The 52188-nt window shown below is 35.6% G+C and carries 54 protein-coding genes and 1 pseudogene; 6 read left to right on the top strand and 49 right to left on the bottom strand.

Translation table 11 applies throughout. The features are described 5' to 3' along the window. Positions 1 to 322 precede the first annotated feature (322 nt). From KQI21_RS16390 to KQI21_RS05935, 37 genes are all read right to left on the bottom strand, one after another. Positions 323 to 397 carry a penicillin acylase family protein gene (locus KQI21_RS16390; protein WP_309245511.1) on the bottom strand — a complete coding sequence of 25 codons (75 nt, stop codon included), beginning with the start codon at positions 395 to 397 and terminating at the stop codon, positions 323 to 325. 3 nt (positions 398 to 400) lie between these two features. Beyond that, positions 401 to 565 (bottom strand): hypothetical protein, encoded by a 165-nt coding sequence (locus KQI21_RS16050; RefSeq protein ID WP_253291325.1) that lies wholly within the window; start codon positions 563 to 565, stop codon positions 401 to 403. Further along, positions 562 to 633: a penicillin acylase family protein gene (locus KQI21_RS16045; protein WP_253291330.1), complete on the bottom strand. Its 72-nt coding sequence runs from the start codon at positions 631 to 633 to the stop codon at positions 562 to 564. The genes KQI21_RS16050 and KQI21_RS16045 overlap by 4 nt, the downstream gene beginning before the upstream one ends. Positions 634 to 919: 286 nt before the next feature. Next, positions 920 to 1585, bottom strand: a complete 666-nt coding sequence (locus tag KQI21_RS06095) for a hypothetical protein (RefSeq protein WP_216483246.1) — start codon at positions 1583 to 1585, stop codon at positions 920 to 922. Between the two features lie 12 nt (positions 1586 to 1597). After that, the gene (locus KQI21_RS06090) at positions 1598 to 2008 is read right to left on the bottom strand and encodes a permease prefix domain 1-containing protein (protein WP_216483245.1); all 411 of its coding nucleotides are present in this window, start codon (positions 2006 to 2008) and stop codon (positions 1598 to 1600) included. Then, complete coding sequence (locus tag KQI21_RS06085) at positions 2005 to 2334, bottom strand: PadR family transcriptional regulator (protein ID WP_216483244.1); 330 nt, start codon at positions 2332 to 2334, stop codon at positions 2005 to 2007. Before KQI21_RS06085 ends, KQI21_RS06090 begins: the two co-directional genes overlap by 4 nt. Before the next feature lie 528 nt (positions 2335 to 2862). Continuing rightward, on the bottom strand, positions 2863 to 3255 hold the full coding sequence (locus KQI21_RS06080; protein ID WP_216483243.1) for a RidA family protein: 393 nt from the start codon (positions 3253 to 3255) through the stop codon (positions 2863 to 2865). A 195-nt stretch (positions 3256 to 3450) separates the two neighbouring features. Continuing rightward, the gene (locus KQI21_RS16385) at positions 3451 to 3573 is read right to left on the bottom strand and encodes a hypothetical protein (RefSeq protein ID WP_301281734.1); all 123 of its coding nucleotides are present in this window, start codon (positions 3571 to 3573) and stop codon (positions 3451 to 3453) included. Positions 3574 to 3786: 213 nt separating this feature from the next. Then, positions 3787 to 4464: an MFS transporter gene (locus KQI21_RS06075; RefSeq protein ID WP_301281733.1), complete on the bottom strand. Its 678-nt coding sequence runs from the start codon at positions 4462 to 4464 to the stop codon at positions 3787 to 3789. After that, positions 4454 to 4696 (bottom strand): MFS transporter, encoded by a 243-nt coding sequence (locus KQI21_RS16700; protein ID WP_373687632.1) that lies wholly within the window; start codon positions 4694 to 4696, stop codon positions 4454 to 4456. The genes KQI21_RS06075 and KQI21_RS16700 overlap by 11 nt, the downstream gene beginning before the upstream one ends. Positions 4697 to 4731: 35 nt before the next feature. After that, positions 4732 to 4989 (bottom strand): hypothetical protein, encoded by a 258-nt coding sequence (locus KQI21_RS06065; protein ID WP_216483240.1) that lies wholly within the window; start codon positions 4987 to 4989, stop codon positions 4732 to 4734. After that, positions 4986 to 5873, bottom strand: a complete 888-nt coding sequence (locus KQI21_RS06060; RefSeq protein ID WP_216483239.1) for an alpha/beta hydrolase — start codon at positions 5871 to 5873, stop codon at positions 4986 to 4988. Before KQI21_RS06060 ends, KQI21_RS06065 begins: the two co-directional genes overlap by 4 nt. Before the next feature lie 66 nt (positions 5874 to 5939). Next, positions 5940 to 6443, bottom strand: a complete 504-nt coding sequence (locus KQI21_RS06055) for a condensation domain-containing protein (protein WP_309245510.1) — start codon at positions 6441 to 6443, stop codon at positions 5940 to 5942. A gap of 39 nt (positions 6444 to 6482) precedes the next feature. Beyond that, positions 6483 to 6881 (bottom strand): VOC family protein, encoded by a 399-nt coding sequence (locus tag KQI21_RS06050; protein ID WP_216483249.1) that lies wholly within the window; start codon positions 6879 to 6881, stop codon positions 6483 to 6485. 139 nt (positions 6882 to 7020) lie between these two features. After that, on the bottom strand, positions 7021 to 7794 hold the full coding sequence (locus tag KQI21_RS06045; RefSeq protein ID WP_216483238.1) for an ABC transporter permease: 774 nt from the start codon (positions 7792 to 7794) through the stop codon (positions 7021 to 7023). Continuing rightward, entirely contained in the window at positions 7791 to 8717 is a 927-nt protein-coding gene (locus KQI21_RS06040; RefSeq protein ID WP_216483237.1) for an ABC transporter ATP-binding protein, read from the bottom strand. Before KQI21_RS06040 ends, KQI21_RS06045 begins: the two co-directional genes overlap by 4 nt. Beyond that, positions 8701 to 9450, bottom strand: a complete 750-nt coding sequence (locus KQI21_RS06035; RefSeq protein WP_216483236.1) for a MerR family transcriptional regulator — start codon at positions 9448 to 9450, stop codon at positions 8701 to 8703. Before KQI21_RS06035 ends, KQI21_RS06040 begins: the two co-directional genes overlap by 17 nt. 573 nt (positions 9451 to 10023) lie before the next feature. Then, entirely contained in the window at positions 10024 to 10560 is a 537-nt protein-coding gene (gene speG / locus KQI21_RS06030; protein ID WP_216483235.1) for a spermidine N1-acetyltransferase, read from the bottom strand. A gap of 751 nt (positions 10561 to 11311) precedes the next feature. After that, the gene (locus tag KQI21_RS06025; protein WP_216483234.1) at positions 11312 to 11977 is read right to left on the bottom strand and encodes a CPBP family intramembrane glutamic endopeptidase; all 666 of its coding nucleotides are present in this window, start codon (positions 11975 to 11977) and stop codon (positions 11312 to 11314) included. A gap of 63 nt (positions 11978 to 12040) precedes the next feature. Next, complete coding sequence (gene cysK / locus KQI21_RS06020; protein WP_216483233.1) at positions 12041 to 12964, bottom strand: cysteine synthase A; 924 nt, start codon at positions 12962 to 12964, stop codon at positions 12041 to 12043. Between the two features lie 175 nt (positions 12965 to 13139). After that, positions 13140 to 13556 carry a PH domain-containing protein gene (locus KQI21_RS06015; protein ID WP_216483232.1) on the bottom strand — a complete coding sequence of 139 codons (417 nt, stop codon included), beginning with the start codon at positions 13554 to 13556 and terminating at the stop codon, positions 13140 to 13142. A 233-nt stretch (positions 13557 to 13789) separates the two neighbouring features. Next, positions 13790 to 14578 (bottom strand): ABC transporter permease, encoded by a 789-nt coding sequence (locus KQI21_RS06010; protein ID WP_216483231.1) that lies wholly within the window; start codon positions 14576 to 14578, stop codon positions 13790 to 13792. 325 nt (positions 14579 to 14903) lie between these two features. Continuing rightward, positions 14904 to 15545: an ABC transporter ATP-binding protein gene (locus tag KQI21_RS06005; RefSeq protein ID WP_216483230.1), complete on the bottom strand. Its 642-nt coding sequence runs from the start codon at positions 15543 to 15545 to the stop codon at positions 14904 to 14906. 620 nt (positions 15546 to 16165) lie between these two features. Beyond that, positions 16166 to 17029, bottom strand: a complete 864-nt coding sequence (locus KQI21_RS06000; protein WP_216483229.1) for a 5'-3' exonuclease — start codon at positions 17027 to 17029, stop codon at positions 16166 to 16168. Positions 17030 to 17031: 2 nt separating this feature from the next. Next, positions 17032 to 20688, bottom strand: coding sequence for a dynamin family protein (locus KQI21_RS05995; protein ID WP_216483228.1), 3657 nt, complete (start codon positions 20686 to 20688; stop codon positions 17032 to 17034). A gap of 678 nt (positions 20689 to 21366) precedes the next feature. Then, on the bottom strand, positions 21367 to 22896 hold the full coding sequence (locus tag KQI21_RS05990; protein WP_216483227.1) for an acyl-CoA carboxylase subunit beta: 1530 nt from the start codon (positions 22894 to 22896) through the stop codon (positions 21367 to 21369). A gap of 18 nt (positions 22897 to 22914) precedes the next feature. Next, the gene (locus KQI21_RS05985; RefSeq protein ID WP_216483226.1) at positions 22915 to 23694 is read right to left on the bottom strand and encodes an enoyl-CoA hydratase; all 780 of its coding nucleotides are present in this window, start codon (positions 23692 to 23694) and stop codon (positions 22915 to 22917) included. Between the two features lie 89 nt (positions 23695 to 23783). Then, positions 23784 to 23993: an acetyl-CoA carboxylase biotin carboxyl carrier protein subunit gene (locus KQI21_RS05980; RefSeq protein WP_373687631.1), complete on the bottom strand. Its 210-nt coding sequence runs from the start codon at positions 23991 to 23993 to the stop codon at positions 23784 to 23786. A 19-nt stretch (positions 23994 to 24012) separates the two neighbouring features. Then, positions 24013 to 25365 carry an acetyl-CoA carboxylase biotin carboxylase subunit gene (locus tag KQI21_RS05975; protein WP_216483224.1) on the bottom strand — a complete coding sequence of 451 codons (1353 nt, stop codon included), beginning with the start codon at positions 25363 to 25365 and terminating at the stop codon, positions 24013 to 24015. Next, a complete protein-coding gene (locus KQI21_RS05970) occupies positions 25362 to 27011 on the bottom strand; it encodes an AMP-binding protein (RefSeq protein ID WP_216483223.1) in 1650 nt (549 codons plus the stop codon). The genes KQI21_RS05975 and KQI21_RS05970 overlap by 4 nt, the downstream gene beginning before the upstream one ends. Positions 27012 to 27040: 29 nt before the next feature. Next, positions 27041 to 28183, bottom strand: a complete 1143-nt coding sequence (locus KQI21_RS05965) for an acyl-CoA dehydrogenase family protein (protein ID WP_216483222.1) — start codon at positions 28181 to 28183, stop codon at positions 27041 to 27043. Between the two features lie 57 nt (positions 28184 to 28240). Then, positions 28241 to 28876: a TetR/AcrR family transcriptional regulator gene (locus KQI21_RS05960; protein ID WP_216483248.1), complete on the bottom strand. Its 636-nt coding sequence runs from the start codon at positions 28874 to 28876 to the stop codon at positions 28241 to 28243. 540 nt (positions 28877 to 29416) lie between these two features. Next, the gene (parC, locus tag KQI21_RS05955; RefSeq protein WP_216483221.1) at positions 29417 to 31873 is read right to left on the bottom strand and encodes a DNA topoisomerase IV subunit A; all 2457 of its coding nucleotides are present in this window, start codon (positions 31871 to 31873) and stop codon (positions 29417 to 29419) included. 26 nt (positions 31874 to 31899) lie between these two features. Continuing rightward, positions 31900 to 33858 carry a DNA topoisomerase IV subunit B gene (gene parE, locus KQI21_RS05950; RefSeq protein ID WP_216483219.1) on the bottom strand — a complete coding sequence of 653 codons (1959 nt, stop codon included), beginning with the start codon at positions 33856 to 33858 and terminating at the stop codon, positions 31900 to 31902. 638 nt (positions 33859 to 34496) lie between these two features. Then, a complete protein-coding gene (locus KQI21_RS05945) occupies positions 34497 to 34913 on the bottom strand; it encodes a CoA-binding protein (protein WP_216483217.1) in 417 nt (138 codons plus the stop codon). A gap of 16 nt (positions 34914 to 34929) precedes the next feature. Continuing rightward, positions 34930 to 36456 (bottom strand): ABC transporter permease/substrate-binding protein, encoded by a 1527-nt coding sequence (locus tag KQI21_RS05940; protein WP_216483215.1) that lies wholly within the window; start codon positions 36454 to 36456, stop codon positions 34930 to 34932. Next, a complete protein-coding gene (locus tag KQI21_RS05935) occupies positions 36453 to 37517 on the bottom strand; it encodes an ABC transporter ATP-binding protein (RefSeq protein ID WP_216483214.1) in 1065 nt (354 codons plus the stop codon). The genes KQI21_RS05940 and KQI21_RS05935 overlap by 4 nt, the downstream gene beginning before the upstream one ends. Before the next feature lie 298 nt (positions 37518 to 37815). On the opposite strand from KQI21_RS05935, the gene plsY reads away from it, so the two are divergent. The 4 genes from plsY (at position 37816) to KQI21_RS05915 (ending at position 40120) form a co-directional block, all read left to right on the top strand. After that, on the top strand, positions 37816 to 38397 hold the full coding sequence (gene plsY, locus KQI21_RS05930; RefSeq protein ID WP_216483212.1) for a glycerol-3-phosphate 1-O-acyltransferase PlsY: 582 nt from the start codon (positions 37816 to 37818) through the stop codon (positions 38395 to 38397). 235 nt (positions 38398 to 38632) lie between these two features. Then, positions 38633 to 39559, top strand: a complete 927-nt coding sequence (gene folE2 / locus KQI21_RS05925; RefSeq protein WP_216483210.1) for a GTP cyclohydrolase FolE2 — start codon at positions 38633 to 38635, stop codon at positions 39557 to 39559. Positions 39560 to 39576: 17 nt separating this feature from the next. Further along, positions 39577 to 39801, top strand: a complete 225-nt coding sequence (gene yidD / locus KQI21_RS05920; RefSeq protein WP_216483208.1) for a membrane protein insertion efficiency factor YidD — start codon at positions 39577 to 39579, stop codon at positions 39799 to 39801. 19 nt (positions 39802 to 39820) lie between these two features. After that, a complete protein-coding gene (locus KQI21_RS05915) occupies positions 39821 to 40120 on the top strand; it encodes a HesB/YadR/YfhF family protein (RefSeq protein ID WP_216483206.1) in 300 nt (99 codons plus the stop codon). Positions 40121 to 40122: 2 nt separating this feature from the next. On the opposite strand, the gene KQI21_RS05910 is transcribed toward KQI21_RS05915, so the two are convergent. Continuing rightward, positions 40123 to 40386, bottom strand: coding sequence for a hypothetical protein (locus KQI21_RS05910; RefSeq protein WP_216483204.1), 264 nt, complete (start codon positions 40384 to 40386; stop codon positions 40123 to 40125). A gap of 1 nt (position 40387) precedes the next feature. Next, positions 40388 to 40813, bottom strand: coding sequence for an acyl-CoA thioesterase (locus KQI21_RS05905; protein WP_216483202.1), 426 nt, complete (start codon positions 40811 to 40813; stop codon positions 40388 to 40390). Positions 40814 to 40945: 132 nt separating this feature from the next. On the opposite strand from KQI21_RS05905, the gene KQI21_RS16695 reads away from it, so the two are divergent. Next, the gene (locus KQI21_RS16695; protein ID WP_373687633.1) at positions 40946 to 41047 is read left to right on the top strand and encodes an IS3 family transposase; all 102 of its coding nucleotides are present in this window, start codon (positions 40946 to 40948) and stop codon (positions 41045 to 41047) included. A 77-nt stretch (positions 41048 to 41124) separates the two neighbouring features. On the opposite strand, the gene tlp is transcribed toward KQI21_RS16695, so the two are convergent. The 6 genes and pseudogenes from tlp to KQI21_RS05875 all read right to left on the bottom strand — a co-directional run bounded on the left by tlp (position 41125) and on the right by KQI21_RS05875 (position 48434). After that, positions 41125 to 41355, bottom strand: a complete 231-nt coding sequence (gene tlp, locus KQI21_RS05900; RefSeq protein ID WP_216483201.1) for a small acid-soluble spore protein Tlp — start codon at positions 41353 to 41355, stop codon at positions 41125 to 41127. Positions 41356 to 41819: 464 nt separating this feature from the next. Beyond that, positions 41820 to 41963, bottom strand: coding sequence for an FbpB family small basic protein (locus tag KQI21_RS05895; protein WP_216483199.1), 144 nt, complete (start codon positions 41961 to 41963; stop codon positions 41820 to 41822). 60 nt (positions 41964 to 42023) lie between these two features. Then, on the bottom strand, positions 42024 to 42614 hold the full coding sequence (locus tag KQI21_RS05890) for a TlpA disulfide reductase family protein (protein WP_216483197.1): 591 nt from the start codon (positions 42612 to 42614) through the stop codon (positions 42024 to 42026). Positions 42615 to 43340: 726 nt separating this feature from the next. Beyond that, a pseudogene (locus KQI21_RS05885) lies at positions 43341 to 43713 on the bottom strand (transposase); the annotation flags it as partial. Positions 43714 to 44121: 408 nt separating this feature from the next. Then, complete coding sequence (gene acnA / locus KQI21_RS05880) at positions 44122 to 46836, bottom strand: aconitate hydratase AcnA (RefSeq protein ID WP_216483195.1); 2715 nt, start codon at positions 46834 to 46836, stop codon at positions 44122 to 44124. Positions 46837 to 47318: 482 nt separating this feature from the next. After that, positions 47319 to 48434 (bottom strand): ATP-binding protein, encoded by a 1116-nt coding sequence (locus tag KQI21_RS05875; RefSeq protein WP_253291324.1) that lies wholly within the window; start codon positions 48432 to 48434, stop codon positions 47319 to 47321. 251 nt (positions 48435 to 48685) lie between these two features. Here KQI21_RS05875 and KQI21_RS05870 point away from each other — a divergent pair, with 251 nt between their 5' ends. Continuing rightward, positions 48686 to 49159, top strand: a complete 474-nt coding sequence (locus tag KQI21_RS05870) for a DUF2621 family protein (RefSeq protein WP_216483193.1) — start codon at positions 48686 to 48688, stop codon at positions 49157 to 49159. Positions 49160 to 49525: 366 nt separating this feature from the next. Here KQI21_RS05870 and KQI21_RS05865 read toward each other — a convergent pair whose 3' ends face one another. The 4 genes from KQI21_RS05865 to KQI21_RS05850 form a co-directional block, all read right to left on the bottom strand. Continuing rightward, on the bottom strand, positions 49526 to 49996 hold the full coding sequence (locus KQI21_RS05865) for a CcdC family protein (protein WP_216483191.1): 471 nt from the start codon (positions 49994 to 49996) through the stop codon (positions 49526 to 49528). Between the two features lie 26 nt (positions 49997 to 50022). Then, positions 50023 to 50406 (bottom strand): response regulator, encoded by a 384-nt coding sequence (locus KQI21_RS05860; protein WP_216483190.1) that lies wholly within the window; start codon positions 50404 to 50406, stop codon positions 50023 to 50025. Positions 50407 to 50421: 15 nt separating this feature from the next. Then, on the bottom strand, positions 50422 to 50856 hold the full coding sequence (locus KQI21_RS05855) for a Na(+)/H(+) antiporter subunit B (RefSeq protein ID WP_216483188.1): 435 nt from the start codon (positions 50854 to 50856) through the stop codon (positions 50422 to 50424). Between the two features lie 65 nt (positions 50857 to 50921). After that, on the bottom strand, positions 50922 to 51626 hold the full coding sequence (locus tag KQI21_RS05850) for a cytochrome c biogenesis CcdA family protein (RefSeq protein WP_216483186.1): 705 nt from the start codon (positions 51624 to 51626) through the stop codon (positions 50922 to 50924). Between the last annotated feature and the right edge of the window lie 562 nt (positions 51627 to 52188).

Here is a 52188-nt window from a genome sequence, read left to right as displayed (position 1 = left end):
TATTGGATTTGGATAGGTTACTACCGCCAACCATTATAAAGGATTTTTTATGGAAAAATATAGTTAAAGAAAATTCAGTATTCACTAATGGGTTTAAGTATTTTAATGCGACGCTAGTGAAAGAAGATAAATCCCTTTATTACGAGGATAAACGAAGAAAAATAAGAAGGAGAATAATTTTCATAAAAGTACAAACTTTTTTGTCCTTTTACAGTAATAAAAATATTGGAGACCTGCCTTTCTTCAAATTCATCCCAATTGGCAGCCCAGCTAAATTCCATAATCGCTTCCAGTTCCGTACTTGCATCAAGCGCCGTCCACCTTAAAGAAAGCACGGTTCAAGATGTGGATCACCTGCTAAGAGCGGCATACCTGACGCTGTTTTGTCTCCACTTATAACTCAGTTGTTACTGCCATTGGAAGGATTGGGGATAATGATATCCTCTATATAAGCATTCACATCAGAAGCAAACCATTTCAAAGCTTCAATCGACTCTTCAGAATAAACTTCGTAAGATTTCTCCGCTGCACGTCTCAAGCCCAATGTATAAAAATATTTATTCATATTAACGGTATCTTTTCCCCAACCACTTCACTTAACGTACCTGATGTCGTTCCACGAGAGAACTCCATTTGAAACATTCTCCGATCTGCTTGGAAATAGCCCAAATACGTATGTTATCCACATGAATATGCGGTACCCCATCATCAGTAATGACAGTAACTTCATTCTCTAGTATGGAAAGCTCCATCGTCCCCTCTGTTTTTGGAAGAGATTTATCAATGTATCCATTTATAAAGACGAGGCACAATAAGTACTAAAACAATGAGAGAACCCAGTAACTTCTCTTTTTTGCTTACTCTTTTTTTCTTGGGTAACGTTTCATATACATCTTTTTTATTCACTATTTTATTAACTTTACTTTATATGTACCGCACCCTTTTTATTGCCACCATTTTTTCTCCTGTCAGAACCGTAAAAACACATGCTCAATGGCCACCATAAGATGAGAATAATCGGATACACTTCCCAAATGACATTTGGTGTAGAAATTGCGCTGACAATGATTAAAAAAACAACTGTTATGAAAGTTCCTAAAATAGATAATCCAAAATATCTTTTGGATCTAATAAAGTATAAAAGGATTGGCCACCATAATATCGCATACGCAGGATAAATCGCCCATGGATATCCTGGTGAAAGATAATAATTCAAGAGAGAATAATACAAAATCGTAGCCCCGCTTCCAATTAATGCGACGGATAACTTTTTACTTGCTTTGCCTAAGAAAGTCAAGAGAATTAATAAGATAATTGGATAAGCAACATATAAAATCCACGGATGTCCCGGTGAATTGAAATAATTATTTACCCATAAGAAAAGGATAGTTACTAAACCGGTAAAAAGGACAAATTGTTTATATTGCTTTTTGCTTAAAAAATAAAGACTGATTGGCAACAAAATGAGCACATGAGAAGGATACAAGAACCAGAGATCTCCGGGAGTTGTAAGAAAATTAACTACCATTAAAAATGCAATCGTCATGATACTTCCGAGTGTTGCAAAGAAAAGCTCTTGTTTCATATCAGCACCTCCTTATTTTAATTTTCTCCATCTATAAAACATGATAAGCGGCCACCATAAAATAGCGAAAGTCGGGTAAACAAACCAAATAGTCGAAGGAGAGTAATACATATTAACAAAGATCATCAAAGCAATAATTAAAATACTTCCCCATATGGAGAAATTCAAATCGATTTTTGCTTTTTCTATTCTCCTTACATCCTTGTCTATGTTGTAAACACCTAATTCACTTTTTATTTCATCAATATTGCCAAATTCCACGATGGCCTTATTGATAGCGTCCTCTTCTTCCTTCCCTTGAGCCATCAGATCGTATACTTTTTCTTCCAGGTTCTGATAAATCTCTTGCTTGATTGTTTCTTTTTCTTCGCTATTTGGGGTATCCTTGAATAATTCATCTACATGGTTTTTTATCTTCTTCAATCTAATCCCTCCATAAACAAATCAATAATTTCTTTTGTTTCTCGCCATTCTTTAACGGTTTCTTTTAAATAAGCTTTTCCCAACGTCGTGATTCTGTAATATTTTCTCTTTCCACCGTGAGACATATTGCCGTAATAGGATTCAATTAAACCTTTCTTCTCAAGGCGCTGGAAAACCGCATATAGTGTAGCCTCTTTAATCTGGTAACGATTCTCTGTCCGTAGGCTGATTTGTTTCGATATTTCATAACCATACTGATCATTTTCATAAATCAACCGCAGGATGATGGATTCCAGATGACCGCGAATAATATCACTTCTAATCATAACAATCCTTCCTCACTCATTATAATTCTATCTGATGGAGTAATATTAACACTAATTACTCTGCGTGTCAAAGTAATTAAAAATAGACTAAAATATTTTTTGTATATAAGAACTAAAATTCATTTATTATACTAGGGTTTGTTAAACTTTTTTCTTTAAATAATATTTTTGTTCACCTTACTTATTTATATCTATGTGATAGAGTAATGTATTATAATTTTACTCTATCTATCAAAATAAAATAAAAATGAATGAAATTTTATTTTGGAGATTATTCGATTGAACGGAATCAACAATAAATCAAATTACACAATAAACAAATGAGTAATATAGATAACTTTTATTCGTTATCACTCCTTGTTAGAGTAATTTAAAGTATATATTGTAAAATCAATGTTCTACCTTCTATTTGTTGTACAAACTTTCTTGTCCTTTTACATATGAATGGCTCATAAGAATAAATAATCAAGTAAAGCCTCTCCAAATACTTCTTGGAGAGGCTTTACTTGATTATATTTAAAAAACAAATTATACATCCTCTTTACAAGCCCATGCGTCAATCTCTACTTTAAATTGTGGTGCTGCTAAACCAACTACGAATACCATTGTTGTACAAGGTAAATGATCACCTAAAAACTCACTAATTATATCTCTTCTTTTATTTGCATCCATTTCCCCTACAATATAAAACACAAGCTTAGTTAGGTCTTTTACTTCCATATTTGCCTCTTCTAAATTATTATTTATGTTTTTAAAGGCTAACTTCAATTGTTCTAATGAATCCTCTGGAACGTACCCGTCCACATCCATTCCAAGCTGACCTGATAATGTCAACCATTTCATATTACCTGAAGTTTCAATTTGATGAGTGTAAGGTGCTAACGGCTTATGAATACCTTCTGGATTCCTAGTTACTTTCATTTTAAATCCTCCTATTACTAATTGTTTTTGTTATTAATTACATATTTTTATCTATATTAAGAGCGCATATTGCACCGAAGTACCCTTCTCCGGTATTTATACTAAGGATTTATCCATCAATTAGTCGCTCTTCATACTGTATCTGGTATTGTGAGTCCATTGTTGGGATCAGGCAAACTTTATTCATTGGCATTTTCAAACCATCATTTCAGCATCAACCCCTATCTTTGGTCCTTTGGTTGCTGCAACCAAAACCTTATCCCCTGAGTGACTTACAGAAGCCTCTAATTCAGTATTTAAAAATTCTAGGTTTGCCATGTTGCTTGCCACAATCATTACAAGTCCTATCAATTATAATATTTTCTGCAGGTGTATTTATAATAAACGCGACTAGTTTACGTAGCATAATTGCATCTGTTACATATTTTAATTGGTCTTCATAATTACGATATAGTATCTCGCTTCCAGATAAGATACTATAATCAATTTTAATATGTTTAATGTCTGATAAGGCATACATTATTCTATTGTTCATACTGCCGAACCCTTTATTTTAGTCTGTTTAGTTTTATCATAGCGTAATTTCTTACGCTCATATACTGCGCACAACACGAATAAAATAAATAGTGATAAACCTCCCATTAGATAACCGTAAGGAATGCCTAAACTCGCCGTAATTGGTCGTGTAATTACTGGAGATAAGAATTGTCCCATAAAAAAACTACCTAACGCCCTTCCCTTAAATTCAGAACTAGTAGTGGTTATTAACCAAGTGTTTAAATTTGGTAATGTTGTTCCAACACCTGCTCCAACCAAAGCTAAAGCGATTACCATTATTGTAATGTTAGTTGATAAGAATAAAAGAATGTATCCTACGCTAATAGATAATAACGCAAACATTGCAATCTTTTCGAAAGATAGCATCTTTCTTAATCGAGCATATTGTGTAGATGTTAGTCCCCACACTAAGCCAACTAGCGCAAGCAAGAACCCAACTGCAGTACTGCTTTGAATATTAAGTGACTCAGCATAGAATGGCAATTGTGAAGGAACCATAAAATATGTAACCATTGTGATAAACCCAATAGTACTAACCAGAATAGTAGTTGGTGTGACCTTTTTGCTAATAGTTGTTTTTTTATTAGCATTATTTGTGTTCTTTTGCTTAATAGTATTTGTAGGTATCCTTTCTGGTTCTTTAATAAGCATAATTGCAGAAGGAAGTAATAAAAAAGCTACCGTAAATTAAAAAAGGATATCTCCAATCAAAATCAGCCAAAAATCCGCTTATTGAAACAAATATTACATTGCCGAATGCCATAAATAATGATTGTCTTCCTAAAGATATAGCAGTTTTAGAATTCTGTGCATAGTCACTTATCAATGCAGTTGCACAAGTTGTAGGTGCAGCTACAGCAATACCCAGTAAAAATCTACTCATTAACATTATTACTAATGAAGAAGTAAAGAAACCTGCTATACCAGAAGCACCATACAAGTAAGGAAGAAATTAATAATTTCTTCCTGCCTACTTTGTCCTATACCAGTAAATGGGGCGAATAAACCAGCAGATAAAGCCGGTATAGTTAGTGAGATCATAACCCAGTATTCACTTGAAATCTCAAAGTAGCTATTCATCCCTGGTAGGCTTGGAGTAATAGCTGTTGTGCCAATAATTGTAATCATACTAGCTAATAATAAAGTTAAATCTCTAAGCACTAACTTTAATTTCAATTTAACACCCTCCGTGATGAGTCAATTACAAAAGACGATAATAATTTAGCGAGTTTTTCAGGTTCATCGAACTGTATTGCATGGCCAGCATCAACACTCTCAAACTTAAGATAATCTGTTTTAATGTTATTTCTTATTAACGTCTCTACTTTCTTGTTATCAACCAATCTATCGTTAGCTCCAAAGATTACTAATGTTGGTGGTGTTGAAATAGAAGAAAGTGAATTAATTGCTAACTCCGCTAATTCGTACCATACTTCATAAGTCCTCTCACTTACATTTTGTAAACAAAGAGGATCGCTTTTTATAAAGTGATGAAAACTCTCTTGTTCAGTAAAATCAATGGGCTGGAGCGGCACAGGAACATAAGGATATGATTTTTCTGGTTTCAGATTGAACTCCTTTACTATCTCAGAAGCTGTATGGTTCGACATTTTAAGAACATCGCTATACCTTTCTGTATATGAAAAACCTGGTGCAATCATTGAGAACGAAGTTAAAATATCTTCTTTTTCTAATTCTGCAGCTATAACTGTTGCAACTTGTCCTCCAAAGCACCACCCGGCTAAGTGAATATACTTATAATCTTCCCTTAGTTTTTTTAGGAAGTCAACAACATCTTTGATTTCTCTATCTTTAGAAACTAAATTACCTCTTTCAACTTTGTTTAAGCCTGAACCCCTTCGATCTAAAGCTACAAAAGAAAGTTCAGCATTGGCGATTAGATGAGTTGCGAGAGGTGCCTGCCATTCTGAGTGACTAATCCCCCCATGCAAAAGGACTACAACATCTTCATTTCTCTTTTTTTCCCAAACCCTATAATGTTGTTTATACCCATCAGTTTGTTTGAATGTTTTTACCGTTGATTTCATGTAATTTTCCATTAAAATTCACTCTTTTATTATTACTAATTCCCTTCTTTCCAATTCAAGCAGGGACTTAGTAATGAATTAAATTACTTCATAGGTGAGAAAATTATCTATGGTACTATCTTCGTTGGCACTCATTCGCTCAAAGACATTAGCATAAATAGATTTATATCTTTCTAATGTATCTTTGGAGATTTTTTTGCCGTTAGCGTTAAAAGTAATTGTTAGTACGTTCTCTACATCATAACCAACATTTACTAGTAAATCGAAATCAGTATGCTCAAACCACTTGATATCATTAAGTAATTTCATACCATTTTCAGGTGTCGAGAGATCTTTATACTTTTTAAAATTAGTATAATTGAAAATGGTATCAAAGATTCGGTCTGTTTCTAGGTCTTTTAAAAGAGCAGGTAAAGGATAATTTCTATGCGAAAGACTATCCTTTTCATTCTCAAAAGTCATCTGAATAAGTTCAGACAAAGAACCTACAGTCCTTACTTCTTGTCTAAACGGGATAAAATTAAGAAACATCCCTATTGTTTTTTCACTTCCTTCTTTTTCTGGTCGACTATTTGAAGGAATGTCATAAGTTGATTATACTTAACTATAAAATCATGCATATCATACATATGATCGATTCATAAATACTACTCGCCAACCATCCGGGTCTTCTATTGTAATCCCTTTTTCCTTCCAATATTCATTTTCAGGTTCTGCCTCTTTATAGCCCATATGATTCATTCGCTTTACTAACTGATTTATTTCGTTATTGTCTTGCATATAAAAGACGATCAGATTATCCTTCGTTGGAGCTACACAAGGACTACCGTTCTCATGTGATGTAAATTCCAAATGATAATTCGTATGTAGAAGCCCAAATATAACTCCTTTATATCCTCTGGTACCATGAAACTCTTCCAGTTTTTTTAAACCGATACCTACTTCATAAAATTGAATGACTTTCACAAATTTATCTGTAGGTCTTACTATTTGTATTTGTGCTGCATAAAAATCTCTAATTCTATATACTCACCTTCTTTCAATAGTGTTGTCTTGCTTAACTCAATAATTAGGAGTTAAAAAACAATATGGTTCTATATAATTTTTGGGAATTTTCCCAAAAATAAATGGATACATATAGTGCATGGAGCATATCTTTCTATAACGTTTTTTGATATTTTCGAAATGCTAAAAGAACAAATACACAAGCGATACTAAACATAAGCAGTAAGTAACTGCTATAACGAATGACGATATCCCAATCTGGCTGTGCAGTAATTACCTCACGTCCTGCTTCTACTGCCCAATTGAGTGGATTAAAAGCAGCAAATTTTTCAATCCACGGAGGTACAAGGTCAAGAGGAACAAACATTCCAGAAAGAAATAGTAACGGCATGGTAATGAAGCTTACTGCTGCAGTAAGGCTTTCCTCTTTTAAAACCAATAACGCAAGCGATGTTGATAATACTCCCATTGCAAGCCCTAATAAAACAGCAATAATAATTAACTGAATAACCCCGACTATCCCTCCGGAAAATGAAGTACCTAATAGAAAGGCAGCGCCAATCATAAGCAGTGCCTGAATTACCATCGTTACGGATTCTTGTAATAAACCTCCTAGTACGATAGCAGATCGGTGAATGGGTGAAATTAACAAGCGGTCAAGAACACCTTCCCTATAGTCACTGATGATACCTAAACCTGCATAAGCTCCCGCCATCATCGTACTCATCATTACAATCCCCGGGCCTAGAAATTCAATATACGAATCACCGCCAAAACTAGGAATATCAGCCATACTTGAAAATACTTCACCAAACAAAAACATCCATAAAATTGGTTGGATAACAGTCATTAAAACGATAAATGGTGTACGAACATAGAGTCTTATTGAACGAACAAAAATCCATAATGTATCACTCCATACTTTCATTCGTTTTCTTCCTCTCTTAACTTTTTTCCCGTATATAGAAGGTATACGTCTCCGAGATCCGGTTTTGAAACAGAGATGGACGTTACATTAATACTGTGTTTAGTCAATATTCCTGAAATTTTCGATAATTCTTGATCTCCTTGTTCTACCATCATTTCTAATTGCTCCTTTTCCCTTCTCGTTTCGTAAGTCTCTTGTAAAATAGTATATGCTTGTTCTTGGTTATCACACGTAATTGAAACGGTATCTTTCCCAACTTTGCTTTTTAACTCCTCAGCTGTTCCTTCTACAACAATTTTTCCGTCATTAATAAAAGCGATCGAATCGGATAATTCATCCGCTTCTTCCATATAATGAGTTGTCAGCACAACTGTCATACCTTCTTTACGTTGTAACTGCTTAATCGCAGCCCATAAATCTTTTCTCGCTTCAGGATCCAATCCTGTAGTTGGCTCATCGAGAAAAAGCAGTTTTGGTCGATGAATGATTCCCATTGCTAGATCGAGTTTCCTTTTCATCCCACCAGAGTATTGCTTACTTAAGCGATTAGCATCTTTTTGCAATTGAAATGCCGTAAGTAATTCATCGACACGTTTTTTTAACACATCCCCTTTAAGTCCATAAATTCTTCCTTGAAGCATCAAGTTCTCTTTTCCTGTTCCCATCGGATCGACTCCTGAAGACTGTGAAACACAACCAATTATTTTTTTATCTAATTTTCCACTGCCAAAAATCCTGATCTCTCCGTCATCTGGATAAGCTAGAGATGTTAAAATACGAATAATTGTTGTTTTTCCTGATCCATTGGGACCAAGTAAAGAAAGGGTGATCCCTTCTTTAATCATTAACGATAAGTCATTTAAAGCGATCACATTTTTACCATATGTCTTCTTTACGTGTTTCATCTCAATCGCATTTTGCATTCTTGTCACCTTTCCTTTTTTCTTTTACAATCATTGCTTCATGAATAAAATTTACAACGTCCTTCGTCATTGGATAAAACATAAGACCACCACATTCTTTATTAATTGCATTCCAGGCACTGTCAAGAAACTCTTCATCATCGCCAAACATGTCATAAACCCCTTCCATCCAGCGATCCGCAAGCTTTTGGGCAATCTCGGATTCTGGAGGAACATGCAGATGCTTGTTTATTTCATGGATAAGTTCCACCCATTTCTCTAACTTGTCTTCTTCCATATTGACAGACAGCATCTTTTCCTTATGCTGTTGGCTCATATAACGATCTAGTACAGTATCTATCTCGTTGTTCTTCTTCTGAAATAAATGCATGATACCAAAGATTAAGTCCCAATTTATTTCCTTTTCTATTTGAATCGTATATAAGATGGCACGTAAAGATTGTTCTAATTCCTCGATATGTTTTTTCTGTTCTTTAACCATCAATAACTGTTCTCCAAGAGCTTTTTCCCAGGAATATGCAGGTTCTTGTAAAATACGTTGTATCTTTTCCAGTGAAAAACCTAAAAACTTTAATGATAAAATTTGTTCCAGTCGAAGTAGTTCCGCTTCCCCATATAGTCTATGTCCCCCTTCTGTCGTAGAGGATGGATTTAACAGACCGATTTCATCATAATAATCAAGCGTTCGAATTGTAACTCCTGTTTTTTTGGATAATTTCCCAATGGTGTACATTTGGTCATCTCCTCTTCGGATTGCTAACTTAAGTATAAAACAACACGTAACGTTGGATTCAAGTTTTTTAAAAAATAAATATTTGAGTTACATTTATTTATAAAACCTATAAAATTTAGAGGAATTTTCAATTTGTCATTTTGACCATTTTTGAACATCTCTATTAATAAAAGATCTATTCCTCCATTACGAATAGATCTCTTTGAAAGTAAATTATTCTTTTATATTTCATCTAAGGCTTGTACCATAATATACTTCCTAAATTAATAACGATAATATAATTAGAAAATGCAATTGTTATAAGAAAAGGTAAGGATTATCTAAAACGAAAAATATTGTTCTTTTCGATAACTGCTTTATACTGTATACCCATTTTATAGCTTATGACGATTTAACAGTTCAATGATTATAACTGGTTATATAAGTTGGGCAAAGTTCATTTTCCATAAGCTATACTTTTTGACATATAAAAAACTCCCACTCAACGGAAGTTTTTTAACCTACTTATGATTGAAAGAAAATAGTTGCTTTATCACTGGATTACCTCGACAAAATAACATTACAACACTGTGATTATACTTTATGAGGGTTATTTTTCATGTTTAAATATTCATGTTGAAAAATACACATTCGATAAGCATTATGATAACTGCCTTCAACGAAGAATTCATCTTTCAATTCAGCTTCTACTTTAAAACCGACTTTTTTATAAATATGAATTGCTTTTTCATTATACTTGTCAACGATAAGATAGAGTTTATGCAAATTTAATATGGAAAAAGCATAATCCATTGCTAACCGTGCGGCAGTAACTGCATAGCCCCGACCTTGATGCTCCGGTTTAATAATGATTTGAAATTCCGCATTCCGATGAATATAATCAATCTCTACTAACTCAACGAGACCTAGCCTTTCACCTTTTTTTGATTCAAGAATAAACCGCCGCTCACTTTGATCATGAATATGCTTATCATATATATCCTGTAACTCTACAAAAGAATGATATGGTTCTTCAAACCAATAAGCCATAATATTTGCATCATTTCCTAGTTCATGAACAAATTGTAAATCTTCACGCTCTAAAGAACGTATTTTAATTTCCTTGTTCATTTTCTATAACCTCCAAGAATTTAACATAAAGCATACATGATAAACTATATCATTATCCAAAGTTTTTATAAAGGAATTATTATTAATAGGTAAACTCTGTCAGGAAAATGAAATTCCAAGGTTAGGGAAGCGGAAAGAAAATACCGAGTAACAATATTTCCTACTTTTACACTAAATTAATTTTAACTGATAAAATCAAGTATAATTGGTTTATTTTTATCCATTGTCGCATTATATTGTAATATTACCCTGATTGTTTCTTTCCATCGTTTACCGCTTCTGCATCAAAATTTTCATTTCATTTACATTTGCTGCCAAAGATTAAGAATAACCGATCACCTACACGTAATTCATCCGTTTAAAGCCCTGTTTTTCTGTTATCTGTAAGACAAATATTGTTCTTATTTACATACCTTTATCTTTGTTGTTAGAACACCTTGTTTAATAATTCAGACGAGGGATATCAGTGTTTTTTGTAAGCATAAATACCTTATACTTATTTGAACCACGAATTATACTCTTCCTAAATCTCGTGTTTTTTGGAATTCAGGAGCTACAAGTTGGTTTCCGTGTATGGCGTCGATATACAATAAAAAAGAATGTAAGTTTTTCAGTTAAAGTCACATTTTCTTTACTACTCTTAGCATTTAATTCTTCCGTTGAAAAACGAATGTCTTTGAACCGGAGTGTTTAAATAAGCTAATCTAAGATAGCAATGTCTCTAAAAAACTTACAACCAGCAGTAAGACTGTTAGAAATAGAAAAATGTTATACCAATTAAAATAATCATTATATCAGCACAAATATGAATAATCCAGGAAGACCAAATGGTACGGTCTTTTTCATTTACCCTATGAAAAATAATCGCAATGAACCATAAACCGATAAAGCAAATGCCGATCAATATCGGGCTAAACCATAAAGCAATCATAGGAATATGGTACGTTGCAAATAATAGCGGACTAAATAGATAAGCCATTTTTCTCGGAAGCAAAAAGAAAACAAATCCCCGGAAGAAATACTCTTCTAAAAATGAGTTGATAAAAGTTATATACAGTCCGACAAAAATAAAACCTATAGTAGTTATCCCTAAGCGATTTGTTAAATCTCCTTTAATTTGATTAATTGTAAAATATGGTTGAAAGAAATAATAGGAAGCAAGAACGATACTTGCTGATAAGAAGCCTAAAAGTAACAATCGCCGCAGATCACGCTGGTTAAACTTTTTCAAGGTTAATACATCTAAAAAGCGAAAGTCTTTAAATAATGCTTGATATAGCCAAATGTTTAGTAAAAATAAACTAATTTTACTAATTGATTTCATTGCATAATTGGTATTTAATCCATGCTCGATAAACGCAAGGAGCAAACAAGAAAAAATAGTGCTAATTATAATAAATGTCGTTCGTTTACGCACTTCTTTCCCCCGAGATAATATGACTTTATCATATAAGAGAATAATTCTCTCTATACGATATCTTCACTCTTCTGCAAATAAATTCATGCTTAAATAGCGCTCTCCTGAATCTGGTGCAATACAAACCACTTTTTTTCCTTTACCAAGTTTATTTGCTACTTGAATAGCAGCAAAAACAGCAGCTGCACCAGAAAGCCCAATAAAAATACCTTCTTTTTGACCAAGTTGTTTAAACAAATCCACTGCATATTCATCGGCAATCTGGATAATTTCATCATAAATCGATGTATTTAATATATCTGGAATAAATCCTGGACTGGTGCCGACCAGTTTATGCTTCCCTGGCTTTCCACCTGACAGTACTGGAGATCCCTTTGGTTCTACCACAGCAATATGAAGATCTGGAAGCTTTTCTTTTAAAACCTCACCCGTACCGGTTACCGTTCCACCGGTTCCTGCTGTACATACAAAGGCATCCAGTTCACCTTCCATTTGCTCGTATATTTCTAGAGCTGTTGTAATTCGATGGATATCTGAATTTGCTTCATTTTCAAATTGTTGCGGAATAAAGCTGCCTGGATTTTCTTTTTGTAGTTCTAATGCTTTTTTGATAGCACCGGGCATTTTCTCCTCACTTGGTGTTAATACAACCTTTGCTCCGTATGCTCGCAAAATGTTTCTGCGTTCTTCTGTACTGTTGTCAGGCATAACAATAATCGCTTTATACCCTTTTGCTGCAGCATTCATCGCCAAGCCAATACCGGTATTTCCGCTAGTAGGCTCGATAATCGTATCTCCCGGCTTAAGTAATCCCTTCTCTTCAGCTACTTTAATCATATTATATGCTGCGCGGTCTTTAACACTTCGGCTTGGATTATACATTTCCAATTTCACATAAACATCTGCTGCACCAGCAGGAGCAAGCTTATTCAATTTAACTATTGGTGTTTCCCCAATAAGTTCACTAACATTTTTAACGACGCGCATCTTGCTCATCCTCCTTTATACGGTTAAATCAAGAGGTCTATTATCCTACATATAACTCGGAGTAAGTCCTCTACTTCCATGCTACGAAAGGATCCAACAGCAAGTCAAATGCCCGATTCTGTTCATTTAATCAATGGGGGATAAAAGAACCTCCCCCACTGATTAAAGATTCACTTTATGATTTAAGTCCTTTTTCCATTTTTATATTTGGATTGATTTCAATAAGTACTTGTAAAAATTGCTGTTTATTCAGTGGTGAGATTGTAGTTACATCGAACTTCCCACAATCCAAAACAATCCGATCAAGCGATAAAGCAGGAGCAACAGCTAACGGGTTCTTCCTTGCTGTAAAAATAGTATTAATTTTATTAATATCAATGGTTTGTCGAATTGGTCCGTAACGGATTTTAAGTTTATGATCGATAATACAGTAATCTGTACCAAACCAAAACCATAATAACAATAATATCAAGGGAAGAACAAGCAATGCAGATATAAAATTCCCCATAATCATCGGTATGAAAACACCTAAAAGGACAATTCCCCATAACAAGGCAGCCAGCCATCGATCTTTTTTGGAAGGAAATTTCATTATTTTTCCTCCTGTATACTTTTTCTCTATTATAAAAGTAATCTGATCATTTTCCAACCCTGTCTATTGGAAGGAAAAATATTCATATGTTCGTTTTTTCTTATATTCTTCTACTAGTTGTGAAGTTGCGCAAGAGTTAAATTATGTCCTCCAAATTACTTCATATTATGATGGTGCTTGACGATAATCATCTAAAAAAGGAGTGCGTCAAACAATCTTTTTGCTACTATATTTTATTCATCTGAAATAGTTAATTGTGCACGATGATTAAAAAAGGTTTTATATGCTAAATGGAGAAAGATCACAACTGTAATTGCGACTGTACCAGCTATACCGAGCATAATAGCAATTTGATATTTAACCGCATCTACCGGGGAAGCGCCAGCAATAATTTGCCCTGTCATCATTCCAGGTAAAAACACAATCCCCATACCAACCATAGAATTGATTGTCGGGAGCATGGCAGAATCAAACGCCTCGTTAATGATCGAGTGAGATGCATCCTTGGGAGTTGCTCCAAGCATTAAAGCACCTTCTACTTTTGCTTTTTGCTCTCGCATACCAATTAATAATTGATTAACCCCTAAGGTAATACCTGTCATCGCATTTCCTATAATCATACCGCCGATCGGGATAAATAGTTGCGGATTATACCAGGGTTCTAATTGTAAAACGACAAACAAAAAGTAAATCATACTAATCGATATACCTAGTGCCATCGCTAAAGCAATTGTCTTTTTTACGGAGAGATTGATCGCTACACTTGCTCGTTTATACACATTATAAATAGCAAAGGCGAGCATAAACAGAACAATGATTAGCGTGATAAGTGGATTTGGATTCTCAAACACCACCATTAGTAAATATCCAACTAAAATTAATTGAATGGTCATTCGTAATGTAGAAATGATAATCAACTTTTCTCGAGGTATCCCTTTTACACGTACAATAATCCATAATATAACAATAAATACATAAGCAAATAATAGTTGCCAAAAAGTCAAGTCTGTTGCGTCATTCATTTTTTTGCTCCTTTCAAGATTTATTTAATGGTTCATGTTCAGGCTAAGATCGTAACTATGTCCTTAAATTATTGCAATAATATATTCCTAAACGAACTCTCTTTGTTTTTTTGCAGTACACTTAACATGTCCTGCAAACTTTAGAAAGACTTGGCTTGTCGCCAAGTCTTTATGGCGAAAGCTATCGTTTTTCTTATACTATAAAGCCTAAAGTTTTATACTTTCCTATAATGCAAAAAAATCGATGCGTTTTATATCGAACTTTTTGAACATCCTCTAAGATTAACAAATTTCTTACCTTCGGAACGTTTTATTGTAAACACCCTTAACTTTGCTTAACGGCTTTACTATATTGATTTATATCAATTGTTTCATCTGCTATACGATTTGCTATTTCAAGATCATGTGTAACCATAAGCATCGATTTATTTTCAGCTTTAATAAAATCGATAAATGCACCGATAACGTCATCTGCTGTCGCTCTATCTAATGCAGAAGACGGTTCATCTAATAAAAATACTTCTGCATCGAGCAACATTGCTCTTGCTAAGGCCAATCGTTGTTTTTCTCCTCCTGACAGATCTTCTGCCGGAGTTTCCAGCGATTTATGTAAGAATATTTGGTAAAGCACTTTTTCTAAATAAGCATCCTCTGCTAAATCCATTCCGGAAAATTTTTGACCAATTAACAAATTTTCTTTTATGGTGCCAGGAAAAATAACAGGCGTCTGCGGAACCATCGTAACTTTCCTTCTTAGCTTTATTGGATCTATACTTGAAATATTTTCTTCATGATATAAAATCCTCCCTTGATCAGGGGAATCTAAATGATTTAATAGCCGCAGAAAAGTCGATTTCCCACTCCCGCTTTTGCCAATAATACAAATTTTTTTATTTGCTTGTATTTCTAACTTATCCATTTCTAAAACTCCATTAACTTTTAAATTTTCCACACGAAATAATGACATCACTATCCCACCCTCATAGCCTGATTTCTTATTGCATCAATAGGTTTCCTTATTTTACAATGTTATGGTTTTAACAATCTTTTATAACTGAAGGCATCTTTTAATTAGAAAAACTTGGCTTGTCGCCAGGTCTTTATAGTGAAAGCTATCGTTTTTCTTATACTATAAAGCCTAAAGTTTTATACTTTCCTATAGTATAAAATCAGTGTTTCTCTTTTACTATAAGTTATTTTCATGTTGTCTCCAAATTTAATGTCTTCCCTAACCCAGTAATGCCGTCTTTAGGTTTACTTACCCCTTATAGGTAGTCGGGATACCCTTCCGATTTAATCAAATACCCCTTATAGGTATAACGGAAACCCCCGTTATTTCTAAAATACCCCCGCCATGTATTTTGAAGATGGTTAAAATAAAAGCAGGAGAATATAGGAAACATAACGACAATAGAGCAAATATTTATTTGTTATAGGGAAAAGATCAAAGTTTACTGCGGCTTGAGCATCTAAATGATGCAGCAAAGCAAATTTAAAAATGCGTTTCCCCCATGTAAAAACAATATCATTTCCTAAAAAAGCAAAAAAATAGCCCATAAAATATGAGCTATTAATAACATGAGATTATCACACTAATTTTTCTAAATTCTTAAACTCAAGGGTTTTAAATGTATTTATTATCTTTCCCCTGTCATAATTCCATAATGTATGATCTAACTGACAACGAATTGGAACGTTACAATTTATTTTAGCAAGACGCCGTGATAAATAAAGCATATCGAGATTCGTTTTTATTTTCGTTTGCACTCCTTTTGGTAATTCATCGATATTTTCTAATATATTTTCGATCGATCCGTGGGCTTGTATTAGCTTCATTGCTGTCTTTTCACCAATTCCCTTTACCCCCGGGTAATTATCAGATGGATCTCCCATTAATCCTTTTAAATCTACTATTTGATTTGGGAAAATCCCTTTCTTTTCATAGAAATTAGTTTCATTATATACTTCATAATTACCCTGTCCTTTCTTCATAATAGCTACTTGAATTTTTTGATCAACTAATTGCAAAATATCCTGGTCACCCGTAAGAATCAATACCTCATGATCCTCAGCATAAAGTTTTGCTAGAGTTCCAATACAATCATCTGCTTCAAAATTTTCTATTCCTATATTTGCGATATCAAAGCTATCTACCACTTCTTTTACCAAATCAAATTGCGGTATTAATTCTTTTGGTGGTTCATCCCGATTTGCTTTATAATCTGCATACATTTCTGTACGAAACGTTTTGCTTCCCGTATCCCAGCAGCAAATGACGTGCGTTGGAGAAAATGTCTTTACCGCATCAAGGAAATAACGTAAAAACTGATAGACACCGTTTGTCGGTATGCCTTCACTTGTTTTCATAAAATTACCGCGAAATGCTGTAGCAAAAAAGCCGCGGAATAATAGTGCCATGCCATCAACTAGCATAATTTGATGTTTGTTCATGTTTATCCTTCTTTCAATCTACTATTTGCAATAATTTCTCTTATTTCTTGTTGTTTGCTTATTAATTCGTCCACAGATATAGTAGAAGTCATCATCGCTAAACTCCGTTGGATATGGTTTTGCAATTGTTCCGTCACATTCTCCCGAAGATAATCGATCATGTCCTGAGATTGTGCTTTATAAAAATTTCCCAAGCTTTGTTCATTGGTTTCCATATATTGTAGTACAAATGGTTGAAGTACTGTATAAATTGCGTTTTTCATTTGCTCTTTTTCGTTTTTCTCAAAGAAAGCTTTTGTATTTTTAAACATATTTATGATTCGATCAAATGATTTTTTATCCATATCTTGAAATGCTTCTGAAAAAATTGGTGATGCTAACTCTTTTATTTCTGCTTCAGCAAATAAAAACGAAGTATCAATTTGTTTACTTTGTCTTTCCATCTCTTTGTACGCATCTATCATTATATCGTGGATAAATGCTTCCATCCGTAGAGAAACTGCTTGTAATTCTCTGATTAGTTCTGTTTGGTAATAGGTAATAAGGTCTTCCAAGCAATCCCAAAGCTGCTTTCTTGCTTGCCTCCCGTTTTCTGTGATCGTAGCAGGGTTGAATGTTTCTTTAAACATATCATGGAAGCGAATAGCTAATCGCTCTAATACATAATACAGCTGTTTTTCAATTTTTTGCTTGATTTGATTCAAATACGGTGCTGAATCTAGATCATCAATAACTTGCTGTAATTCGCTTTGTTTAGCTAGGATGGACTTCTTAAATACTTCTTTCTCTTGTTGATCCAATTTCTGTGAAGCAATAAATTGCTTCAGTTGCTGCTCCATTCGCTCCATATCACGGAAAACGGAAGCTACCATTAACTTAGTTAAATCCTCATGAATAAATTGATAAAATTCAGTTTCAAATTTAGCCATTAAGGTATCCAAATGTTGATGTTTTTGTTTATTTACGAGTGCATTTCTGCTTGAGACAGGATATAATCGCGGAAAACGTATAGCTAACTGTAATAATTGTTCCTGTACATAATCCTTAACGAGTGTTAGTTCTCTTTCATCTTTTGCTAAATCAGCAGCATTAACAATAAAGAACATTTTATCTAATTGAAAAGAGTCCTTTACTCTGCTTAATTGCATTAAAAAGTCTTTGTCAGCCCGATTCAATGCATGATTATAATACGTAACATAGAGAATTGCATCAGCATGTTTAATATAATCAAAAGCAACATCTGTATGCCGAGCATTAACTGAGTCTGCACCTGGAGTGTCCACAAGACGGATCCCTTGACGAGTCAATTCACAATCGTAATACAGATCAATTGTCTCTAAAAAGCAAGCTTTTGTTTCATCAGTTACATAAGCTGGAAAGTCGTCTAAAGCCAAGGTAATCGTATGACTGATGTTCGGCCTTATAGATTTATAGCCATTTATAACTGCTTTTAGATACGACTGGTATGTGTTTGCCAAGGATTCATTACGATATATTTTTTCCTGTTTTATCCAACTGATTAAATCATCAAGATTAGAAAATGCGGGAGAGAATTTCTTTGTAATTGTGGTAAGCTCATCTACCAATCTCTCATGAGATTTAACTTTGACGATAATTGTACCATGCTGATGATCATGATCGACAGGATTGATTCGATTTACCGTTGCTGTTGTCGGGTTTGGTGATACTGGCAGTACGCCTTCTCCCATCAATGCATTGGCAAACGAAGATTTTCCGGCGCTAAATGCGCCGAATAATGCTATTGTGTATATACGATTTTTTAATCGTTGCTTTTTCCTTTGTAAATCATGCATCAATGATTGAAATCCAGGCAATTGATCAACGATTTGCATTGTTTTTTCTATGGAATTAATCGTCATTTCTATCGTATTAGCATGATGTTTTGTTTCATTTGAAGAAGTAACTTTCTTGTCATTAGAAAGCGGCATATTTTCTAGATTATTTGCTATTGTTATTCTCTTAGGCTGCGCTATTTGTTTTATTCGGTTGTGCTGGTTTTGCAAAGCTTCTTCCATCAGTACGATTGCTGCTTCTTTTAGTGAATGGGCTGCGTTATTTGTTTGTCTAATGGCTGCTTGCTTTTTATCCAGCTCATCCTTTAATTGATCATAGCGATTTAACGTTTTTTGTATTTCTTTGAGCTCTGTTAATTGACCTAACAAATTGGTCCGGATCGGCTGATTTCGTTTTTGTAAATACGTTTCAATTTTTGCCCATAACGTATTTGCAGATCGCTTTGCCTTTGTTTTTATAGCTTGAGCAAGATCATTTGTATAATAAAGGATATAGTCTCCACTAACAGTAGCGCCTTGTTTGATCACTTCTATAATATCTTGTTGATCTACGATAATGGAAAAATCCTGGATGTAGTCTCGTATGTGTATATCATCCACTTTATTTTCCTTAAACAATTGCTGCCATTTATCCCGGAGCTTCCATTGCATTGTAGCTTCAACTGTTTGCTGTAAATCGGCTAAAAAATCATGTGTGCGCTTTCTTCGTTCTTCTTCTGTTTTTTTCTTTGCACCAAGCAACCCTATTTTAAAATCGCTCTTATGAGATTCTAAAAATGCTGCCGCTTTATCTCTTAATGTTGCTGGCATCAGATAAGCATTTTTTAAAGTTTGCTGTAAAATAGCTTGAAAATCGGTCTTTAGTTTCTTTTCTTGTCTATCCATCTCTTGGAGTTCTGTCTGTTTTGTCTTTATTTCAGCTAATTTTTCCCGTTCTTCAGTTGGAATGCGATAAGCTTCGAGCTTCTCTTCATATTGTACGCCAAGAAAGGAATCATGCTGCTTTATAACCTCTTGAAGCGTATGATCACTACTTAATAACTCAGACTTCCTAGTTGTTAATAGGTTATTTAAAGTTTCCTTTATGTCATTTAATTGATTCTTTTCCAAATTAGGTTCGTATAAGGAAGTATAAAAAATTTGTTCAGGTTCGATCTCCCATAATGCTAACGTCTGTTTGATACTATCTTCAAAATCTGAAAAAGACAATTCTTCCTCGACATGCTTATCAATTTGATTAATAATGATGTAAAAAGGGATCGATTTATCTTGTACATCTTTTAAAAATTGTAAATTAACTTCTGATTGGACATGATTATAATCCATAACATAAAAAAGAGCATCCATAAGATGGAGAGATGCTTCTGTCATTAATCGATCTGCATCATCAGCTGCATCAATACCCGGTGTATCGACAAAAGCAGTTCCTCTAGGCAATAACTTTGTCGATGTACTAATTTCGAGTTTGATGATTTTATCTTTATCCATGGAATATTGCTTGATTAGCTCTACATCCACTGGTTCAGCATACTCTTCCGGTTCTTGATCTTTAAAATATACGCGGACATATCCACCTCCGGATGTGATTTTAACAATGTTGGCGCTCGTTGGAATAGGACTATTTGGTAAAATATCATGATCCAATAATGTATTAATCATGGTTGATTTACCGGCAGAAAAATGTCCGGCAAAACAGATCATCAACTCCTGTTCTTTGTATTTTTTATATAAATCCAGCATTTTCTCCGCGTTTACCTGATCTTGATGGTCTAGCATTTTTTGATATACAAATGCTATTTTCTCAAGCATCATAGGCACGGAACTGATTGTTGTTGTGCTCCCCATACTTCTCACGCATCCCCCTATTATTACTACTAGCGTTTATTATACGGGATAACTCTGTTTAATGCTACATAGCTCTAACAATCTTATAAAGTGAAACTTCCATGAGTGGGGGCTTTCTTTCATCCCCCACTCATGGTTAGTACCGCAAGGGATGACCTAAAGGCCCTTGAACCAATCGGACATTTATTGGCAGTTATCCCCCACCTAGACTTCTTCGATCCCTCTTACTCCCCGAGGTGGGGGTTTCTTACTGCCAGTTAGATGTGGGATAAACTCCTCTATCTAACATTTCAAAAAAGCGAACGATCTTACTACCCTTTCAAAATATTTTCTCTGTAAAGAATATCATGTAATGGAATGAAATTAAATTATCTTGTATTAGTTCACATAATAATATTATTGTAAATAAAAATCGTTATACAAAAAATGTCCAGCATGATCGTTAATCCAAAAGGGTTCCCGATTATCTAGAAAAACACAAACCTGAGAGGAATAACATATGAAACGATAGTCATTATCTTCATCCTATTTCAGGTTGTAGCAATAATAAGAAAGAAATTACGATTAGTGTCAAAACTTCTCCGAACAATTTCTTTAATGATAAGGAAGTCACTACTCGTAAAACAAACTTACCCACAAAACCTTAGTCAACCAAGGTTTTGTGGGTAAGTAAATTATTTATACGGGATAGACCCCATGCTTTCTTTCTGTAAACGTAACATGTTTGGAATCATATAACTCATAACGGCTAATTAATTCATCTCGTAGTTTTTCCGGATCAATGATGGCATCCACTACCATTTCTGAAGCTAACCGATAAATATCAATATCTTCTTTATATTCTTCCTGCTTTTCTTTAATAAAGGTAACTCGTTCTTTCTCTGATAATTCCTGAATTTTATTAGCATATACAGCATTAACAGCTGCTTCAGGTCCCATTACCGCAATTTGTGCGGTTGGTAATGCCAAACAGCAATCCGGTTCAAAGGCTGGTCCTGCCATCGCATAAAGCCCTGCTCCATAAGCTTTACGGACAATGACAGAGATTTTTGGAACCGTTGCTTCGCTCATGGTTGCAAGCATCTTTGCACCATGACGAATAATTCCCGCACGTTCTACTTTCGTCCCAATCATAAACCCAGGGACATCAACTAAAAACAGTAAAGGGATATTGAATGCATCACAAAGCTGGATAAATTTAGCCGCTTTATCTGCAGAATCCGGGAATAAGACGCCTCCTTTCATGCGCGGTTGATTAGCAATGATTCCAATGGAGCGGCCGTTAATTCTTGCTAAACCGGTGATCAGCTCAGGAGCGAATTTCTTCTTTATTTCACAAAAGCTATCCTCATCAATCAACCGATCCATTAGATCATACATATTAAAGGCTGCATTTTGGTTTTCTGGAATTAAATCGGTAATGCTTTTTTTCAATTGCTTAACCGTTTTCGCTTCTCTTACTGGTGGTTTTTGTCTGAAATTAGCCGGAAAATAGCTCAAATATGCTTGGGTATAGGCGATTGCTTCTTCTTCTGTTTTTACTAAAACATCGCCAACACCGGATACAGAGCAGTGCATTCTTGCACCACCCATTTCCTCCAGACTCACCTTTTCTCCAATGACTTTCTCTGCCATGCGTGGAGAACCTAAATACATGGAGGCATTCCCGTCCACCATAATAACGATATCGCAAAAAGCCGGAATATACGCCCCGCCAGCAGCTGATGGACCAAATAATAAACATACTTGCGGTACACGACCGGATAATTTTATTTGATTATGAAAAATTCTCCCTGCTCCTCTTCTGCCCGGGAACATTTCCACTTGATCGGTAATTCTTGCGCCGGCAGAATCGACTAAGTAGATCATTGGTATCTCTAATTTCATTGCCGTCTCTTGGATTCGTACTATTTTTTCCACCGTCCGTTTTCCCCAAGACCCTGCTTTTACAGTCGAATCATTCGCCATGACACAGACCGATTGCCCATTTATTTTGCCAATACCGGTTACCACACCATCTGCAGGTAAATCTCCATTTAAACAGTTGGCAAAAAAAGCATCTTCTATTTCGATATTGTCATCAAATAATCGTTGTAATCTTTCACGGACAAACAGCTTGCCTTTTTCTATATTTTTTTGATGATATTTTTCCTTTCCACCTTGTTCAATTTTTTCTACATGTTCATGAAACACATTCATATAAGCCATTATAACTAGCCTCCCGTTTTAATTTCCATGATAATTCGGTGTTCGTTTTTCGCGAAAGGCTCGTAACCCTTCTAACCTGTCATTTGTTGGAATTGTTTGTTGATAGGCGAGTTGTTCAATAATTAATCCCGTTGCTAAATCTGTTTCTAACCCTTTATTTATCGCTGTCTTCGCTTGTTTTAACGCAACAGGACCGTTTTTTGCGATCATTTCTGCTAACTCACGAGCAGTTTCCATTAAATCCTTTGCTTCCACCGCTTCTTCTACCAGTCCAATTGCTAATGCTTTATTTGCTGTTATTCGTGCGGCACTATATATAAGGCGTTTAGCCTGCCCTATTCCAATTAAACGCGGTAGGCGTTGTGTCCCTCCTGCCCCAGGAATAATGGCTAAGGAAGTCTCTGTCAATCCTAGTTGACTATGATTTGCTGCTATGCGAATATCACAAGCAAGTGCCAACTCAAGTCCACCGCCAAAAGCCACTCCATTTAAAGCTGCAATAACAGGCATACACATGTTTTCTACCATCGTTACGGTCTCACTAATAAACGCTACAGCTGCGATTACTTCCTGTTCATTCATTCCAGCGCGTTCTTTTAAATCTGCTCCGGCACAAAAGGCTTTTTCACCGCTTCCAGTAATGATGGTACAGGTAATGCTTTCTTTGTGTTCAACTGTTTTTATAGTCGTGCGTAAGTCTTCAAGTAGGGCTTGTGACATAGCATTGGCAGCTTCTGGCCTGTTTAGCTTAACAATTGCAATAGAATCGGTTACTTCTAATTCAACGAACCTTCCCACAAATCTGCCCCCCTTGTATATATAAAATTTAAATATTGTTTTTCCGCATTTAATGATGTATACTTATGGGAAAAATTGGTTCTTAAAAGTTATTCAATAATTGCAATCGTATCGCCTTCATTAACAAAATCGCCTTCGTTAACCCTAAATTCCTTTACTATACCACTGGATTCCGCTACAATTGGGATTTCCATTTTCATTGATTCCAAGATAACAACATCCTGCCCTTCTTCTACTGCTTCACCCGGCTCTACGGTTTTCTTCCAAACACTTCCTGCCATCGTTGCTTTTATTTCCATATTCATTTCCTCCTTGTTTTTAATGGATTTTCTTTGGTAGATAGTAACTTTCAATAAAGTTTGTTGTTGTATTTGCAGCCTTGAACTGTTCGTGATCAATTACTTGCATAAGCATTGATAAATTAGTCTTAATACCCGTAATCTCATATTGATCTAATGCTTGTTTTAATAAGGTAATTGCTTTCTCTCTCGTTTCACCATGGACAATTAATTTGGCAATCATCGGATCGTAAAACGGTGAAACCAGATAATTATTCGTTACTCCCACTTCATTTCTGATTTTCTCTCCTGATGGTGGGTGAAATACCTCAATCTGACCGGGTGATGGAAAAAATGTCAGTGGATCTTCTGCATAAATCCGTGCTTCGATTGCATGACCATTTATATTTAAATCATGTTGTTCAATTGTTAATGGTTTCCCATTAGCAATGTCAATTTGTTTTTCAATAATATCAATACCTGTAATCTCTTCGGTTATCGGGTGTTCTACTTGAATACGAGTGTTCATTTCTAAAAAGTAGAAGTTCTCTTGTTCATCCACTAAAAATTCAATTGTTCCGGCATTTGTATAATGAAGAGCTTTGGCTGCTTGAACAGCTTTTTCCCCCATCTCTTTTCTAGTCTGTTCGGTAATAAATGGAGATGGTGCTTCTTCGATAACTTTCTGATTCCTTCGTTGAATCGAACATTCCCTTTCAAATAAATGGACAACATGACCAAACTGATCGGCTAGTACTTGTATTTCAATATGCCGTGCATTCTCTATCTTTTTTTCAATAAACATGGATCCATCGCCAAAGAATGATTTAGCTCGTTTTGCGTTGTTTTCAAATGCTTTCGTTAGTTCAGCTTCAGAATAAACCGTTTGCATTCCAATCCCGCCGCCACCGGAAGATGCTTTTACCATCACCGGATAACCAATTTGATTTGCCAGCCTAATCGCTTCTTCGGTGGAGGCGACAGCTTCCTCGGTTCCGGGAACTATCGGGACACGGGCTTGTTGCATCGCTTTTCTCGCAGCTATTTTGCTGCCCATTTGCCGAATAACGTTACTGGATGGCCCAATAAATAGAATCCCTGCTTGTTCACATTGTTCTGCAAATGTCGCACTTTCACTTAAAAACCCATAACCTGGATGAACGGCCTCTGCATTCGCTTGTTTTGCTATTTCTATTATTCTATTTGCGTTTAAATAACTTTCATTAACCCGTGGAGGTCCAATACAATAACTTTGATCCGCCAGCTTCACATGCGGTGCATGTTTATCTGCTTCTGAATAGACACTTACTGTTTTTATGTTCAACTTTTTACAAGTACGAATGATCCGTACAGCAATCTCTCCCCGATTAGCAATTACTATTTTAGAAATCATGGTTTTCCTCCCTCATACTCTAGCTGCTCCAGAGCCATTTCTCGCAACTTATATTTTTGAATTTTACCACTTGCTGTCATTGGGAATTCTTCTACAAATTCAATGTATCTCGGTATTTTGTGCCAAGAAATATTTCCTTTACAAAAGTCTCTGATTTCTTCTTCTGTTAGATTGCTGTTTTCTTTTGGAATAATCCAAGCCATAATTTCTTCACCGTATTTTTTATCAGGTACGCCTATAATTTGTACATCCAATATATTCGAATGCTGGTAAAGAAATTCTTCAATTTCCCGCGGATAAATATTTTCTCCGCCACGAATAATCATATCCTTCATCCGACCGGTAATTTCCAAATAGCCATCTGTCCGCATAATGGCTAAATCCCCGGTGTGAAGCCACCCATCTTCATCAATTGCTTCTTTCGTCGCTTCGAAGTTATTATAATATCCCCTCATTACAAGATATCCGCGGGTTAATAATTCGCCAGGTAAGCCGGGTTTTTGCTGTTGGTTCGTTCCAGGAATGACAATTTTCACTTCCACGTTTGGATGTGGTGTCCCTACCGTGTTCACTCGGAGTTCAATCGGATCATCGGTTTTTGTCTGGGTAATTACTGGAGAAGCCTCAGTCTGGCCGTAAGCGATTGTGATTTCTTTTGCTCCCATTTTGTCCATTACTTTAGTCATTACTTCAGTTGGACAAGGTGAACCAGACATAATTCCGGTTCTTAAACTCGATAAATCATATTGATCAAAATTGGGATGATTTAGCTCAGCAATAAACATCGTCGGTACTCCATGCAGTGCTGTACATTGTTCTGAAGACACAGCTGCCAAAACTTTTTCCGGATGAAATTGCTCTAATAAAACCATTGTTGCCCCTTTCGAAATAGCCGCTAAAACCCCCAATACACAACCGAAGCAATGAAAAAATGGAACCGGGATACAAAGTCTATCTTGATGGGTCAGTTTCATGCAATCGGCAATTTGTTTTCCGTTATTTACAATGTTATGATGAGTTAGCATAACTCCTTTAGGAAATCCAGTTGTTCCAGATGTGTATTGCATATTAATTACTTCATACTCATCTAAATTTGATCTTCGTGTTTGTAATGCTTTATCACTTATCTCCTGCCCTAAATCAAGCACCTCCCGCCAATTGTAGGCAAAAGGGTATGTCTGGTCACTGAGAACAATAAGTTTTTTTAGCATAGGCAGTGCTTTTAATTGAAGATTTTCTCGCTTGGAAGTTTCCAGATCCGGACAAATTTTCTTTATAATATCAATATACGATGTTCCTTTATAGCTTTCTGCCAATATTAATGTAGTTGCATCAGATTGTTCTAATAAATAATGTAATTCACTAGCTTGATAGTTTGTATTTACTGTAACTAAAACAGCACCCATTTTACCGGTTGCAAATTGCGTAATCAGCCATTCCGGTTTATTATCTGACCAGATAGCAACATGTTCACCTTTTTCAATTCCTAATGCCATCAATCCTTTTGCGGCTATATTTACACTGTCATTAAAGGTTTTATACGTTTTTCGAAGGTTTAATTCTGGGTAGATGACGGCTTCATGATCCGGGTATAACTCAACTTGCTTTTCAAGTAATTCCCCAATAGTAACATGTAAAAGTGCCATGAAAGACTCACTCCCCTATACTAAATTCTTTAACAGCCTAGCTGACGAGCTATAACTAGGCGTTGGATTTCTGATGTACCTTCACCAATTTCCAATAGTTTGGCATCACGTAAATAGCGTTCAACCTCATACTCACGCATATAGCCATATCCACCATGGATTTGAATTGCTTGATTAGCACAGCGAAATGCTGTCTCAGTAGCATAAAGTTTAGCAATAGAAGCCTCTTTACTGAAAGGTTTGTTATTATCTTTTAACCATGCTGCTTTATGTACGATTGTTCTTGCTAATTCAACTTCCATCGCCATATCTGCTAGTTTAAATTGGATTGCTTGAAAATCAGAAATAGATTTACCAAACTGCTTTCTTTCTTTGGCATAATGTAAAGCTTTTTCCAACGATGCTTGTGCAATCCCCACTCCTAGTGCAGCAATGGAAATTCTGCCCCCATCTAGTGTATATAAAAATTGTTTAAATCCTTTTTCCGGATCACCAAGAAGATTTGTTGCCGGTACGCGAACATTATCAAGGACAATTTCAGCTGTATCAGAACCGCGAACGCCCATTTTGTCATAGTTGCTCGTAATCGCTACCCCTTCTGTATCTGTTGGCACAATAATAGCAGAAATAATCTTTTTACCTGTTTTATCTTTACCTGTGACAGCGGTTACAATTAATGTTTTCGCAAAACTAGCATTCGTTATAAAACATTTCTCCCCATTAATAACAAACTCATCATTTTCCTTTACAGCAGTTGTTTTCGTACCACCAGCATCTGATCCTGCATTTGGTTCAGTTAAACCAAATGCGCCAAGTGCCTTTCCTTCTGCTAAAGGGGTTAAAAATTGTTGCTTTTGTTCTTCTGTACCAAAGTAGTAAATAGGGCTTGCACCTAAAGAAACTGCTGCAGCATAGCTTAATCCCGTACTGCCGCATATACGTCCAATTTCTTCAACTGCAAGTGCATAGGATAATGTATCGCCTCCAGAACCGCCATATTCCTCTGGAAACGGTATCCCTAATAGACCTAACTCTCCCAATTGTTCGAAAATATCGATTGGAAAAACAGCAGTTGTATCAATTTCGATGGCACGTGGCCGTATTACAGATTCTGCAAAATCCCTAACCATCTTTTTTATCATTGCTTGCTCTTTGGTCAACTCAAAATTCATTATTTATCCCCCTTGTTGGATTAGACCGACTGGTTGGTCTGTTATCTGGAAAACAAGTTAATCGCTTACATTCATTCTGTCAGCGGATAGCTCGTTGTAAGTCAAATGGTTCCATTTTTCCTTTGCTATAATAGCATGCAAAATAAGCTCAACAAAGATCTCACTAATTTCTTCAATTGTATTCTTCCCTGTTGGGTGGTACCATTTATACGTCCAATTGACCATTCCTAAAATAGCCATCCCTGTTATTTCAACAGGCAGATCCTTACGAAACTCTCCACACTCTTGCCCTTCCTTGATGGTATGAAAGATCAGCTTCTTAAAGCAATCTCGCTTTTCTTTAATGATCACCTCATATTCATGCTTCAGATAAATACTTTCTTGATAAAATACAGAAATATGCGGCTTATAGATATCAAACACTTTTACAAAATCTTTAATAATAGCTCGTAGTTTTCTTGTCGGTGATTCATACATATTAATGGCATACATTGCTTTTTCCAGTACGTAGGTAATAAACGTGTCATGGATGACATAGAGTAATTCATCCTTTGAAGTAAAGTGATGGTAAAAACCGCCTTTTGAAGTACCAACGTCTGCAACAATTTCATTAACCGTTACTCCATGAAATCCTTTCTTTTCAAACAGCAGTAAAGATGATTGAATGATTTTTTCCCGTAAATCCGTTCTGATCCCCTCCTCATTTAGTAATATAGTATTACATTATCATAGTTTGCAGAAAATTTAAAGTGTTTATACGAATGGGAACTTATAAAGCGAAAATCAAGCTGGAAGTAGAAGATGTTTAAAAAGTCCAGTTTAGAAAAACTTGGCTTGTCGCCAAGTCTTTATGGCGAAAGCTGTAGTTTTTCTTATACTATAAAGCCTAAAGTTTTATACTTTCCTATAGTGAAAAAAAGACATACCAATTTTTTAGTTGTTGATTTATTAATATATACACTATGCCTTAAACTCACTTTCCTAGAACTTCAACTTGCTCGTAACAGCATATAACGGGTAGAAAATTGCAGCAGCAATACACTGTGGTTTCAGGACTTCTTGAGATTTAGCCTTTGTTCTACTTCCTATCAGTAAAATAAAACAAAATCCTTTTGACTCAAGTTTTATTTATCCATGAGTTAAATTTCTCTTGTTTCCAAAAAGCGTAGAGTTTAAGCAAAAGAAAAACTAGCCAAGAAACTCAAAGCTTTCATGGCTAGCAATTGTTAGACTTTATTTATTCTCATCCAAATGTTCGAACGGTTTTTCATAATCTACTTTTTTCCAAGCAGAAATTACTTCTCCTTTTGTATCTGTATCCACAATAAAAGAACCATTGCTATAGCGATCACTATTGGATAGCTCTAATGGAAATACACGATGTATCTCTCCATTGTTTGTCCTAAAGTTTATCGTGTCATGTTCATTAACAAGGAAGAATCCGCGTATTCGATGAGGTTTACTTTTTAGTTCACGTAACATTAATAATCCTCTTTTTGCTCGATTGGACTTCTCAAACTCACTTAATTTCATTCGTTTACAAGCACCACGCTGGGTGAGCACAACTAAAGAAGGTTCCGATAATTCATCAAACACCTCACCGTTAACAACCTGTTCATCTTCTTTAAGATGAATGGCCTTCACACCAGCAGTCCGCTGTCCTACAACAGAAATCTCGCTTTCATGATACCATAAGCCGTATCCCTTATCCGAAGCAATAAATACATCGGAATGTCCTGTTGTACAATGAACATTAATCAGCTCATCATCATCTTTTAATCTTAGAGCAATTAAAGCTTTTGAATAACGCTGCGCTTCATAAAGTTTCAGTTTGCTTTTTTTTATCATCCCTTTTTTTGTGAAAAAGATTAAGTACTTATCCTCCGTAAAATCACGAACAGGAATACATGTGATAATTCGTTCATCTTTTTCCAATGGCACGAAATTTGAAATATGCTGACCAATATCTTTCCAGCGAATATCTGGTAATTCGTGTACAGGTGTGTATATATAGTTTCCTTTATTTGTGAAAAGAAGAACCTTATCTGTCGTATTCAGTTCTGCTAAGCTAACTAAACAGTCACCTTCCTTCATGGCAAAATCTTCTCCATTTGAAGCGTTATAGGAACGCAGACTAGTTCGTTTCACATAACCGGCCTGTGTAACCGATACTAATACATCCTCACTTACTACCATCACTTCAATATCAATTTTTAATTCTTCTATTTCATTTTCAACAGCTGTTTGTCGAGGTGTTGCATATGCTTTTTTCAACTTTCTTAAATCTTTTTTAATCGTTTGGAATAGTTTTTTCTCACTTTGTAAGATTAACTCAAGTTCCTTAATTTTTTCTTCTAACGTTTTAGCTTCTTGTTGAAGCGAGGTGATGTCGGTATTCGTTAAACGATATAGCTGCAACATAACAATTGCTTCTGCTTGTGCTTCGGTAAATTGATAGTTGGTAATAAGGCGTTTTTTTGCGTCTTGCTTATCCTTAGAAGAACGAATTGTGCTAATAACCTCATCTAATATAGAAATCGCCTTGATTAGACCTTCAACAATATGAGCTCGATCTTTCGCTTTTTTCAGATCAAAGACAGTTTGTCTTGTTACGACTTCTTTTTGGTGGGAAATATACGATTCTAATATTTCATTTAGTGATAACAATTTTGGTGTTTTATCCTGAATAGCTACCATATTAAAATGGTACGTAACTTGTAAGTCCGTGTTTTTAAACAAGTAGTTAAGAACACCTTCTGCATTTACATCCTTCTTAAGTTCAATGACAACTCGTAAACCAGTCCGATCGGTCTCATCTCGAACTTCGGCAATCCCCTCTACTTTTCGATCGATGCGCAACTCATCTATTTTTTTGACCATATTTGCTTTATTTACTTCATATGGAATTTCTTCAATAACAATTTGCTCGCGATTACCGCGAATTTCTTCTATTCGTGTTTTGCCTCGTACAATAATTTTACCGCGACCAGTTTCGTAAGCTTTTTTAATTCCATCAATTCCTTGGATAATCCCACCGGTTGGAAAATCAGGACCTTTTATCACTTTCATTAATTCTTCTATCGTGACAGAAGGTTTATCGATTTTAAGGATAACTGCATCGAGTACTTCCCCTAAATTATGAGGTGGTATATCCGTAGCATAACCTGAGGAGATCCCTGTTGATCCATTAACGAGTAAATTTGGAAATTTCGCCGGCAGCACTACAGGTTCTGTCGTTGTGTCATCAAAGTTTGGAATAAAATCTACCGTATCTTTTTCAATATCTCTTAATAATTCAGAAGCAATACTAGATAATCTTGCTTCTGTGTAACGCATGGCAGCAGGTGGGTCCCCATCAACACTTCCGTTATTCCCATGCATTTCAACTAACACATTTTTAACTTTCCAATCTTGACTTAATCGGACCATTGCTTCATATACGGAAGAATCACCATGAGGGTGGTAATTCCCAATAACAGTACCAACTGTTTTAGCTGATTTACGAAAGTTTTTATCATGGGTATTTTTTTCTTCATGCATCGCATAAAGAATTCTTCGCTGAACGGGCTTTAATCCGTCTCTCGCATCGGGAAGCGCCCTGTCCTGAATAATGTATTTACTGTACCTTCCAAATCGGTCTCCTATTACTTCTTCTAACGGAAGGTCTAAATATGTTCCTGGTTGTGTCATACCAACCCCCCCTTATATGATTTTTATCATAATTCTGTATGAATTCTATCGTTTTCTAAGATATTTGATTCTTCATCCAGACCAAATTCAACATTATTTTCTATCCATTTTCTTCTAGGTTCCACTTTATCGCCCATTAATGTCGTCACACGTCTTTCTGCACGTGCTAAATCATCGATGGTTACCCGGATAAGAGTTCTTGATTCTGGATTCATGGTCGTTTCCCACAGCTGATCTGCATTCATTTCTCCTAAACCTTTATAGCGTTGTAAGGTATAGCCGTTTTTAAAATCCTTAATTGTTTTCTTCATTTCTTCTTCATCCCAAGCATAAGCCACACGTTTATTTTTTCCTTTTCCCTTGGAGATTTGATATAAAGGTGGTAGTGCAATATACACCTTACCTGCTTGAATCAATGGTCGCATATACCTATAGAAAAACGTAAGCAATAACACTTGGATATGTGCACCATCCGTATCTGCGTCGGTCATAATAATTATTTTATCATATTGCACATCATCTAAATGAAAATCGCCGCCAACACCAGCACCAATAGTATGAATGATTGTCGATATTTCTTCATTCTTAAAAACGTCCTCAAGCTTTGCCTTTTCTGTATTAATTACCTTTCCTCGTAATGGAAGTACAGCTTGAAACTTTCGATCTCTGCCTTGTTTTGCAGATCCGCCTGCAGAGTCCCCCTCAACCAAGTATAGTTCATTACGTTTTGGATTTTTTGATTGAGCAGGAGTAAGCTTTCCGCTTAAGATCGTATCTTTTTTCCTTCTTTTTCTTCCGGTTCGAGCGTCCTCTCTCGCTTTTCTGGCCGCTTCCCTAGCTTCTTTTGCTTTAATCGCCTTTTTAATTAAAAGATTAGAAACATCTGAGTTTTCTTCAAGAAAATAAGAAAGCTTTTCCGAAACAACTGCATCAACCACGGATCTAGCTTCCGGCGTACCTAGTTTTCCTTTCGTCTGCCCTTCAAATTGCAGTTTCTCTTCTGGCAGACGAACAGAAACGATAGAAGTGAAGCCTTCTCTTATATCTGAACCTTCCAGGTTTTTATCTTTTTCCTTTAAAAGTCCGATTCGTCTGGCATAGTCGTTAAACGTCCTCGTAATTGCTGTTCTCGCTCCAGATTCATGCGTTCCTCCATCCTTCGTACGAACATGGTTAACAAAAGATAGCATACTTTCTGCATAACCGTCATTAAATTGAAAAGCAAAATCAACTTCAATTCCTTGCTGTTCACCTTCAAAAGCTACAACGGGGTGAAGGGTATCTTTTTCTTCATTCAGATAATGTACAAAAGCCTTTAGTCCTTCTGGATATTGGTATTCTTCTGTCTGTTTATTTCTAAGGTCTTGTAATTGAATCGTTAATCCTTTTAGTAAAAAGGCAGCTTCTCTTAACCGTTCAGATAATGTTTCAAAGTTGTAAATGGTTGTATTAAAAATCGTTGGGTCCGGTTTAAAATGAATGATGGTACCAGTTTTTTTCGTTGGCCCTTTCTTTTCTAAAGAGCCGACAGGTTTTCCGCCATTTTCAAAACGTTGAAAGTAGATATGACCATCACGATGGATTGTGACGTCTAACCATTCAGATAAAGCATTGACTACGGATGCACCTACACCATGTAGACCTCCACTAGTTTTATAACCACCCTGTCCAAATTTTCCACCTGCATGCAATATGGTAAATATCACCTCAGGTGTTGGCTTTCCAGAACGGTGCATCCCGGTTGGAATACCACGCCCATGATCCGTGATGGAAATGCTATTATCTTTATGTATAGTCACTTTAATGATGTCTCCAAATCCTGCTAGGGCTTCATCTACCGCATTATCAACAATTTCAAAAACGAGGTGATGCAGCCCACGGCTATCTGTACTACCTATGTACATACCTGGTCTTTTTCGTACTGCTTCCAGACCTTCCAGTACTTGGATTGAGTCATCACTATATGAAATCGGTTGTTTTGTCACTCCGTACTTGCTCCTTTCTTTTCTGTACGTACTATAATAGAACGAACGTTTGTTTATGTAAAGATAAAACAAACTATAATACATATGAAGGTTTGTGTTTTTTCCTACAAACAATTAATAAATTACAGGTTTCCTAAAAGCTATTGTTTTTAGTCATTAAGTAACCCTTTCTCTCACGTTACTAAGTATACTATAGTTACATCAAGCTTGTATTGCAAGAACACAAAAAAATCGTCATTGAAGTAATTTATAATGAAGCTATCATTCATTGGAGGTTGATCATGCATAAGAGGAACAAGCTTTATATAATTATATTAACAGACCATGTATCGTAATGTTTAGCTTGAGTCAACAAGGCATGAAGCTTATGCCGTGTTTTGCAAATAACCAAATTTTTAATTGTCTAGAAAACAATATCCGTTCTATGGTTTCCACTACCATATGGCAGTAACTTTGAAACTAGCTTCGTTCAACTTAAATTACTTCTTTCTATGATATGTCAACCTGGCTCCTTACGTTGTCAGAAGTTCTCCAGTTCGTACGTCGCTAAGCGAGCGCTTACCGCTTTTATAACTAGAGCTTCGCTTAAAACATGAGAAAAGGATGACTAATCGTGCCGCCACCCTTTTTTCGTTCTATTATTTCAGCAATACTGCATGAACCACTTTAATGCAAAGATCCATAATTACGGTAAAATCACGTTGTTTTAAATAATGATACGCATCTTCATTAACAATTCCTTGCTGCGCCCAAAAGATCTTACAATTCGTTTGAGCAGCATCCTTCGCAACTTCCGGTAAGAACTCTGGCCTGCGAAAGACATTTATAATATCAATCGGTTCAGGCACCTCTGCTAATGAAGGGTAGGCTTGTTCACCTAAGACCTCTTGTACTGTAGGATTAACCGGAATGATACGGTAACCTTCTCGTTGCATAATTTTAGCAATTTGATAAGAAGTACGTTCCGAATTGTTTGACAAGCCTACAACTGCAATTGTTTTCGCCGTAACTAAAATTCTTCTCAATTCTTCATTGGTCGGATTTTCCCACGTCATTATAGCTTCCCCCTTCTTATTTTTCAAGTAACCCCTGTTCTATGAGAAACTCTCTTGCTACTATTTCTGGTGATTCATCATGATAATCTACTTGATAATTCATTTGCCTCATCTGTTGGTCAGTTATTTTTCCTGAGAGTTTGTTTAAAATACCTTCAAGTTCAGGAAATTTGTCCAGTGTATCATTTTGCAATAGTGGAGCCCCTTGATATGGAGGAAATAATTGCTTTGAATCTTCCAAAGAAATTAAATTTAGTTTTTCCATATAACTATCTGTTGCATATGCATCAATGATATCTACCTGACCAGATGTTAACGCATCTTGTCTAAGACCTGGATCCATGGTTTGTACACTTGTAATATCTAAACCATATACATCCTGCATACCTACATACCCATCATAACGGTCTTTAAACTCCAGTGTAAAGCCAGCAGTTAATTGATCCTCTATTTTTTTAAGATCATCGATTGTCTTTAAATCAAATTGATCGGCTAGTTCTTTTGTTGTTGCAACAGTGTACGTATTATTATAGGCCATTGGCTGTAAATATGCCATATCAAATTGTTTATCCATCCCCTGTTTAGCTTGCTGATACACCTCTTCCTTATTGTTACTATCTGCTTTTTGTTCAAGATGTGTAACAATCGCCGTTCCTGTAAATTCTGGATAGATATCGATGCTTCCTTGTTGTAATGCATTAAATAAGAAAGCAGTTTTTCCTAGCCCTGGTTCTAATTTTACGCTTAAATCGGTATTTTCTTCAATTAATAACTTATACATATGAATTAAAATTGCTGGTTCTGATCCTAGTTTACCACCGATAACTAAATCTGCTTGCTTCTTATTACTAAAAAGAAAAGGAGAAATAACGATCAAAACCGCAACGATTAACATGGCTATGAACGATTTGATTCCCGCTCGTTTAGAGAGTTGTTCAACCCACCGTAAAATAACGTCAAAAATAATCGCTAGTAAAGCCGCAGGAATCGCACCTAACAATATTAAACTCACATCCGCTCCACGATCAAGACCTAAAAGAATTAATTCACCTAATCCTCCTGCTCCGATTAACGCAGCTAATGTGGTTGTTCCAACAATTAAAACCATAGAAGTCCGAACTCCTGCCATAATAACTGGCATGGAAAGCGGCAATTCTACCTTTATTAAGCGTTTAAATGAATTCATTCCCAATCCTGTTGCAGCTTCAGTTAATGCAGGGTCTACTTCTTTAATGCCTGTATAACTATTACGAAGAATTGGGAGTAGTCCATATGCTGTTAGGGCAACAATTGCAGGTAAGGTGCCAATCCCGAAAAATGGAATGAGAAAAGCTAGGATAGCAAGACTTGGAATCGTTTGTAATACAGCTGATAATCCGATGATTGGTTCAGCAACTCGAGGATATCTCGTCAGTATTAAGCCTAAAGGTACTGCAATCAAAATGGCAATGATGAGTGAAGTTAATGATATTTGTAAGTGTTCCCATATTGCTTCTACAAGGGTTGCCTGGCGATTTTGAAATACAGTAAAAAACTCTTTCACGTTTGGAGCCTCCCGTTTTTTACGGTCTTATTCTTTAAAAAATTTACGATATCACGGTAACGAATAATACCTATAAGTTGATTTACTTGTAAAACAGGGAAGATTTCTTGGTCGGTGTCTTGGATCATCTCCACTGCTTGATACAAAGAGAGATCATTTTTTAAATAAACACTTTGTGTTAGTTGTCCATTAACAATGAGACCGACATACTGATTACGTTCTTCAACTAAAACATACGTCTTATCACTCCGATAGGCGCTGTTATGAAAGGCTGGCCTTGTTAGTAAATATTCCTGTGATGGATTAGCAATTTTATCTACGGTAATTTCCCAAGGCGATTTACGTTCCCCGATAAATTCTTTAACAAATCGTGAATGTGGCTCTAATATCAATTTATCAGCTTCAGCAAACTGCTCAATCATCCCATCTTTCATTAAACAAATTCTATCTCCTAAATGAAGTGCTTCATCTATGTCATGTGTAACAAATAGAATCGTCTTTTTAATTTCTTTTTGCAAAGCTTGAATATCTTTTTGTAGCTGTTCTCTACTTATAGGATCTAAAGCACTAAATGGTTCGTCCATTAAGATAATATCAGGATCAGCTGCCAACGCCCGAATAACACCAATCCGCTGTTGTTGCCCTCCCGAGAGCTCTCTTGGCAATTTTTTCTTAAATATCGTTGGGTTTAGTCCAACCATTTCCAACAATTCCGTTACTCGATTTTGGATTTCTTTTTGTTTCCACTTTTTTAATTCAGGAACAATGGCAATATTTTGTTCTACCGTCAGATGTGGAAATAATGCAATTTCTTGAAGCACATAACCAATGTTCCAGCGCAATTCATGAATCGGATATGTTTGGATGTCTTTTCCATGTATGTAAATAGACCCAGATGTCGGTTCCATTAGACGATTGACCATTTTCAATGTAGTTGTTTTACCGCAGCCGCTTGGGCCAATAAAAGTAACCATTTCACCTTTATTTACATGAAAGGAAATATTCTTAACAGCTTCGGTCCCGTCTTGATATACTTTATTTACTTGGTTAAATTCAATCATGTCCTTTCCCCTTTAATACGTATTTAAATAAAGCGAGTTACAATATTATTTTAAACGAACATAACATGTTTAGGAACAGAAAAATTCAGCATCACTTTTGCTGAACTTTTTGAACTTATTTTTAAAAAAATTACTATTGCTAGAATAGTATAGTTTATTCCCAGATACAATTAATAACAAACATCTATTTAATAATGGTTCTTAAAATAGGAACTTCATGCTAAAATAAAAGGCAGTATCGTCCTTATTTATGTTTACAATAGGTGCGAAGATAATTAAGAGGAAAGTAGGAAGCATTATGGAGTATCTTGTATTTGCAATTATTGCCTATCTACTCGGATCGATTCCGTCTGCCTTGATTGTCGGAAAAATTGGTTATAACAAAGACGTACGTGAGCATGGCAGTGGAAACCTCGGAGCAACAAACACCTTTCGTGTATTAGGAATGAAAGCTGGGATTATTGTTACACTAGCAGATATTTTAAAAGGTACGACGGCTACGCTTATTCCGCTGTTTTTTGACGCAGATGTCTATCGACTGATCATCGGATTATTTGCAGTAGCCGGTCATACGTATCCTGTGTTTGCAAGATTTAAAGGAGGAAAAGCAGTCGCTACATCCGGCGGCATCATTCTTGGTATTAACCCATTATTATTTGTTCTAATGGTGTCAACTTTTTTAATTAGCCTATATATATCGAAATATGTCTCACTTTCATCTATTATTACTGGAATAGTAACTGTTATATTATCATTTATCTTTAAAAATACGGGGCTAATTATTGTTACCTCAATACTAACGGTTTTTGTGATTTACAGGCATCGTGAGAACTTAAAACGAATAAAAAATAAAACTGAGCCAAAAATAACTTGGATGTAATCGCCGATAAAGTGAAACTTCATTCAGTAGGAGTTTTCTTCCATCTCCTACTGAATGTTAGTTAAACGAATCGGGCATTTAGGTGCCGTTTTCTCCCACTTAAACCCTTTTGTATCAACTCGAGGCTCTTGAAGTGGGAGTCTTACGGCACCTTACATACGGGATAAAACCTATAAATTGATTCTCGCTTTATCGTAACGTATACTTTAGAAGTAAAGAGAAAGGGGGCGATGTGATGGACAACACAAAAACTTTTCCAGTTAAAAAATTACCAACAAAACAAGAGCGCCATCAATTATTTGGTTCTGTAAAGCCAGCCCCAAAATCGAAACCTGTCGATAAAAAGTATATGGCGGACTTACAGAATACAAAAAAGGATTTCTTATTTGCTTTGGATGCAGTTGGAATAACGAAGGTAAAGCATCCGATTATCATAAATAGTACGATTGCACCGTATACTCAAACAAGTATCGGTTCATTTACGTTTACTTCTAGTTTAAAGCAAACGAATAAAGGAACGAATATGAGCCGTTTTAATGAACAACTAGCAGATTACCATGCAAGAGGCTTTTCAACGGATTTGAATGTATTAAAAAGCTTTACAAAAGAGCTAGCTAATCGTCTCGAACAGCCCGATGCTTATATGGAAGTTAGCTTTCCGTGGTTTTATGAAAGACAAGCCCCTGATACTGGTTTAGCAGGTCTTAATCATGCAGATGCTAGTATAAAGATGAAATACGATGAAGAACGTGGGGTGGATGTTCAACTTGCATTCACTGTAGCTATTGCAACGCTGTGTCCTTGTTCTAAAGAAATTAGTGAATATAGTGCTCATAATCAGCGCGGAAATGTAACAATCGATATATCAGTTGATGAGCAATTTGATGAAACAGAGTTCGATTGGAAGGAAGTATTGCTTGAAGCTGCAGAAAGCAATGCTAGTACAAGATTACATCCGATCTTAAAACGAACGGATGAAAAGAGGGTTACTGAACAAGCATATGAAAATCCACGATTCGTTGAGGATATGGTACGATTAATAGCTGCGGATTTATATGAAACACCGTTTATTACCAAGTTCAAAGTAAGCTGTCAAAATGAGGAATCCATTCATATGCATGATGCATTTGCAACAATTACGTATGATAAAACAAAGAATTAAATAAAAGAAGGGTTCCTATGAAGTATATCTTTATCGGATTAATTAAATTTTATCGTGTTGCGATTAGCCCATTTAAGCCCCCAACCTGTCGTTTTTATCCGACGTGCTCTGAATATGGGTTACAAGCGTATCGTCGATTTGGCTTTTTTAAAGGCACCTATTTGACAGTAAAACGAATCAGCAAATGCCACCCTTTTCATCCTGGCGGGATTGATTTAGTACCGGAAAAGAAAAAGAAATAAAAAAGGAGCTGTTTTTCAGATGAATATCCAAATCAGCAAAGAGGCAGCAAAATGGTATAGAGATGAACTAGACATTGAAGAAAATGAAGCATATGTGCGTTTTTTTGTCAGATATGGTGGATTTGGGGGAAACGTTCCCGGCTTTTCTTTAGGGATTAGTAATGAAAGGCCGGTTGAAGTTTACGCTTCCAAGGATGTCGATAATATTACTTTCTTTATCGAAGCAAAAGATGCTTGGTATTTTGAAGACCATGATTTAAAAATCAGTTTTAGCAGAAAAAAACAGGAGCCAAACATACAATACATAAAAAGAGCTTAAAATCAGCTCTTTTTATGTATTTTTTTCTCCTGTAATAAATCAAAATGTGGGAAACAGTTGTTCTTATAATCAATCCATTCAGCTGACAATCGATACTTTTTCCCCCATGTAAGTAGCTTATCCAGATCACTACATCCTACCTTGGTTACGGTAGTACAGTCTGGAAAACGCTCATCCAGCCAGTAGTGGGTTATAAAAGCAATTTCACCGGCTTTTACTTGTTGTTTCCAAGTGATTAGCTCTTTCTTAGTAATTCCAAACGCCACTCTAGCTATCTCCTTCTAATTGTTTTTTATATGCTTTATGCCACTCTGGAAATGTTTTTTTTAATGACAATGGACGAAATGTATCTTTGTTTACGATCACATGCTCAGTTGTTCCACTTACTGCAACTTCTCCCTCGCCATTTAAAATATGATAGCCATATACAGTTCTTATCCCGTTATATGCTTCAAGCCATGTTGCTACTGTGACATTATCTCCGTAGCGAATTGGTTTTTTAAATTGAATATTTGCATTTGTAACCGGAGAAACAACGTTATGCTCTTCCATTTCTTTATACTGAAAACCGAGAAATTCAATAAATTTAGTTCTGCCAATTTCAAACCAGACTAAATAATTTGCGTGATAGACAACTCCCATCTGATCCGTTTCCTGATATCTTACTTCGATTGGTGTTTTCACTTTATGCAACGAAAGATTCCTCCTAAGCTAATATTTTCTCTATTAAAGCTTATCATATCTTAAGCAATCCTTCTCGTTAAACCTTTCAAGAAAACAGGTTCGAATTGGTAAACATAATTTCTTCTGTGAAAAGAAAATCCAATCTTTTTTTACATCTGGAAAAAATATTTTTATAATCATGATAGATATCAAGAACGATTAAACGGCCTCAGCCCTATAGAGTATAGAACTAAAGCCGCTTAAATTATTTTTATTATTTCCCCTGTCTACTTGACAGGGGGCAGTTCATAAACTTTAGAACGGGGGTTTTTGGTTTACTTCTATTGATCCTCTTGATTTCTATATTCGTCTTTAATTTCGGCTCGCATTCCTTCGATTGCTTGCTCTCTTCGTTTATTTTTAGCTTTAATGGCTTCTTTTTCTTCACCAGATGTAAATTGCATCGTTTCATGTGCTTTTTCAATATTTTGGATTGTGTCCTGAACCATTTCTTGTAATCTGTCTACGTTATCACTGCGATCGTCTGGCTTTGGTCGATTATTATCTGTCATCACCATGACTCCTTTCATTTTAGGTTGCTTTCCTAGTTTCCCTAATCTATCCAAAATTATTCAACAGTATAATATGGTGTCATTTTTTCCTATTAGTTATCGAACAGAGCGAATAAGCTAGACGACGCTACTTTGCAGAAAAAGTTATTAACAATGTACAAACAGATATACTTTCCTAAACAAAACTTGGCTTGTCGCCAAGTCTTTATGGCGAAAGCTATCGTTTTTCTTATACTATAAAGTGAAACTTCATTCAGTAGGAGTTTTCTTCCCTCTCCTACTGAATGTTAGTTGAACCAATCGGGCATTTAGGTGCCGTTTTCTCCCACTTTGACCCTTTGTATCAACTCAGGTCTTGAAGCAGGAGTCTTACGGCACCTTACATGCGGGATAAACCCTAAAGTTTTATACTTTCCTATAGTATAAAAAATCGTAACCGCTTTACAATCTAGCGGTTACGATTTTCATTGCACTTTTTTCTGTCTGATCCTTTTCTGTTTTTGCTCTATTTGTTGTTCGATTTTTTCCATCAGCAGCTTATCTCTTAAAATTATTTGACGGTTTTCCTGAACTAAATCATCAAACGTTCTTCTTTTCTTTAAGGACATGGCCGTCCCCTCCTTTTTTAAAGCAGGATGGCCAATTTCTAATCAAAGTATACATATGTTTTACATAGCTTCAATTGCTTCTTTCATTAATTCATAATTCATAGGACCGGGATGAATCTTTATAATTTTCCCTTCTTCATCAATAAAATACGTTGTTGGTACAGCAATAACTTGATACGTATTGCGAACCTTACCTTTTACATCAAGTGGAATTGGATATGTATATCCATATTTGTCCATATATTCTTTTACATCTTCTTCATTTTTCTCTGAGTTGGTCAAATTTACAGCTACTATTTCGACATCTGATTTGACATCATTATAAAACTTCTCCATTTCAGGCATTTCTTCTCGACATGGTGGACACCAGGTGGCCCAAAAATTTAAAATTACCTTTTTGCCTCGTAAATCTGTTAATGTGAGTTTATCTCCACTCAATGTATTTAATTCGAAGTCTGATGCAGGATTACCAACTTCAAGGGTTTCTCCCTTTTTTTTAGACGTAATCATTCCACCTTTCGCATTCATTTCATCACTAATATTGGAATTTGGAGTATCTAAAACCGACTCCTCTTTTTTTTGAACATAATTAAATAACACAATACCAGCTAACACCACTATAATAGCAACGCCTAGTATTTTTTTATACATTCTGATCCCCTTACCCCTTTATAATTATTGTAGTAGCATTATCCAATAATTTACGCTTATTTCATCGTAAGTAAATTCTATACAAATGTAAAGTAATGAGCAGTAATTTTAAGGAAGTTTAAAATTAAGAGATGCGTTGACGTTTATATGAATTAGTCTTTCCAGGAAAAAATTCAATCTTGTGGACTGTGTGAATATATTTGCTAGTATTAATAGCCCAAACGTTAGAGAGTCCTAAATTTCTTCTTGTTTCATAGCGTTAAACAACGGGTATAATTTGTTCTGATTTAGTTAAATCGCTACAATCCTCATACACATCTTTCCACATAGCTGAACGCCTTCTCTCCCCTGTTATATCAACCTTTAAGGAATTCGGTCAAGAAAGCAACAATCTATACGAAAACAGCCTTTAATAATAGTAGATTGATTTGAAGAAGCTCTTTCCATTATGCCAATTTTTACAAAAACATATTATATGAATCAATTTCATAATAGCTCTTTTTAAAAAAATTTATACTTGCAGTATTTTAAAATTATACTTTAAAAAATTCTATATAAAGTTGTGCTATCTGTGTTCCATTCGGATACACTTCGCTTTCCGTGGGCAATTCCTCAACTTCCTCGGAAGCAAAGAACGCTTCCTGCGGGATTTTCGGCTATTGCTTTTCCCACAGGAGTCTACGTGTATCTGAATTCCACACAGACCTAATTTCCTCGTACTAACCATTTATAAAAAAATAGGTTAGCTTCCTTTTCAGCTTGTTCTTTTAGCCATTGTTCATACTCGTTTTTAGATTTACGTCCACGTTTTTTTGGTTCAGGTTTTGGCTTTTCCTCTTTTGGCGGTGTTTGATCACGTGCTTCAAATAGGTTGCATCGATGGCAACTACATCATCCATGAAAGAGCCCTCTATGGTACGCAGTCTGATGATACTAGAAACCCGCAGTTTAACTTAAAAGCAATATCATCATTAAGGCGCTTAACAAGATCCTTCATCGTCGGGATGCGTTCGACATATCTCACAAAAGTGGAAATAATCATGGCTGCATCATTCAGTTCTTCTGGCGCGCCTAGTCGTGATTTTTTGGTTACTTTGTGATAAAGTAAAACTTCATTCAATAGGAGTTTTCTTCCATCTCCTACTGAATGTTAGTTGAACCAATCGAGCGGTTTCGCTCATAAGGTATTCAAATAATAAGCGGATTTCTGAAATGAGAGAAATATACGGCTTCTTCATTTGGGATAAAAGGAAACATGCCTCTAAAACAGGAGTATGCCGACGCCTGAGCGGCAAGTCCGCTTTAATCGGCCTTTCCCCTTTAGATTTGAGCCAATGTTGACTTAGCGTAGGAAAAAGACCGAAGTTTGCTACAGCTTGAGTGCATAAGCTAAGGGCAATGCTACTTTTCAAAAAGGTTATCCTCAATGTAGAAACAGATATAATTTCCAGAAGATTAAAAAGCCTCTGTAAATATAGATACAGAGGCTTAAACTAGTTTCATATAATTAGATAGCAGCTAACTTTTCACGTAACACCATTTGCAAAATGCCACCATGACGATAGTAATCAATTTCTACATCACTATCAAAACGAGCAATGGCGCGGAATTCTGTTTTATTACCTGATTCATCAACAGCTATTACCTTAACTAAATCATGGGCTTTCACATTTTCATTAATATCTACATGGTATGTCTCTTTGCCAGTTAAACCTAGCTTCTCTGCATTTTCACCTGGCTGAAATTGCAGTGGTAGTACGCCCATCATTACTAGGTTCGAACGATGAATTCGCTCAAAACTCTCAGCAAGGACCGTTTTAATTCCTAATAAATTAGTACCTTTAGCTGCCCAGTCACGAGAGGATCCCATACCATAGTCTTTTCCAGCTATTACAATTAAGCCGGTTCCATCTTGCTTATATTTCATTGCGGCATCATAGATCGGCATAACTTCTTCCGTTGGCCAATAAGTTGTAAAACCACCTTCCGTTCCAGGTGCAATTAAGTTACGAATACGTATATTGGCAAATGTACCGCGCATCATCACTTCATGGTTTCCACGTCTAGATCCGTATGAATTAAAATAACGTGGGGATACACCTTTCTCCTGCAAATATTTTCCTGCTGGCATATCTTTTGCAATTGCTCCAGCTGGAGAAATATGGTCAGTTGTAACAGAATCCCCAAATTTTCCAATGACTCGTAATCCTTCTAATGACTCAACTGAACCTGCTTCTTTAGACAATCCCTCAAAGAATGGCGGATTTTGGATATAAGTTGATTCACTATCCCATTCAAATAAAGGTTCATCTGTTGTATCAATTTGATTCCAGCGTTCATTGGAAGTAAACACATCTTCATACTCTTTACGGAAAATTTCCGGCTGAACTACTGCTTCTACCTGTTGTTTAATTTCTTCCATTGAAGGCCAAATATCATCCATATAGACAGGTTTTCCATCTTTATCTGTACCTAATGGTTCTTTTGTCAAATCAATATCCACGGTTCCAGCAAGTGCATAGGCAACTACTAATGGAGGAGAAGCTAAGTAATTCGCTTTTACTAGTGGATGAATTCTTCCTTCAAAGTTACGGTTACCTGATAGAACCGATGCTACCGTTAAGTCATTATCAATAATTGCTTGCTCAATCTCTTCACGTAATGGACCTGAGTTACCAATACAAGTTGTACAACCATATCCCACAAGGTTAAAGCCTAGTTTATCTAAATATGGCATTAAACCTGAGTCTTCCAAATAACGAGTAACCACTTTAGATCCTGGAGCAAGCGATGTTTTTACATAATCCGGCACATTTAACCCTTTTTCAACTGCATTTTTTGCAAGCAGCCCAGCACCTAACATCACATAAGGGTTGGATGTATTTGTACAAGATGTAATCGCTGCAATGGCTATTGCACCAGTTTTCATTACGGAAGTGTTGCCGTTTGAATGCTCTACAGCTACTTCCTTGTCAAACTCAGATTTATCTAAGCCAAAACCTTGATTTCCTGCTGGTGCTGTAATGGCCTTATTAAATTCTTTCTTCATATCGGACAAAGCAATTAAGTCCTGTGGACGTTTTGGGCCAGAAAGGTTTGGCTGTAACTCGGATAAATTAATTTCTACTACTTCTGTATATTTTGGATCCGCTTCATCGGAAGAATACCATAGATTATTTAACTTACAATATTTTTCAACAAGATCAATTTGCTCTTGTGATCGACCTGTAAGTTTTAAATAGCTTAACACTTCATCATCAACTGGAAAAAATCCACAAGTAGCACCGTATTCCGGAGCCATATTAGAAATCGTCGCCCGATCTGCAAGAGGCATATCCTTTAATCCCGGACCAAAATATTCAACAAATTTACCAACTACATTTTTCTCACGAAGCACTTGAGTTACTTTTAGCGCTAAGTCTGTAGCAGTTGTTCCATTCGGGAAACTGCCGGTAAATTTCACACCAATAACATCAGGTGCCGGAAAATAAGAAGGTTGACCAAGCATTCCTGCTTCTGCTTCAATACCTCCTACACCCCAACCTAAAACACCTAAGCCATTAATCATAGTAGTATGCGAATCCGTTCCGACTAACGTATCCGGAAATGCCTCATACTCCCCGCTTTCATTTTCTACTCCATGAATCACATTTGCAATATACTCTAAGTTTACTTGGTGAACAATTCCCGTAGCCGGAGGGACAGCACGATAATTATCAAATGCTTTTTGAGCCCAGTTAAGAAATTCATAGCGTTCTCTATTTCTTTCAAATTCTAATTCCATGTTTACTTTTAAAGCATCTGATGTACCATATTGGTCTACTTGTACCGAGTGGTCAATAACCAAATCAACTGGTACTTCTGGATTGATTTCACTCGGTTTTCCCCCCATATCAACCATTGCCTTTCTTAAAGAAGCAAGGTCTACTACAGCTGGAACACCAGTAAAATCTTGTAAAATAACACGGGACGGCTTAAATGGAACATCTACCCCTTCGCCATCTTTTGTACCCCATTTAGCAAGTCCTTTTACATGTTCTTCCTTAATTTGATGACCATCTTGCTGGCGAATAAGCGATTCCAAAAGTACTCGAATCGAAAACGGTAATCGTGATACTTTTCCTAACCCAGCATTTTCTACAGCTTTTAATTGATAATAGTTGTACGTTTTTCCATTTAGTTCAAATTGTTTCTTTGCATTAAACGAATTACTCTTCCCCATGTTAGTACCCCTTTCTTCATGCTTACCCGTAGTTGCAACATACTACGGATTTTGTTAATGTTAGAAAAACTTGGCTTTTCGCCAAGTCTTTAGCGAAAGCTGTAGTTTTTCTTATACTATAAACCCTAAAATTTTAATACTTTCCTATAGTACAAGTAAAAAACCTCTCACTTCTTCTATCTTATAAGAAAACGCACCATAAAACAAACCATTAAGCCCTTCATCAGATATAGTAAATAGTTATGTGAAGTGATAACAAAAAATTATATAAAATTAAAAATAAAACAATTGCTAATTATAATTATAACATCTAGCCTATTGACAGTAATAGAAGGATTAACTTGTTCCATGTTACGCTTATCTGTTTTTTCTCTTTATTGGTCACTTTTATAATCTGCAACAACAACTTGCAACTAGTATCTTTTTTAAATTTAGTATAAATAACCTTGAATAAGTGCGTTACTTTTAGTAAACTATACCTATTATGCTGGAGCAGGAAAAATAATACGAAACGTACTACCGGCTCCTTCATTTGCCTTTATTTCTAAGAATGCTTGATGACGTTCCAAAATTTGCTTTGTTATCATAAGTCCTAATCCGGTACCACTTTGCTTCGTTGTAAAAAAGGGTTCACCTAACTTATTTATAATGTCTTTTGGAATTCCAGGTCCTTCGTCTATAACACTAATATGTACATGCGTGTCAGATGAACTTGTATTAACTTGGATCTTTCCACCATTTTCCATTGCTTCAATAGCATTTTTAATTAAATTAATGAGGACTTGTTTGATTTGTGAACGATCACAGTAAATTTTTTCACCCCCAGAAGCTGAATACTCGATGAGAATATCTCTCATTTTCGCCTGTGGTCTTAGTAGTACAATGACATCATGAATCATGGATTCAACGAGTTGTACTTTTTTATTCTCTGTTAATGGCTTGGAAATGAATAATAACTCTGACGTAATGGTCTCCATCTTTTCAATTTCTTCTACCATAATATTGTAATACTCTTCTTTTCTATTTACACCAGCTTGAAGTAATTGTAAAAAGCCTTTTAGTGATGTCAAAGGGTTACGAATTTCATGAGCAATCCCAGCAGCTAATTGTCCAGCAACTGACATTTTCTCTGATTGGATCATAAATTCCTCTGCTTCTTTTTTATCACGAATATCAGCAACAATAGCGATATAGTAGATCTTCTCGTCTTCTTTTAATTTGGCTAGCGTACATTCCGACCAGATATATTCACCTTCACTATTAAGAACATTTATTTCATAGAATTGGTTGGTTGAAGATACTTGCTTCAAGTTCTCTTTTACATATTTTACATCTTCCCGATAAACAAATTCATACCAAGCTTTTCCGACTAGTTGGGAAGGTTGATAACCAAGAATTCGTTCAGCAGAATCAGAAATATAAAGCATTTTTCCATTTTCATCTAGAACGAGAATAACATCATGACAATTCTTCTCTATCCATGCAAGCATAAATGGAGACAACGTTGATAAATTAAAACCTTGTGTTTGCATTGTTGGCTTCGTTTCAGTTATATGAATAAGTTTTTCATGATCTCTTGTATTCTTATCATAATTCATTATGTTTCCCCCTTTTTTTGCAAATATCAACAAATCCTTTCGTTTCAATTTATCCTATGTTTAATTTCTTAAGAATATGACGCTTGTTTGAAAAAGTTTTTCATCATATACTTATAGTAAATCTCGTTCTTAAGTTAACTATCCAATTATTAGTAATCTTACTATAATTGATTAAAAAAATAAATTAAATAGTTAAATATTTTGTCAAATTATTACGAAATATTGGAAAAAGGGGAGAAAAGCGTAAAAATATGTCGGTTTTTGTTGATTATTTAATTATTCTTTGGGGTTTTTTCATGATTGGAATCATGGCTATTGGTGGATATTTTATGTTTCGTAAATTTCTGAAACGGTTACCAAAAAAAGACGGAAAATCCATGATGGATTGGGAAGACTATTATGTAAATAAAACAAAACATATGTGGGGTACAAAGGAAAAAGAGTTATTAGAGGAATTAGTTTCTCCAGTTCCAGAGTTATTTCGAGATGTAGCTAGGCATAAAATCGTTGGTAAAATTGGTGAATTAGCGTTAAAAAAGAACAAACAAAAAATCACGAGGGAAGTTTTAATTGAAGGCTATATCATCGCAACACCTAAACGAGATCATAAATTTTTGCGGAAAAAACTGGCCCAAAAAAATATTGATACAGCACCCTATGAGCAATTCTTTCAACAATCTCGGAGTGATTATGCGCCAAATTGGCAGCAAAAACACAAATCATAACCTTTCAGAACTGCTTTTTTTTCTATAAAGTGAAACTTCATTCAGTTGGAGTTTTCTTCCATCTCCTACTGAATGTTAGTACCTAGAAGGGTATGACTTAAAGGCCCTTGAAAGAATCGGGCATTTAGGTGCCATTTTCCCCCACTTAGACCCTTTTGTATCAACTCGAGGCTCTTGAAGTGGGAGTCTTACGGCACCTTACATGCGGGATAAATCTATCAGCAACCTTTAATACTGTTATAACTTTAGGGGGCTACCACGAAAACGGATAGCCCTCTAAAGTACGTATTATTTAATTCCTCATTTTTTGTTTGAATGTAGCGTAAATTATTACTTATGATATGTTAAATCTCTTCTGAACCAAATTTACTTCTGTATTAATTGCTTTTCCAGTTGTAAATATTTATAAAGCATTGCTAAACGCCAGGTTAAAATCATTCCAAATGCCAATAAAAAGAACATTCCACTCGTTTCTCCAAAGGATATATGACTTCCAATGGCAAGCTTGAAAATAATGCGAAAAATTAATAATCCAACCAAAATAAAGGCAAAGGCTTTGGAGGGTATTAAATAGATTGCATTATCACGAATTTCAAATTTCGATGTTTTTATGAGGAAAATGGAACAAACAATACCTACACTAAAAGCCTCCATTACTTGATACCAGCTAATATGAAAAACAGGGAATAGAAACATTAGTGCCCCTGTACTCATAAAAAAGGGCGGTATAATAATCTTCTTTACAGAAGCAGGTTTTTTAGCTGCTCTTAATCGAATAAATATCATTGCTGCGGCCATAATTGCTGCTCCAATGGTACTTGCAATTAACCAAAACATTGTAAGTCCTCTCTCCCATTGCCAAATTACTTGTTGTCATTCACCCTTTTAAAACTTAATACACGATCAATCGTATCAAATATACGGTTCTCGTCAAATGGTTTGATAATAAAGTCCTTGGCTCCCAATTCAATTGCTTCAACCACAACTTTTTGCTGCCCCATTGCTGAACATACAATAATCAGCGCATCTTTATCTATTTGCATGATTTCTTTAATTGCTTCAATTCCGTTCATTACTGGCATTGTAATATCCATCGTTACTATATCTGGCTTCAATTCTTGATATAGTCGTACTGCCTCTTCTCCATTTTCTGCTTCTCCTACAATTTCATGGTGTTTTTTTTTCAAAATAGTGGAAAGAGTCATGCGCAGAAAATTAGCATCATCGACCACAAGTATTTTGGCCATCGCTTTTCCCCCTATTTAGTCCTTATCATTAGCAATAGTTAAAATAATGGTCATCATTACACCGACAACTGTCAAGTATACACCTATATCAAAAAGCATTGCAGTAGCTAATTCAACTTCGCCAAATATCGGAATGTGAAAGTAACCAAAGGTATGAGACAAAAATGGCTGCTTAAATAAGAATGATCCGGCACCTGTAGCAGCAGCAACGGCAAGACCAATTGGAATTAATTTGACAAAATTAATCGGCAATACTTTTTTTACAGTTTCAAATCCATAAGCCATATTCATTAATAAAATCGCCCCTGATGTCATTAAACCGCCGACAAATCCTCCACCCGGAGAATTGTGTCCGGCTAACAATAAATAAACAGCAAATCCCAATAGAATAAAGGCAATTAGTGATGTGGTAGTTCGTAAAATAAGATCATTTGTTTTGTACTTGTACATAATGTATTGCCCCTTTATATAGCATATATAGTCTTTATTTTAATATAAGACAGGAGAAAAATCCATTAGAAGCCGGAAAATCCAAACAATCCTGCTAAATATGAAGTTAAAGAAGTCATCCAATCAAAGAATAAAGTAATCCCCATAAAAATCATGACATATCCACCGATTTTTATTAGTTTTAAACTATGTTTTTTAATCCAGTTCAGCTTACCAATAAAAAAGGATAAAATAAAAAACGGAATAGAGAATCCCATTATATAGCTAATCATCATAACCATTCCGGTATTCGGTTCAGTAGCAGCTAATGATAAAACAACCATTAGGATTGGTCCGGTACAAGGAGTCCATCCTAGAGAAAAGGCTAGTCCGATAATAAAAGTACCTAGAAATCCTGCAGGACGATTTTTAAATGTAATTTTTCTATCTTTCATTAAAAAATCAAAGTTCAAAATACCGACAATAACGAGTCCAAAAAAGATGATAACAATTGCACCAATTTGTCGTATGATATCTTTGTTCACTAATAAAAATTGAGATATTCCAGAGCTTGCAAAGCCCATCATAATGAAGACTGCAGAAAACCCCAGTAAGAAGAAGATAGTATGTAATATACTCTTTGCATTTAACATTTTATTATCATCTTTTAATTCGCTTACACTCATTCCGGTAATGTAAGATAGAAAAGCTGGGTACAAAGGTAAAACACAGGGTGAAATAAATGACAGAAAGCCTGCACCGAAAGCAAGAAATATATTGATCTCCGACACGATATACCTCCTTTTCATATTCATTGTACATTGTACCAGACAGAATTGTCTTTATGTTATTAATATTTGACAAAAAAGTGAAAGGCTTTCATAATTGTTAACTTAAAAAATTCCGTCGATCGATTGTAATCAAACTAATAAGGTGAAACTTCATTCAGTGAATCCTTGGATCCTATCCCACATACTCTACCGATAAGAAGTAGAACAAAGTCTCAAATCTCGGGCGTTCTTGAAAAAGAAAAACACTTTTTCTTCATACGATACCTTTTCAAGAAACCTTACTTGTCATTGAAAATCGCAATGTATTACTATCAAGAGCACACCCTTGTCCCGTCAACCCGAACGAATCGAGTATTTAGGTACTGTTATGTCTTAATTAAACGTTTTCGTTTTTTTTATAATTCTTGAAGTGGGAGTTTTAGGGATCATAGATACGGGATAAAGTGAAACTTCATTCAGTAGGAGTTTTCTTCCATCTCCTACTGAATGTTAGTACCTAGAAGGGTATGACCTAAAGGCCCTTGAACGAATCGGGCATTTAGGTGCCGTTTTCTCCCACTTA

Origin of the sequence: Virgibacillus proomii (genome assembly GCF_018916875.1) — a bacterium.
In the GTDB taxonomy this organism is placed as follows: Bacteria; Bacillota; Bacilli; order Bacillales; family Amphibacillaceae; genus Virgibacillus; species Virgibacillus proomii_B.
This window is presented reverse-complemented; position numbering and strand designations above follow the sequence as displayed.

Excerpts from the sequence above, each read along its gene's own strand:
- KQI21_RS05890 (WP_216483197.1), bottom strand. The coding sequence starts at position 42,614 with ATGTATAAAAAAATACTAGGCGTTGCTATTATAGTGGTGTTAGCTGGT.
- KQI21_RS06035 (WP_216483236.1), bottom strand. The coding sequence starts at position 9,450 with ATGTACACCATTGGGAAATTATCCAAAAAAACAGGAGTTACAATTCGA.
- tlp (WP_216483201.1), bottom strand. The coding sequence starts at position 41,355 with ATGACAGATAATAATCGACCAAAGCCAGACGATCGCAGTGATAACGTA.
- folE2 (WP_216483210.1), top strand. The coding sequence starts at position 38,633 with ATGGACAACACAAAAACTTTTCCAGTTAAAAAATTACCAACAAAACAA.
- KQI21_RS05915 (WP_216483206.1), top strand. The coding sequence starts at position 39,821 with ATGAATATCCAAATCAGCAAAGAGGCAGCAAAATGGTATAGAGATGAA.
- speG (WP_216483235.1), bottom strand. The coding sequence starts at position 10,560 with ATGAACAAGGAAATTAAAATACGTTCTTTAGAGCGTGAAGATTTACAA.
- KQI21_RS05865 (WP_216483191.1), bottom strand. The coding sequence starts at position 49,996 with ATGTTTTGGTTAATTGCAAGTACCATTGGAGCAGCAATTATGGCCGCA.
- KQI21_RS06040 (WP_216483237.1), bottom strand. The coding sequence starts at position 8,717 with ATGCAAAATGCGATTGAGATGAAACACGTAAAGAAGACATATGGTAAA.
- KQI21_RS16385 (WP_301281734.1), bottom strand. The coding sequence starts at position 3,573 with ATGGCAAACCTAGAATTTTTAAATACTGAATTAGAGGCTTCTGTAAGT.
- KQI21_RS06095 (WP_216483246.1), bottom strand. The coding sequence starts at position 1,585 with ATGAAACAAGAGCTTTTCTTTGCAACACTCGGAAGTATCATGACGATT.
- KQI21_RS06005 (WP_216483230.1), bottom strand. The coding sequence starts at position 15,545 with ATGTCATTATTTCGTGTGGAAAATTTAAAAGTTAATGGAGTTTTAGAA.
- KQI21_RS06015 (WP_216483232.1), bottom strand. The coding sequence starts at position 13,556 with ATGAAATTTCCTTCCAAAAAAGATCGATGGCTGGCTGCCTTGTTATGG.
- acnA (WP_216483195.1), bottom strand. The coding sequence starts at position 46,836 with ATGGGGAAGAGTAATTCGTTTAATGCAAAGAAACAATTTGAACTAAAT.
- KQI21_RS05965 (WP_216483222.1), bottom strand. The coding sequence starts at position 28,183 with ATGAATTTTGAGTTGACCAAAGAGCAAGCAATGATAAAAAAGATGGTT.
- KQI21_RS06000 (WP_216483229.1), bottom strand. The coding sequence starts at position 17,029 with ATGAACAAACATCAAATTATGCTAGTTGATGGCATGGCACTATTATTC.
- KQI21_RS05980 (WP_373687631.1), bottom strand. The coding sequence starts at position 23,993 with ATGGAAATAAAAGCAACGATGGCAGGAAGTGTTTGGAAGAAAACCGTA.
- KQI21_RS05870 (WP_216483193.1), top strand. The coding sequence starts at position 48,686 with ATGTCGGTTTTTGTTGATTATTTAATTATTCTTTGGGGTTTTTTCATG.
- KQI21_RS05995 (WP_216483228.1), bottom strand. The coding sequence starts at position 20,688 with ATGGGGAGCACAACAACAATCAGTTCCGTGCCTATGATGCTTGAGAAA.
- parC (WP_216483221.1), bottom strand. The coding sequence starts at position 31,873 with ATGACACAACCAGGAACATATTTAGACCTTCCGTTAGAAGAAGTAATA.
- yidD (WP_216483208.1), top strand. The coding sequence starts at position 39,577 with ATGAAGTATATCTTTATCGGATTAATTAAATTTTATCGTGTTGCGATT.
- KQI21_RS05875 (WP_253291324.1), bottom strand. The coding sequence starts at position 48,434 with ATGAATTATGATAAGAATACAAGAGATCATGAAAAACTTATTCATATA.
- KQI21_RS06085 (WP_216483244.1), bottom strand. The coding sequence starts at position 2,334 with ATGATTAGAAGTGATATTATTCGCGGTCATCTGGAATCCATCATCCTG.
- KQI21_RS06010 (WP_216483231.1), bottom strand. The coding sequence starts at position 14,578 with ATGAATGACGCAACAGACTTGACTTTTTGGCAACTATTATTTGCTTAT.
- cysK (WP_216483233.1), bottom strand. The coding sequence starts at position 12,964 with ATGCGCGTCGTTAAAAATGTTAGTGAACTTATTGGGGAAACACCAATA.
- KQI21_RS06075 (WP_301281733.1), bottom strand. The coding sequence starts at position 4,464 with ATGCTTATTAAAGAACCAGAAAGGATACCTACAAATACTATTAAGCAA.
- KQI21_RS16050 (WP_253291325.1), bottom strand. The coding sequence starts at position 565 with ATGAATAAATATTTTTATACATTGGGCTTGAGACGTGCAGCGGAGAAA.
- KQI21_RS05975 (WP_216483224.1), bottom strand. The coding sequence starts at position 25,365 with ATGATTTCTAAAATAGTAATTGCTAATCGGGGAGAGATTGCTGTACGG.
- KQI21_RS05895 (WP_216483199.1), bottom strand. The coding sequence starts at position 41,963 with ATGTCCTTAAAGAAAAGAAGAACGTTTGATGATTTAGTTCAGGAAAAC.
- KQI21_RS06080 (WP_216483243.1), bottom strand. The coding sequence starts at position 3,255 with ATGAAAGTAACTAGGAATCCAGAAGGTATTCATAAGCCGTTAGCACCT.
- KQI21_RS06060 (WP_216483239.1), bottom strand. The coding sequence starts at position 5,873 with ATGGAAAATTACATGAAATCAACGGTAAAAACATTCAAACAAACTGAT.
- KQI21_RS16700 (WP_373687632.1), bottom strand. The coding sequence starts at position 4,696 with ATGAGTAGATTTTTACTGGGTATTGCTGTAGCTGCACCTACAACTTGT.
- KQI21_RS05935 (WP_216483214.1), bottom strand. The coding sequence starts at position 37,517 with ATGATTGAATTTAACCAAGTAAATAAAGTATATCAAGACGGGACCGAA.
- KQI21_RS05945 (WP_216483217.1), bottom strand. The coding sequence starts at position 34,913 with ATGACGTGGGAAAATCCGACCAATGAAGAATTGAGAAGAATTTTAGTT.
- KQI21_RS06045 (WP_216483238.1), bottom strand. The coding sequence starts at position 7,794 with ATGAAAGTATGGAGTGATACATTATGGATTTTTGTTCGTTCAATAAGA.
- KQI21_RS05855 (WP_216483188.1), bottom strand. The coding sequence starts at position 50,856 with ATGTACAAGTACAAAACAAATGATCTTATTTTACGAACTACCACATCA.
- KQI21_RS05860 (WP_216483190.1), bottom strand. The coding sequence starts at position 50,406 with ATGGCCAAAATACTTGTGGTCGATGATGCTAATTTTCTGCGCATGACT.
- KQI21_RS05990 (WP_216483227.1), bottom strand. The coding sequence starts at position 22,896 with ATGGCTTATATGAATGTGTTTCATGAACATGTAGAAAAAATTGAACAA.
- plsY (WP_216483212.1), top strand. The coding sequence starts at position 37,816 with ATGGAGTATCTTGTATTTGCAATTATTGCCTATCTACTCGGATCGATT.
- KQI21_RS05970 (WP_216483223.1), bottom strand. The coding sequence starts at position 27,011 with ATGGCACTTTTACATGTTACTATTGGGGAATTACTTGAAAAGCAAGTT.